General features: G+C 56.8%; 64 protein-coding genes and 2 pseudogenes (1 of these 66 running past the window's edge). 31 read left to right on the forward strand and 35 right to left on the reverse strand.

Annotated features, from left to right (window positions below):
- Positions 1-126 precede the first annotated feature (126 nt).
- The 9 genes and pseudogenes from IXC47_RS15400 to merB all read right to left on the reverse strand — a co-directional run.
- A pseudogene (locus tag IXC47_RS15400) lies at positions 127-2,694 on the reverse strand (Tn3 family transposase); the annotation flags it as partial.
- 299 nt (positions 2,695-2,993) lie between these two features.
- Positions 2,994-3,224: a DUF3330 domain-containing protein gene (locus IXC47_RS19405; protein ID WP_230089599.1), complete on the reverse strand. Its 231-nt coding sequence runs from the start codon at positions 3,222-3,224 to the stop codon at positions 2,994-2,996.
- 214 nt (positions 3,225-3,438) lie between these two features.
- Complete coding sequence (gene merE, locus IXC47_RS15415) at positions 3,439-3,675, reverse strand: broad-spectrum mercury transporter MerE (protein ID WP_012079602.1); 237 nt, start codon at positions 3,673-3,675, stop codon at positions 3,439-3,441.
- Positions 3,672-4,037, reverse strand: a complete 366-nt coding sequence (gene merD / locus IXC47_RS15420) for a mercury resistance co-regulator MerD (protein WP_012079603.1) — start codon at positions 4,035-4,037, stop codon at positions 3,672-3,674. The genes merE and merD overlap by 4 nt, the downstream gene beginning before the upstream one ends.
- Positions 4,038-4,054: 17 nt before the next feature.
- On the reverse strand, positions 4,055-5,740 hold the full coding sequence (gene merA, locus IXC47_RS15425) for a mercury(II) reductase (protein WP_012079604.1): 1,686 nt from the start codon (positions 5,738-5,740) through the stop codon (positions 4,055-4,057).
- 38 nt (positions 5,741-5,778) lie between these two features.
- The gene (merC, locus tag IXC47_RS15430; RefSeq protein WP_000522996.1) at positions 5,779-6,204 is read right to left on the reverse strand and encodes an organomercurial transporter MerC; all 426 of its coding nucleotides are present in this window, start codon (positions 6,202-6,204) and stop codon (positions 5,779-5,781) included.
- Positions 6,205-6,231: 27 nt separating this feature from the next.
- On the reverse strand, positions 6,232-6,507 hold the full coding sequence (gene merP, locus IXC47_RS15435) for a mercury resistance system periplasmic binding protein MerP (protein WP_004178136.1): 276 nt from the start codon (positions 6,505-6,507) through the stop codon (positions 6,232-6,234).
- A gap of 13 nt (positions 6,508-6,520) precedes the next feature.
- Positions 6,521-6,871: a mercuric ion transporter MerT gene (gene merT / locus IXC47_RS15440; RefSeq protein WP_012079605.1), complete on the reverse strand. Its 351-nt coding sequence runs from the start codon at positions 6,869-6,871 to the stop codon at positions 6,521-6,523.
- Positions 6,872-7,035: 164 nt separating this feature from the next.
- Positions 7,036-7,695, reverse strand: coding sequence for an organomercurial lyase (gene merB, locus IXC47_RS15445; RefSeq protein ID WP_012079606.1), 660 nt, complete (start codon positions 7,693-7,695; stop codon positions 7,036-7,038).
- Between the two features lie 92 nt (positions 7,696-7,787).
- Here merB and merR (IXC47_RS15450) point away from each other — a divergent pair, with 92 nt between their 5' ends.
- On the forward strand, positions 7,788-8,222 hold the full coding sequence (gene merR, locus IXC47_RS15450) for an Hg(II)-responsive transcriptional regulator (RefSeq protein ID WP_012079607.1): 435 nt from the start codon (positions 7,788-7,790) through the stop codon (positions 8,220-8,222).
- 722 nt (positions 8,223-8,944) lie between these two features.
- Here the strand turns inward: merR (IXC47_RS15450) and IXC47_RS15455 are convergent.
- The 4 genes from IXC47_RS15455 to IXC47_RS15470 are packed head-to-tail and all read right to left on the reverse strand — an operon-like array spanning position 8,945 to position 10,649.
- Positions 8,945-9,142 carry a hypothetical protein gene (locus IXC47_RS15455; protein ID WP_041296490.1) on the reverse strand — a complete coding sequence of 66 codons (198 nt, stop codon included), beginning with the start codon at positions 9,140-9,142 and terminating at the stop codon, positions 8,945-8,947.
- A gap of 38 nt (positions 9,143-9,180) precedes the next feature.
- Positions 9,181-9,411, reverse strand: coding sequence for a heavy-metal-associated domain-containing protein (locus IXC47_RS15460; RefSeq protein WP_041296491.1), 231 nt, complete (start codon positions 9,409-9,411; stop codon positions 9,181-9,183).
- A 34-nt stretch (positions 9,412-9,445) separates the two neighbouring features.
- Positions 9,446-9,706, reverse strand: a complete 261-nt coding sequence (locus IXC47_RS19410) for a hypothetical protein (RefSeq protein ID WP_202943819.1) — start codon at positions 9,704-9,706, stop codon at positions 9,446-9,448.
- Entirely contained in the window at positions 9,675-10,649 is a 975-nt protein-coding gene (locus IXC47_RS15470; protein WP_012079610.1) for a site-specific integrase, read from the reverse strand. Before IXC47_RS15470 ends, IXC47_RS19410 begins: the two co-directional genes overlap by 32 nt.
- A 199-nt stretch (positions 10,650-10,848) precedes the next feature.
- Between IXC47_RS15470 and IXC47_RS15475 the strand changes: the two genes are divergently transcribed.
- The 8 genes from IXC47_RS15475 to IXC47_RS15510 all read left to right on the forward strand — a co-directional run bounded on the left by IXC47_RS15475 (position 10,849) and on the right by IXC47_RS15510 (position 18,370).
- Positions 10,849-11,883 carry a DNA-binding protein gene (locus tag IXC47_RS15475; RefSeq protein WP_012079611.1) on the forward strand — a complete coding sequence of 345 codons (1,035 nt, stop codon included), beginning with the start codon at positions 10,849-10,851 and terminating at the stop codon, positions 11,881-11,883.
- A complete protein-coding gene (locus tag IXC47_RS15480) occupies positions 11,873-12,787 on the forward strand; it encodes an SAVED domain-containing protein (protein WP_195876203.1) in 915 nt (304 codons plus the stop codon). Before IXC47_RS15475 ends, IXC47_RS15480 begins: the two co-directional genes overlap by 11 nt.
- 15 nt (positions 12,788-12,802) lie before the next feature.
- A complete protein-coding gene (locus tag IXC47_RS15485) occupies positions 12,803-13,357 on the forward strand; it encodes a 3'-5' exonuclease (protein ID WP_195876204.1) in 555 nt (184 codons plus the stop codon).
- Positions 13,358-13,430: 73 nt separating this feature from the next.
- Entirely contained in the window at positions 13,431-14,702 is a 1,272-nt protein-coding gene (locus IXC47_RS15490) for a nucleotidyltransferase domain-containing protein (RefSeq protein ID WP_195876205.1), read from the forward strand.
- Complete coding sequence (locus IXC47_RS15495; RefSeq protein WP_195876206.1) at positions 14,695-16,479, forward strand: HesA/MoeB/ThiF family protein; 1,785 nt, start codon at positions 14,695-14,697, stop codon at positions 16,477-16,479. The genes IXC47_RS15490 and IXC47_RS15495 overlap by 8 nt, the downstream gene beginning before the upstream one ends.
- Positions 16,476-16,985 carry a Mov34/MPN/PAD-1 family protein gene (locus IXC47_RS15500; protein ID WP_195876207.1) on the forward strand — a complete coding sequence of 170 codons (510 nt, stop codon included), beginning with the start codon at positions 16,476-16,478 and terminating at the stop codon, positions 16,983-16,985. Before IXC47_RS15495 ends, IXC47_RS15500 begins: the two co-directional genes overlap by 4 nt.
- Before the next feature lie 56 nt (positions 16,986-17,041).
- Positions 17,042-17,371: a hypothetical protein gene (locus tag IXC47_RS15505; protein WP_195876208.1), complete on the forward strand. Its 330-nt coding sequence runs from the start codon at positions 17,042-17,044 to the stop codon at positions 17,369-17,371.
- A gap of 669 nt (positions 17,372-18,040) precedes the next feature.
- Positions 18,041-18,370, forward strand: coding sequence for a helix-turn-helix domain-containing protein (locus tag IXC47_RS15510; RefSeq protein ID WP_195876209.1), 330 nt, complete (start codon positions 18,041-18,043; stop codon positions 18,368-18,370).
- On the opposite strand, the gene IXC47_RS15515 is transcribed toward IXC47_RS15510, so the two are convergent.
- The 5 genes from IXC47_RS15515 to IXC47_RS15535 form a co-directional block, all read right to left on the reverse strand.
- Positions 18,371-18,682, reverse strand: a complete 312-nt coding sequence (locus IXC47_RS15515) for a hypothetical protein (RefSeq protein ID WP_195876210.1) — start codon at positions 18,680-18,682, stop codon at positions 18,371-18,373.
- Positions 18,683-19,060: 378 nt separating this feature from the next.
- Entirely contained in the window at positions 19,061-19,258 is a 198-nt protein-coding gene (locus IXC47_RS15520; RefSeq protein ID WP_195876211.1) for a hypothetical protein, read from the reverse strand.
- A gap of 149 nt (positions 19,259-19,407) precedes the next feature.
- Positions 19,408-19,917 carry a hypothetical protein gene (locus tag IXC47_RS15525; protein WP_195876212.1) on the reverse strand — a complete coding sequence of 170 codons (510 nt, stop codon included), beginning with the start codon at positions 19,915-19,917 and terminating at the stop codon, positions 19,408-19,410.
- A 136-nt stretch (positions 19,918-20,053) separates the two neighbouring features.
- Entirely contained in the window at positions 20,054-20,458 is a 405-nt protein-coding gene (locus IXC47_RS15530; RefSeq protein ID WP_195876213.1) for an AbrB/MazE/SpoVT family DNA-binding domain-containing protein, read from the reverse strand.
- Positions 20,455-21,444, reverse strand: coding sequence for a site-specific integrase (locus IXC47_RS15535; protein WP_195876214.1), 990 nt, complete (start codon positions 21,442-21,444; stop codon positions 20,455-20,457). Before IXC47_RS15535 ends, IXC47_RS15530 begins: the two co-directional genes overlap by 4 nt.
- A gap of 206 nt (positions 21,445-21,650) precedes the next feature.
- Between IXC47_RS15535 and IXC47_RS15540 the strand changes: the two genes are divergently transcribed.
- The gene (locus tag IXC47_RS15540) at positions 21,651-22,694 is read left to right on the forward strand and encodes a DNA-binding protein (protein ID WP_195876215.1); all 1,044 of its coding nucleotides are present in this window, start codon (positions 21,651-21,653) and stop codon (positions 22,692-22,694) included.
- 79 nt (positions 22,695-22,773) lie between these two features.
- Here the strand turns inward: IXC47_RS15540 and merA (IXC47_RS15545) are convergent, their stop codons facing one another.
- The 4 genes from merA (IXC47_RS15545) to merT (IXC47_RS15560) are packed head-to-tail and all read right to left on the reverse strand — an operon-like array spanning position 22,774 to position 25,588.
- Positions 22,774-24,459, reverse strand: coding sequence for a mercury(II) reductase (gene merA, locus IXC47_RS15545; protein WP_195876216.1), 1,686 nt, complete (start codon positions 24,457-24,459; stop codon positions 22,774-22,776).
- Between the two features lie 42 nt (positions 24,460-24,501).
- The gene (gene merC, locus IXC47_RS15550; RefSeq protein ID WP_195876217.1) at positions 24,502-24,927 is read right to left on the reverse strand and encodes an organomercurial transporter MerC; all 426 of its coding nucleotides are present in this window, start codon (positions 24,925-24,927) and stop codon (positions 24,502-24,504) included.
- A 19-nt stretch (positions 24,928-24,946) separates the two neighbouring features.
- The gene (gene merP / locus IXC47_RS15555) at positions 24,947-25,222 is read right to left on the reverse strand and encodes a mercury resistance system periplasmic binding protein MerP (RefSeq protein WP_195876218.1); all 276 of its coding nucleotides are present in this window, start codon (positions 25,220-25,222) and stop codon (positions 24,947-24,949) included.
- Between the two features lie 15 nt (positions 25,223-25,237).
- Positions 25,238-25,588 (reverse strand): mercuric ion transporter MerT, encoded by a 351-nt coding sequence (merT, locus tag IXC47_RS15560; RefSeq protein ID WP_195876219.1) that lies wholly within the window; start codon positions 25,586-25,588, stop codon positions 25,238-25,240.
- Positions 25,589-25,660: 72 nt separating this feature from the next.
- Here merT (IXC47_RS15560) and merR (IXC47_RS15565) point away from each other — a divergent pair, with 72 nt between their 5' ends.
- The 4 genes from merR (IXC47_RS15565) (at position 25,661) to IXC47_RS15580 (ending at position 28,654) form a co-directional block, all read left to right on the forward strand.
- Positions 25,661-26,095: an Hg(II)-responsive transcriptional regulator gene (merR, locus tag IXC47_RS15565; RefSeq protein ID WP_195876220.1), complete on the forward strand. Its 435-nt coding sequence runs from the start codon at positions 25,661-25,663 to the stop codon at positions 26,093-26,095.
- A gap of 190 nt (positions 26,096-26,285) precedes the next feature.
- Positions 26,286-26,885, forward strand: a complete 600-nt coding sequence (locus IXC47_RS15570) for a hypothetical protein (RefSeq protein WP_195876221.1) — start codon at positions 26,286-26,288, stop codon at positions 26,883-26,885.
- Positions 26,886-27,035: 150 nt separating this feature from the next.
- Positions 27,036-27,707 (forward strand): magnesium and cobalt transport protein CorA, encoded by a 672-nt coding sequence (locus tag IXC47_RS15575; RefSeq protein WP_326838419.1) that lies wholly within the window; start codon positions 27,036-27,038, stop codon positions 27,705-27,707.
- Positions 27,704-28,654, forward strand: a complete 951-nt coding sequence (locus tag IXC47_RS15580) for a diguanylate cyclase (protein ID WP_195876222.1) — start codon at positions 27,704-27,706, stop codon at positions 28,652-28,654. Before IXC47_RS15575 ends, IXC47_RS15580 begins: the two co-directional genes overlap by 4 nt.
- Positions 28,655-28,730: 76 nt before the next feature.
- Here IXC47_RS15580 and IXC47_RS15585 read toward each other — a convergent pair whose 3' ends face one another.
- A complete protein-coding gene (locus IXC47_RS15585; RefSeq protein ID WP_195876223.1) occupies positions 28,731-29,657 on the reverse strand; it encodes a LysR substrate-binding domain-containing protein in 927 nt (308 codons plus the stop codon).
- Positions 29,658-29,761: 104 nt separating this feature from the next.
- On the opposite strand from IXC47_RS15585, the gene IXC47_RS15590 reads away from it, so the two are divergent.
- Positions 29,762-30,967 (forward strand): epoxide hydrolase family protein, encoded by a 1,206-nt coding sequence (locus IXC47_RS15590; protein WP_195876224.1) that lies wholly within the window; start codon positions 29,762-29,764, stop codon positions 30,965-30,967.
- Positions 30,968-31,068: 101 nt separating this feature from the next.
- Here IXC47_RS15590 and IXC47_RS15595 read toward each other — a convergent pair whose 3' ends face one another.
- The 6 genes from IXC47_RS15595 to IXC47_RS15620 form a co-directional block, all read right to left on the reverse strand.
- Entirely contained in the window at positions 31,069-31,407 is a 339-nt protein-coding gene (locus IXC47_RS15595) for a hypothetical protein (protein ID WP_195876225.1), read from the reverse strand.
- 203 nt (positions 31,408-31,610) lie between these two features.
- Complete coding sequence (locus IXC47_RS15600) at positions 31,611-32,129, reverse strand: carboxymuconolactone decarboxylase family protein (RefSeq protein ID WP_195876226.1); 519 nt, start codon at positions 32,127-32,129, stop codon at positions 31,611-31,613.
- 154 nt (positions 32,130-32,283) lie between these two features.
- A complete protein-coding gene (locus tag IXC47_RS15605) occupies positions 32,284-33,102 on the reverse strand; it encodes a helix-turn-helix transcriptional regulator (protein WP_195876227.1) in 819 nt (272 codons plus the stop codon).
- A 43-nt stretch (positions 33,103-33,145) separates the two neighbouring features.
- The gene (locus tag IXC47_RS15610; RefSeq protein ID WP_326838415.1) at positions 33,146-34,468 is read right to left on the reverse strand and encodes a GAF domain-containing sensor histidine kinase; all 1,323 of its coding nucleotides are present in this window, start codon (positions 34,466-34,468) and stop codon (positions 33,146-33,148) included.
- A gap of 66 nt (positions 34,469-34,534) precedes the next feature.
- Positions 34,535-35,092 carry a hypothetical protein gene (locus tag IXC47_RS15615; RefSeq protein WP_195876228.1) on the reverse strand — a complete coding sequence of 186 codons (558 nt, stop codon included), beginning with the start codon at positions 35,090-35,092 and terminating at the stop codon, positions 34,535-34,537.
- Positions 35,093-35,181: 89 nt separating this feature from the next.
- Positions 35,182-36,627 carry a methyl-accepting chemotaxis protein gene (locus tag IXC47_RS15620; RefSeq protein ID WP_195876229.1) on the reverse strand — a complete coding sequence of 482 codons (1,446 nt, stop codon included), beginning with the start codon at positions 36,625-36,627 and terminating at the stop codon, positions 35,182-35,184.
- Here IXC47_RS15620 and IXC47_RS15625 point away from each other — a divergent pair.
- The gene (locus IXC47_RS15625; RefSeq protein ID WP_195876230.1) at positions 36,616-37,566 is read left to right on the forward strand and encodes an IS481 family transposase; all 951 of its coding nucleotides are present in this window, start codon (positions 36,616-36,618) and stop codon (positions 37,564-37,566) included. The genes IXC47_RS15620 and IXC47_RS15625 overlap by 12 nt on opposite strands.
- On the opposite strand, the gene IXC47_RS15630 is transcribed toward IXC47_RS15625, so the two are convergent.
- Positions 37,519-37,878, reverse strand: coding sequence for an MCP four helix bundle domain-containing protein (locus IXC47_RS15630; RefSeq protein ID WP_195876231.1), 360 nt, complete (start codon positions 37,876-37,878; stop codon positions 37,519-37,521). The genes IXC47_RS15625 and IXC47_RS15630 overlap by 48 nt on opposite strands.
- 391 nt (positions 37,879-38,269) lie before the next feature.
- Here IXC47_RS15630 and msrB (IXC47_RS15635) point away from each other — a divergent pair, with 391 nt between their 5' ends.
- The gene (gene msrB, locus IXC47_RS15635) at positions 38,270-38,713 is read left to right on the forward strand and encodes a peptide-methionine (R)-S-oxide reductase MsrB (protein ID WP_195876232.1); all 444 of its coding nucleotides are present in this window, start codon (positions 38,270-38,272) and stop codon (positions 38,711-38,713) included.
- Positions 38,710-39,216: a peptide-methionine (S)-S-oxide reductase MsrA gene (gene msrA, locus IXC47_RS15640; protein ID WP_195876233.1), complete on the forward strand. Its 507-nt coding sequence runs from the start codon at positions 38,710-38,712 to the stop codon at positions 39,214-39,216. Before msrB (IXC47_RS15635) ends, msrA (IXC47_RS15640) begins: the two co-directional genes overlap by 4 nt.
- Positions 39,217-39,320: 104 nt before the next feature.
- On the opposite strand, the gene IXC47_RS15645 is transcribed toward msrA (IXC47_RS15640), so the two are convergent.
- Positions 39,321-39,842, reverse strand: a complete 522-nt coding sequence (locus IXC47_RS15645; protein ID WP_326838416.1) for a LysR substrate-binding domain-containing protein — start codon at positions 39,840-39,842, stop codon at positions 39,321-39,323.
- Positions 39,843-40,189: 347 nt separating this feature from the next.
- On the opposite strand from IXC47_RS15645, the gene IXC47_RS15650 reads away from it, so the two are divergent.
- Positions 40,190-40,654: a cache domain-containing protein gene (locus IXC47_RS15650; RefSeq protein WP_326838417.1), complete on the forward strand. Its 465-nt coding sequence runs from the start codon at positions 40,190-40,192 to the stop codon at positions 40,652-40,654.
- A 584-nt stretch (positions 40,655-41,238) separates the two neighbouring features.
- Here IXC47_RS15650 and IXC47_RS15655 read toward each other — a convergent pair.
- On the reverse strand, positions 41,239-41,469 hold the full coding sequence (locus IXC47_RS15655; protein WP_195876235.1) for a hypothetical protein: 231 nt from the start codon (positions 41,467-41,469) through the stop codon (positions 41,239-41,241).
- Positions 41,470-41,581: 112 nt separating this feature from the next.
- Here IXC47_RS15655 and IXC47_RS15660 point away from each other — a divergent pair, with 112 nt between their 5' ends.
- The 5 genes from IXC47_RS15660 (at position 41,582) to argS (ending at position 46,200) form a co-directional block, all read left to right on the forward strand.
- A complete protein-coding gene (locus IXC47_RS15660) occupies positions 41,582-42,157 on the forward strand; it encodes a hypothetical protein (RefSeq protein ID WP_195876236.1) in 576 nt (191 codons plus the stop codon).
- The gene (locus IXC47_RS15665) at positions 42,147-43,130 is read left to right on the forward strand and encodes a cation diffusion facilitator family transporter (protein ID WP_230089600.1); all 984 of its coding nucleotides are present in this window, start codon (positions 42,147-42,149) and stop codon (positions 43,128-43,130) included. Before IXC47_RS15660 ends, IXC47_RS15665 begins: the two co-directional genes overlap by 11 nt.
- Before the next feature lie 183 nt (positions 43,131-43,313).
- On the forward strand, positions 43,314-43,757 hold the full coding sequence (gene msrB / locus IXC47_RS15670) for a peptide-methionine (R)-S-oxide reductase MsrB (protein WP_195876237.1): 444 nt from the start codon (positions 43,314-43,316) through the stop codon (positions 43,755-43,757).
- Positions 43,754-44,260 carry a peptide-methionine (S)-S-oxide reductase MsrA gene (gene msrA, locus IXC47_RS15675; RefSeq protein WP_195876238.1) on the forward strand — a complete coding sequence of 169 codons (507 nt, stop codon included), beginning with the start codon at positions 43,754-43,756 and terminating at the stop codon, positions 44,258-44,260. The genes msrB (IXC47_RS15670) and msrA (IXC47_RS15675) overlap by 4 nt, the downstream gene beginning before the upstream one ends.
- A 206-nt stretch (positions 44,261-44,466) precedes the next feature.
- A complete protein-coding gene (argS, locus tag IXC47_RS15680; protein ID WP_195876239.1) occupies positions 44,467-46,200 on the forward strand; it encodes an arginine--tRNA ligase in 1,734 nt (577 codons plus the stop codon).
- A gap of 14 nt (positions 46,201-46,214) precedes the next feature.
- On the opposite strand, the gene IXC47_RS15685 is transcribed toward argS, so the two are convergent.
- From IXC47_RS15685 to bdcA, 3 genes and pseudogenes are all read right to left on the reverse strand, one after another.
- Complete coding sequence (locus IXC47_RS15685) at positions 46,215-46,598, reverse strand: hypothetical protein (RefSeq protein WP_195876240.1); 384 nt, start codon at positions 46,596-46,598, stop codon at positions 46,215-46,217.
- Positions 46,599-47,205: 607 nt separating this feature from the next.
- A pseudogene (locus tag IXC47_RS15690) lies at positions 47,206-47,910 on the reverse strand (NADPH-dependent F420 reductase); the annotation flags it as partial.
- A 72-nt stretch (positions 47,911-47,982) separates the two neighbouring features.
- The gene (gene bdcA, locus IXC47_RS15695) at positions 47,983-48,696 is read right to left on the reverse strand and encodes an SDR family oxidoreductase (RefSeq protein ID WP_195876241.1); all 714 of its coding nucleotides are present in this window, start codon (positions 48,694-48,696) and stop codon (positions 47,983-47,985) included.
- Positions 48,697-48,772: 76 nt separating this feature from the next.
- Here bdcA and IXC47_RS15700 point away from each other — a divergent pair, with 76 nt between their 5' ends.
- The 7 genes from IXC47_RS15700 to IXC47_RS15725 form a co-directional block, all read left to right on the forward strand.
- The gene (locus IXC47_RS15700) at positions 48,773-49,366 is read left to right on the forward strand and encodes a TetR/AcrR family transcriptional regulator (protein WP_195876242.1); all 594 of its coding nucleotides are present in this window, start codon (positions 48,773-48,775) and stop codon (positions 49,364-49,366) included.
- 192 nt (positions 49,367-49,558) lie between these two features.
- Positions 49,559-49,900 carry a hypothetical protein gene (locus IXC47_RS19535; protein WP_326838420.1) on the forward strand — a complete coding sequence of 114 codons (342 nt, stop codon included), beginning with the start codon at positions 49,559-49,561 and terminating at the stop codon, positions 49,898-49,900.
- Entirely contained in the window at positions 49,783-50,073 is a 291-nt protein-coding gene (locus IXC47_RS19415; protein ID WP_230089601.1) for a hypothetical protein, read from the forward strand. Before IXC47_RS19535 ends, IXC47_RS19415 begins: the two co-directional genes overlap by 118 nt.
- 346 nt (positions 50,074-50,419) lie before the next feature.
- The gene (locus IXC47_RS15710) at positions 50,420-50,953 is read left to right on the forward strand and encodes a MarR family winged helix-turn-helix transcriptional regulator (RefSeq protein WP_230089602.1); all 534 of its coding nucleotides are present in this window, start codon (positions 50,420-50,422) and stop codon (positions 50,951-50,953) included.
- Between the two features lie 117 nt (positions 50,954-51,070).
- Entirely contained in the window at positions 51,071-51,556 is a 486-nt protein-coding gene (locus IXC47_RS15715) for a MarR family winged helix-turn-helix transcriptional regulator (RefSeq protein ID WP_230089603.1), read from the forward strand.
- Positions 51,557-52,218: 662 nt separating this feature from the next.
- Entirely contained in the window at positions 52,219-52,755 is a 537-nt protein-coding gene (locus IXC47_RS15720; protein ID WP_195876244.1) for a carboxymuconolactone decarboxylase family protein, read from the forward strand.
- 263 nt (positions 52,756-53,018) lie between these two features.
- Positions 53,019-54,284, forward strand: the 5' portion of a protein-coding gene (locus tag IXC47_RS15725) for a dihydrolipoyl dehydrogenase (RefSeq protein ID WP_195876245.1). Its footprint extends 177 nt past the window's final position; 1,266 of the gene's 1,443 nt are visible here — the first part of the coding sequence; its start codon is at positions 53,019-53,021; the stop codon falls past the right edge of the window.

The following is a 54,284-nucleotide window of genomic DNA, read 5'->3' on the forward strand; positions in this document are numbered from 1 at the left end:
TCTGCTTGCTTAAGGATGGCAATAATCTGGCTTTCCGAAAAACGCGACTTCTTCATGTAAAACTTCCTCAATTTCGATTGGAGAAAATTCTACTTTCAAATTCACTTCTTTTCCGGGGGGATTACCGCGGAACGCGTAGTACAGCTTGTTCTTGCGGCTGGCCGTGCCCAGCCGGCGGAGAATGGTCGATGGTGCGATCTTGCCGGCCTTGATCGAAATGACGACTCGCAACATGTCTTTCATGTGCCGGCCGATCAACTCCCAATCGATGGTGCCACGGAACAGGCTGTCGATATGGTCGTAATGATCACCCCGGTCGGCTCTGTAAAAGAGCAAATCCTTGATGTTTCGGATGCGCGGCATCAGGTTAATTCCCAACAGGTGAGCCAACCCGAAGACAGGAGTGCTTTGCGCCTGCGTATCGCCGTGCAAAGTGTCAGGTTGAATGTCCGATTGATTGTTGATCAGCCCGTCGAGGATATACACCGCTTCGTAGACGCCGCACGGAATGAAGTGACTGAATAGTGCAATATATTTGTCCGACACATGGTAGTAGCCGATGCCGCCATAACCGCCGTATCGGATGTGGTACTCGGAAAGCAGATTCTGCTCGTACATATTCCACTTGGTGCCGTCGGCCGACGCACTCTTGCCCGATCCCCAGTAGCGCGGCAACGCGAATCGATTGTATGCATTGATGACTTTCATGATTGCCTTGTCCAGGCGCTGCTCGGTGACATGCTTGAGGTTCAACCACGCCACTTGCTTGCGGCTCAAGCCTTTGACGGATTTCGCCGTTTGGGTTGGACCTAAATTGCAGCCGTAGCAAAACAGCGTCGTGATAAAGCGTTTGCGTGGATCATCCACCTTGGTTTCAAATCCAGACAGCGGGCCGAACAGCCGGTGCAAATCCAACCATTTTTCCGTCTCGGTCAACACGTCTAGGATGCTGACATCGTTCATCTGGGCCCGGATAGCTTCGTCCACCATTTCCAGCTCAGGCGGCGGCTTTTGCCGCTCCGCACGCCGAATGACCAGGCCCGTTTCATCGATATCGACGCTGCCGTTTTCCGGGAAGCGCTTATCGACCTCCCTGGACAAGGTTTTCAGCTGCTCGCTCAAGCTGCTAATGAACGCTTTCGGTTCCATCGGTAGGCCGACCAGCTCGCCGTAGTTCTCCACTTCCTTGTCGTATTCTTCCCAACTCACCAGGTGGTTGCGATAATCATCATAATCGCCGCTATGCTCCACGTACAGGTCGCCGGACTTCAATTCGTCCATCACCTCGGAAAATACCGCCAGCTCGAAATATTTGCGATGGAAATGCGTTGGCGGCGTGCTTTGGCGCTTGCCGAATATCAGATTACGCCATTTCTCCGGCATCCAGTCGAGCGTCAGAATGTCGAGGCCTGTCTCCGCAATGGACAATTGCTCTCGATGGCTTGATCGATATCGTTGAGCCAGGGCGATCACCCGCAGCACGCTGTCATCCTGTGAGCTTGAACGCAGCGTCAATGCTTCAAGGCACTTGAACAGCAGGCTGCGCTTGGCGGCGTAACCGGACAACATGAACGGGTAGTAATTGTTGCCCGCATAGGCCATATGCTCATCGCACTCGTTAATCCAACCGTCGATGTCGCCATCCAGGGATTTCTCAATGCGGGCGACGCGCTGGTCGCCGGTGCCGTCTTCGCTCAATACCGTCAGCACTTCGCGGAACTGTCCGATCAGGCGCTCAACCTGATCGGACTGCTGCAAGTGATACTGACGCAAGCGTTCCTCAGCCGCGTTGTGCATGCTGCGTATGGACTTGATGAAAATTTCGGCGATATCGTCCATCGCCTTGCACAACTGCGTTTGGATCAACAGAACCGCCAGCGTGTAGCGCTTCAGCGGCTTCAATGCCCGCATTTCGGCCAAGTCGAGCGCCCTGGCTTCGAGCACCAACTGTTCGCGTTTGGTAGCCGGAATATGGTCGGTGTCCGGTAAATCCTCGGCCAACCCGATCATGGTATCGATATGCACCAGGAAATCGGCCACTTCCCGCACGTTCGGCTGTTTTGGTTCGCGTTTCAGGCTGTCCCACAAGCTACGCGTCGGGCCTGTTTCCATGAGTTGGTCGAGCCGTCCGACCACCTCGGCCGGCAAGGCGCCGACGACGGCCTTGTAGATGCGATCGTTGACCGTTGCCCGCGCGTTGCGCGCCAGGCGGAATAGCTGGGTAAAGCCCGGCAATTCAAAACGACGCTGAATCAGTTCCTCGATCAGTACGTTGATGATGTCAGGCAGCTCCTGCTTGGTTTGCGCCGCCTGCAACGCCTGTTCACGCAGCCAGGTCTCCCCCGCAGCGTCGAGCACACGAATGCCAACATACTCACGCAAGGACTTGTGATGTCGGTAGCGACTGCCGGACTGGTCGTATTTCAGCATTGCCGACTTGCGCGGCACGCGCAGCTGGGCGCGGGAACAGATGTGCTCGACAATCACCGTCGGCACGCTCGACAACGCCACAAAATAGCCCAGGCGCTGGAGCAGTTTCAGTTGGACGAGAAGAAATACTTGCTGGGAGACTTGACGGTATTGCGAGGCCACGAATTTCAATTCGGCTGACGTTGGGGAGTAAATGGCGATCAGCTCGCGTTCTGTGAACTCAAGCTTTAAGCGTGGATAGGCCGTTTCATGGACGCCACTCATCGTGATCGATCAATCGTGTGTCATGTCTTTTGGAGGATTCGAAACATTGCACTGTGATGGCTATTTTGTCAATGGCCCTGCTTTGTTTGGTCAACAACGGTACGTAGCAGCGAATCGAGTTCAGGCCGCTGGGTGTCCTTGCCCGACGCCATGTGGTAAACACCCTGCCGACTTCGACATGCTCAAATTGCCGTTCCGGGTCCTGGTCGAAGCTGCTGACCCGGACGTAGTCAATGCGTTGATCCTGCAAGATGCCTCCAAACACGAAAGCTAACTCTATTCTGACGTTGCAAAGTGGCCTATCCTGACATCAGGATAGGGGATGCTTCAGTCTGACGGTAGCGAGTCGCAGGCTTCGGGGCGGTGCCGATTTCGTTCGCTGCCTTGGCGCGCGCCTGGAAGCGCTGATAGCACTCCAGCCCGCAGAAGTGTTTGACGTACTCCGCGCCTTCCGGGGTAAAAGCGGCATCGAGCGGAATTTCCTTGCAGCACACACAGCAACTGGTGACAGTCGGATCATTTGCATTCATCGCCGCGGCCCTCCATTGACTGACAAAGGCGGCGAATGCCGCCGCCGGCATAGGCTTGGCGAACAGGAAGCCTTGTCCCGCGTTGCAGTCCGCTTGCCGCAACTGGCTGGATCACTGCGCAAATCGACAACCGGCTGGTAGTGCAATTCAAGCTGACCGCGCACAACCGCTTGCACCAGTTGCGCCACCGTCCATTCAATCGGATGGGAAGCGCTCATGATTGACCTCTGAAGGCCCGCAGCAGCCGCGTCACAGACAGGACAAACAAGCCAGTCAGCGTGAGGGCCGCAATACCCCAGTGTTCCCCGATGAACGCGCCGGCCGTCGTGCCCGCGAGCACAATGGCGAGAATAGGCAAATGGCAGGGACAGGTGAGCACAGCCAGCGCGCCCCACAGATAGCTGGTAAACGGCTTGTGTGTCTCGGTCGGCAAGTGCTCGGGGCCGTTCATGGCAGACTCTCCGCGTGCTGCGCCGGCGCGCTTGGCATGGTGGCCAGCTGCATTTCCAGATCGGCCAACGCTTCGCGCCGGCGTTCGACAAACTGGTGCAGCACGGCAAGCTGCGCGGCCGCCTCATCGGCGTCCGCAGCATCCAACGCCCGGTACAGGCGCGCCAACGCGTCCAGACCGATGCCCGCCTCGAAGGCGGCCCGCACGAAGCACAGTCGCTGCAAGGCGGCGTCATCGAACAGGCCGTAGCCACCCGTGGTGCAGGCGACTGGCCGCAGCAATCCACGCAGCAGGTAATCGCGCACGATATGCACACTCACCCCGGCATCAAGGGCCAACCGGGATACCGTGTAGGCGTTCATCGAACATCTCCTTTTCTTCACCCGGCGCAGCAGGAAAGCTGCTTCACGTCCTTGCTGAAGGTCTGCGCCGCGAGCTTCAACCCCTCGACCATCGTCAGGTAGGGGAACAACTGGTCGGCCAGTTCCTGCACCGTCATGCGGTTGCGAATGGCGAGAACAGCCGTCTGGATCAATTCGCCGGCTTCCGGGGCGACGACCTGCACGCCGATGAGCCGTCCGCTACCTTCCTCGATGACCAGCTTGATAAAGCCGCGTGTGTCGAAGTTGGCAAGCGCACGCGGCACGTTGTCGAGCGTGAGCGTGCGACTGTCGGTTTCGATCCCGTCGTGATGCGCTTCCGCTTCGCTGTAGCCCACGGTTGCTACTTGCGGATCGGTGAACACCACGGCCGGCATCGCGGTTAGATTGATGGCAGCATCCCCTCCGGTCATGTTGATCGCGGCACGGGTGCCGGCCGCTGCCGCCACATAGACGAACTGCGGCTGGTCGGTGCAGTCGCCAGCCGCATAAATGTGCGGCGTGCTGGTGCGCATGCCCTTGTCGATGACGATGGCACCCTGCGCATTGACGGTGACCCCCGCCGCGTCGAGTGCCAGGCTGCGCGTGTTCGGTGTCCGTCCGGTAGCGACCAGCAGCTTGTCGGCACGTACTTCACCGTGTCCCGTGGTCAGCACGAATTCGCCGTTCACATGCGCGACCTGGCTGGCTTGCGTGTGTTCCAGTACCTTGATCCCTTCGGCACGGAAGGCCGCTGTGACGGCCTCGCCGATGGACGGGTCGTCGCGGAAGAACAGCGTGTTGCGAGCTAGGATCGTGACCTGGCTGCCCAGCCGGGCGAAGGCTTGCGCCAGTTCCAGCGCGACCACCGACGAGCCGATCACGGCTAGGCGTTCGGGAAGGGTGTCGCTGACCAGGGCCTCGGTGGAAGTCCAGTAGGGTGACTCTTTCAGGCCCGGAATCGGCGGCACGGCCGGGCTGGCACCCGTGGCGACTAAGCAGCGGTCGAAAGCTACCACGCGCTCGCCACCATCGTTTAAACGGACGACCAGGCTCTGCTCATCCTTGAAACGCGCCTCACCATGTACAACGGTGATGGCCGGGTTGCCGTCCAGAATGCCTTCGTACTTGGCATGGCGCAGTTCATCGACGCGCGCCTGCTGTTGGGCCAGTAGTTTGCTGCGGTCAATCGCAGGCACAGTCGCCGCGATACCGCCGTCGAACGGACTTTCCCGACGTAAATGGGCGATGTGGGCGGCGCGAATCATGATCTTGGACGGCACGCAGCCGACGTTGACGCAGGTGCCGCCGATGGTGCCGCGCTCGATCAGCGAGACGTGCGCGCCTTGCTCGACGGCCTTCAGTGCTGCCGCCATTGCCGCGCCACCGCTACCAATGACGACGACCTGCAACGGGCGTTCGTTGCCACTGGGCTTATCAGCGGCCCCTATCCAGCCGCGCATCTTGTCGAGCAGGCCGGCGCGGTTGTCCGTCGGTGGCGCATCGGCAAGCGTTGCCTCGTAGCCCAGTCCGGCCACGGCGGTAGTCAGCGCATCCGATGACGTGCCCGCCTCAATGGCGAGTTGCGCTGTGCCCTTCGGATAGGACACCAGCGCCGATTGCACGCCGGGCACTTTCTCCAAGGCTTCCTTGACGTGAGCCGCGCACGAGTCGCAGGTCATCCCGGTGATTTTCAGGGTGGTCATGTATTTTTCCTTTTCTGTGGTGGCTACGGCTGTTGCCGTCAGCCACGTTGTTCTGGCAATTCACAGCTGTCCGGCCCGCAGCGGCGATGTGCTGGCGAGATGAAATCCCAGACCGACACCCCAACCATCAAGGCCAGGCCGACATAGAGCAGTCCACCGCTCTGCCAGCCGTAAGCCCGCATTAAAAACACCGCTGCCAGCACCAAGATCGGGCCTATCGTGCCGAGCGCCGTGCGTCGCCACTGTCGATGATTGAGCCAAGCGATAGCATTGGCGAGTAACGCGATGCCGGCGAACATCGGCAGCAGGATGCCAATGAATAGCCCCTCGTACTGGCTCAAGAAGCCCAGTCCGATGGCCGCGCCAAAGCTGGCGATGGCAGGAAAACAGGCGGCGCAGCCCATCGCGGAAACGACGCTGCCGAGCGCGCCGGTTTTGCCAGCGATGCGCGTGATGAGTCCCATGTGTCGCTCCCGAGTTCGGTTAACGGATCAGCGTTTGAGGCTGGACGGATAGCCCGCGTCCTCGGTCGCCTTGGTCAACTTCTGGACGTTGGTCTTGGCATCGTCGAAGGTGACGACGGCCTGGCGCTTGTCGAAACTTACGTCGGTCTTGCTCACGCCCTCAACCTTGGAAAGCGCGTGCTTGACAGTGATCGGGCAAGAGGCGCAGGTCATGCCAGGCACGGACAGCGTGACGGTCTGAGTGGCGGCGAACACGGGGGCAACGAAAGCGGCGAGAGCGAGGGAGGCAAACAGCTTTTTCATGATGAACTCCTGATTAGTAGAAAAATGGCATGACGTAGGGAAAACCAAGCGCGACCAAGACCAACACGGCGACGAACCAGAAAATGAGCTTGTAGGTGGTGCGCACTTGCGGAATCGCGCACACCTCGCCCGGCTTGCAGGCTTGCGCCGGGCGGTAGATGCGCCGCCAGGCGAAGAACAGCGCCACCAACGCTGCACCGATGAAAATCGGGCGATACGGCTCCAACACTGTCAGGTTGCCGATCCATGCCCCGCTGAACCCCAACGCGACCAAGACCAGCGGGCCGAGGCAGCAGGTCGAAGCGAGAATGGCGGCCAGCCCGCCGGCGAAGAGCGCGCCGCGCCCGTTTTGTGGTTCAGACATGCGCTTGTCCTTTCGAATCTAAATTGGGTAGACTAAGCTTACTTCCGTAGTCAGGTACAGAGTCAAGTCATATGCGAAACATTTTTCGTGCTGTACGCACAGCAGCGAAAACGCACCCCGCCATCCTTCGCGCATCGGGCACAGATAGCCGCTCGCATGCCTCGTCATGTGGAATAGTGGCCAAGCAGCCTCCTTTGGAACGAGAAAAAGGCATTACCCATGGCAGCCGCTTGTGGCAAAGAAAAGATGAGTGCGCCAGGGGAAGTCGTGCAATGCCGGCAGACAAAATTGATATTGACGCATAGGCTGTTGCAGCATGCTTGTCCTTCTCCCGCACCAGATTCCCAGACGACGCGTGCGGCCTCCGGATTCTGATGTTCCTTCTCCACACTGCCGTTCGCCGCCAGCGAGCAGGCGAGGTGGCAGCGGCAAACCACGCACCGGGCTGTGATGCGCGCGGCTTGCCGCACCATGCGTGGAATCGCGAGCGCATCGATCGCGCACATGGCATGGACACTCTTGCCTGCGAAATGAACGTGGATTTCAGTCTGGCGAGCGCTGAAGGGATAGCAGCCGATGCCTTGCTCGCCGATGGCGATGGCGTCCATCGCGCACAGCGCGTCGAGCACCGCCTGTGGGAAGATCCTCGCTGCAGGCGGTGCTGCTTCGTGTATCCAATGACCGAGAATCCTGGCATAGGTCGACTGCAGCGTGGGATGCGCGTCTTCGATCCGTGCCTGCAACGGAAACGCGTACGCCAGCTTCTGCTGCGCACACGTCACCGCCGCTTTGAGTCCCAGTCGCGATTCGGTCGATATATTCATATTCTTGGTTCCTCGACTTAGAAAAGAGCAATGGCGAACGTGTTCCAAATGGTTTAAGCTTATTTCCGTAGTTATGTACGGAGTCAAGCGATATGAGAAACAATGTGGAGAAGCTGACTATCGGCATTTTCGCCAAGGCGGCCGGGGTCAGCGTGGAGACCATCCGGTTCTATCAGCGCAAGGGCTTGTTGCCGGAGCCGGACAAGCCCTATGGCAGCATCCGCCGCTATGGCGAGGCGGATGTGACGCGAGTGCGGTTCGTGAAATCAGCCCAGCGGCTGGGTTTCAGTCTGGATGAAATCGCCGAGCTGTTGAGGCTGGAGGATGGCACCCATTGCGAGGAAGCCAGTAACCTGGCCGAGCACAAGCTTAAGGACGTGCGCGAGAAAATGGCTGACTTGGCGCGCATGGAGGCCGTGCTGTCTGATCTGGTGTGCGCCTGCCATGCGCGGAAGGGGAATGTTTCCTGCCCGCTGATTGCGTCTCTGCAAGGGAAGAAAGAACCTCGTAGTGCCACCGTGACGTAGTCGAGAGGCGACTGCGGCTTAGCGTACGATTTTTTCCGTTTTGTGAGCTGCCCCTATAGGGAGTAAGCCGGATTAAAAGCCAGTAATGACGCATAAGCATAAAAGTAATAAGGAAGGCGATTTTTATATTGTTTTTAGCATTAATCGATTCGCAGGGTAAAGTTGAACAAGACGCTGGATTGCCTATTCTGCCTTCCGTTTGCGTCGTGATCGCATCGGTTTTTGCGCATCTTGTATTTTTACGACCATGCGGTTAACTTCTTCCGCTTGGCGTTGCCAGTTTTTCGCGTCGGTGGACAGCAAGGACATTTGCGCGGTAGTACGAGTTGTCAGCGTTCAGCCGATTAAATAGAACCGGATTTCGGATCCGGAACCAAGTCAATGAGCGCTACTTTCGTACATTGGCCGATCCGCTGCCGGCAGAAGTCATCAGGCAATTTGACGCCATGCTTAGCCGAGATGATTGAGATGGCGCGAACGGAGCATCGCCGCCATTAATGCTATTTCCGCTTGATTGTGATTTTCGTTGCAAAACGAACATGCATTGACTGGCATTGCCTCCATCCTCGAAAAGCCACATTTCGGGCAAGTCAGAACAGAGTCGAGAACGGCCGTACCATGCCGCAGAGGGAAATCCGGCGGCGTCGCCTTGACCACTGCGAGTATCCCAGCGGCAAGCTATATTTTTGTGTTTGGTGCTCCCATTTAATGCCTCAAAGATGTTAGTGCAATGGCCTGCCGCTGAGTGAGCGGGTGAACTCCAGATAAGCACGCTGTAGGTCGTCTTCGTCGTCCGTTCGGCATGCCAGTATCTCGAGCGCCTGGAGCAAATGCTCGGCAATCTGCCAGTCTTCCTCGTGACATGCCCGTTTAAATGCCGCCAATACGTCATCATCTAGAGTACGTTTCTTCCTGCTCATTTTTCCACCATTTCCTCAGACACCTTTCGTCCTTGGCGTTAGAGAGTTGAGACAGCGGCCTCAAATCCCGCATCCTTTAGCTGCGCCTGCACTTCCTCGGTTGTGACTTGGTCAGGATTGATGACGACCGCTATATGCTGGGTTTTCGCATTCGCCAGAACCTCTTGGACGCCTGCCAGCCGCGAAAGGGCAAGACGCACGCGCGACTCGCAACCTGCGCAGTGCATTTTTTCTTCGCCAATCACCGTAAAATCAATTTTGATCACCATGTCATGCTCCTTTCATTGTAGTAAATATCGCTGTTTATTTATGTGATTCGGATTTAAACAGCTTGGCAGCAAAAACACCCGCCAGAACGGCGACGACACCAAAAACAAGAAAAACGGTTTCGAAACCGAGCGACAACATCCCTCCGAAAATCAAGCTACCTGTACCAAAACCGAGAACAATGTAAAGACATTCAACCCCATTGCTTGGCCGCAATGGGGGACTCAAATCATTGACGATTCCAGCAAGCAAAGGCTGTGTCAGGTCATAGCCTAGTGACAATAGGGGCGCGATCACGGGACGCGCCCGTGATCGCGCGCTCGATGCGATGCTTTGCAAACGGATCGGCAGAATCAACGTAACGCATGGCAGACTGGACGTTTTTCCATCCCACATATTCCATCAAAGTCTTCAGGTCCCATCCATTGGACGTGGCCCAGTTGGCGAAGCCACGCCGCAATGAATGACTACTGTACAACTCAGCCGATGCAATGCCGGCTTCGGCCAACATTGTCCGTAGGAGCGGTGCCAGACTATCCGTATGCATGCCAGTTTCCCCAAGATGTCCCCATCGATTGACGGCGCGAAACGCAGGTCCTTCGCGCAAATGCGATACTGCCATCCACTCAAGGTACGCATCGACTGGACAAAGCCGGGACAACGCGGGTGCTTTGAAGCTCGTTCCCTGGTAAGTCCGGTCACCCTTGGTTTGCGGGAAATAACAGGTCATGCCTTCTCCTGGTACGACCTCGACGTGTTCAATTTGCAGCCGCGTTAATTCGTCGCCGCGAAAGCCACGCCAAAAACCGAGGAGCAGTATGGCCTTGTTGCGGGCATGCCGTAACTCTGCGGCGCGATCACTTGCGGAACGCGCCGCACTAGTCGTGGCATCCAACCATTGCACAACCTGTTCCAAATGTTCGAGTTGGAGCGGTTTGGCGCGTTTTTCGACGGCCGGATGGAGTGCCTGAATACCTCGCAAGACCTGACGCACGACGGGAGCCTTGGTGGGGTCGGGGAAACCTTGATCTATATGCCACTGCGCCAACGCTGCCAAACGGTGCCGCAACGTATTGACCGCTAGAGTCTCGGCGTGCGCGACCAGATAACGCGCAATGCTGTCGGTAGTAGCGGGCAGGAATCCGCCCCATTCGATTTCGAAGTGTCGAATGGCCGAACGATAGCTTTCGCGGGTGTTGTCGCGGGTGGCAGCGTGAATGTAGTGGTCGAGCGTCGTCAAATCGACTCCTGTAGCGCGGGAACTGCGATATTACGGCTTGGACCGTTGGAATTTGCTCAATTTCACTGATGATATCGGATAAATATATATTATCCATTTTTAATTTCAATGAAAATATTCTTGAATATGCACATATATTTAGTATGTAATTACGTGGTATGTAATATATTATCTTATTTCCCTCTCCGGAGAATCTGACATGGCACGTAGCGGACTGTACAAATCGGAAGTCAAGAAAGCCCGCGATTCCTTGATCGCACAGGGCGTCAATCCATCGGTCGACGCCGTGCGCGTTGCGTTGGGCAATACCGGCTCCAAGACCACGATCCACAAGTACCTCAAGGAACTGGGAGAGGAAAACGGCGGCGACGACCGCAAGGCGTCGATCAGCGAAGCACTACAGGACCTGGTGGCACGCCTAGCCGCGCAATTGCAGAACGAGGCGAACGCCCGTATCGAGACCCTTCAAGTGCAAAGCGCAGACATGGAACGCCAGCATGCGGAAGCGCTGGCGGCTTTGCACAGGCAAGTCGAGGCACTGAATCAGCAACTGCAGCGCGCCGACACTGAGATGCAGCAAGAAACGGCGGTGCATGCCCGCGCGATCGAAGATCTGCAGAACGAAAAGATCACGCGTCATACGCTCGATCAGCAGGTAGCCGACCTGAAGGAACGCCTGGCCGAGAACGAGGCGCACCGGTTATCGATCGAGGAAAAGCACCAGCATGCGCGCGACGCCCTGGAACACTACCGAGCATCGGTCAAGGAGCAGCGCGACCAGGATCAGCGCCGGCATGAGCAGCAGATTCAACAGATGCAAGCCGAAATGCGCCAATTACAGCAGAGCTTGATCGTCAAGCAGGACGACGTGACGCGCTTGAACCAGGAGGGCGGGCGCTTGGTGGCAGACCTGTCGCATGCACAAAGCGCCCTCTATGAACAGCAGGCCCGCGGCCGGCAACTGGAGCAGAAGCTGGAGACGCTGCAGGCGATCGAGCAGCACGCCAAGGCCCTTGAAACAAGGCTTGCTGACAGGGATATCCAGCTTCAGGCGCAAAAGGAACAACTTGAAGCATCGTGCAACAAGTCTCAAGGACTTGCGGACCAGATGCGCGAGCTTGAGCTGGCATTGGCAGCGGCTGATGCGAAACTGGCGGCACAGCAAGGTGTTGTCGCCGATCTGCGCACTTATTTGGACGCGAGAGGCACTGCGATCGAAGGCGGTGCCAAATGAAGTGCGGGTCGAAATAAGTCAATTAAATCATGTGGTTAACATCGTATTGGCGAAAAAAACCGTAATCCCGGCCGACCCTCCATTTCATCCGCGTGATATGCGTGATGCCATGCTAGCTCAGCGTTTGTCGCCCAATCCAGAAATTGATCAGTTAGTCCGCAATTTCAGTCGTGATGATCGTCTATCGTCTGACTACTGGCGTTGGGTATTAAAAGAGTATGAAGATGATTTTCGGAGCCTCATGCGCCGATTAGGTGCAACCCATCCATTAGGGGATCAAGTTGAAACGTTGTGCGTTTTTCCTTTGCACTACGTACCGATACTAATCCTATGCGGTAGGCTCATTGGTGAGGCACGGCGGATCGAAGTATTTCAATACAGTCGTGGAAAATCGTGGCAATGGCCTACTGACACTGCGCCACAGAAAGAACACTTTTTCTATATCGACGATACAAAAGGCTCATCAACGACACGATCGACTGACGCCGTTGTTTCACTGGAACTGACTGCAGACATTGATTTCAACGCTTTTCCAGAGCCAATAAAGCGCAATATCGAGGCGGGTACTTTGCCTTGGCTAAGGATACGTGCAGAAAGCCCTAATCCAGCATGCATTACACACCCAGAGGATCTAGCTCAATTTACTAAGCTAGCCCGCCGGGTTGTCACGCAAGTACAAGACGTGCTGAGAGCTGAAAGAGTGCATCTTTTCGGCGTTTCACCGGCAAGCACATTATTCCGGTTCGGACAAATTCTGCAACCAGGTAACCACGCAGACTACATCATTTATGACAGGCCTGATCGTGCTCAGCCTTTCAATTCGGCAATTTCTATCTCAGGGCAGGCTGTGCAGGACGGAATTCCCGCCGCGTCAGCAACTGGGTTCTCGATCAATCTTCGCTGAGGATAAAGGAGTGATATGCCAGCTCAGGAAATTTTTATATCCGTTGACGTTGAAGCGTCCGGCCCTATACCCGGTGAGTACAGCCTTTTAAGCATAGGGGCCTGCAGTATTTTCGAAACGGAAAAAACATTCAGATGTGAACTTCAACCAAGTTCGCCGAAGCATGACCCAGAAGCATTAGCGGTCACTGGATTGTCGCTCGCGCATTTAGAGAAAAATGGTCTGCCTGTGACCAAAGCTATGCAGCAGTTTGAACACTGGCTCGAAAGCTGTCGAAGTAAGCAAGACGAGAAACTGATTTTTGTTGGCTTCAATGCGGCTTTTGATTGGTCGTTCATTAATTACTATTTCCACAAATATTTAGGTAGAAATCCTTTTGGATTTTCCGCTCTGGATATAAAAGCCTTATACATGGGAAGTACGCATGGCACATGGGCCGAAACCAAATCCAGCAATATGGACGTAGCTTTGAAACCGAAGCTCAAAGGAACTCATGATTCACTAGAAGACGCGTTGTACCAAGCTGAGTTGTTTCGATTAATTCGCCAGAAAGAGGGGGAATCAAATTAGAGCAGATAGGGATTCTCACTTAACCGGCAAGACCGAATTTTTAATCAAACAACCTTGAATTAGAAAGAAAAAAATGGACACAACATTATTGAATAAGCCTCAAGTCGATAGTTGGGAAAGCCTATTGCTGCGTTCTGCGGCACAAATTTCATTGAGTGCCCCACAGTACGAAAAAATCAAAACTCGTTATGAAAATCTACAAAACATTCTCGATGCAACGACCGATCCATTGCTGCAAGGGGCGCATATTTTTATTCAAGGATCCATCGGACTTGGAACGACTCTCAAACCGGTTCCATATGCTGCAAATGAAATGGCTACGATTGATGCCGATGCGATCGTTCTTTTGCCGAATGCTGCAAATGCCTCTGCGGAGCAAGTATTGGAGGCAATTGAGCAAAGATTTCGAGCTGGCAGTCGCGTAGGACAACCGATTAAGCCGTTACGTCGTGGTGTACGGATTGTCTATGGCGATGAAAATCCAGGCTTTCATATTGATATTACGCCTGCAAGAGTAGTAGCCGGCAATACTGATCAGAAAGGTTTTGGCAAACTTCAAGTACCGGACAGAGAGACTGGTTGGAAGGCCAGCAGTCCACGTGAGTATTGCAACTGGCTTGGAGAGATAGCTGAACTGAAAGTTATCACAGAAACACATTCGTTTGCTCTTGATTCTAATTCTCGAGCAGACACAGCATTAACTAAATCGACCCAGGATCCAGTACCGGACTACGGCGAGTATATGGATAGCAATCCCTTAAAGGCTGCAATCAAACTCTTGAAGCGGCATCGAGACGTATGGGCGATTGCCAATCGGAAAGAGAGCATTCGACCAATTTCGGCAATCATTACTACATTAGCCACTCATGCCTACGAAGAAATTGCACGAGAGTCAGCTCACCGTCCATTACGTCCCATCGAAGCAATGATCGAAATCGTCCGTCGAATGCCTGACTTTATTGATCCCATCCCAGCAGGGTATGCCGTATTTAATCCGAAGGACGACGGCGAAAATTTTGCGGAAAAATGGAATCGTCCCAACGGAGAAGGTAGTAAGTATCGAGACGCCTTTTATGTGTGGCATGCCAGAGCAGTCGCTGATATGAAATTAGGATTCGAGGATTTTGGCAAAGCCGAAACATTTGAGAATGCTATGAATGAACAGTTTGGAGTATCTAAAGCATTCGTCAACGACGCTATCAAAAAACTCCCAGCTGATTGGACTCTGCCCGGACGTAAAGCCGGTGTAACTCTCAACAGTATTAGTTATGCCATTTTTGCTGGCGCTGCCGCAGCCAGTAGTGCGTCACAAGCAGCCATCAAACCGGTAGATCGCCTTGGCTAATAATGGTGATGTAGTGTCGGAGGATGTTGAACGAGGAGTCGCAGCGCTTTGTAGGCACCTTGGCGAAGAGGGTAGTCGTTTATTGAGACGTTGTGAACCCAAGGGAGATGAGCTCGCCTCCTTTGATTTCCCTTTGCCGCCGGACTATTTGGGAGTCTCGCGCACGTTGCGGATCTCGTTCAACAATAATTTTCCGACGAGCGGACTAGTCTTTAAGATCAGTCCATCTGCATGGCTGAAATGGCCACATGTCATGAAAGATTGGCTGTGTCTATATGGGGCAGGTAACGCCCCTGTAATCGGAACAGCCGAACAAGTAGTGGCTGACAAATTTGCTCGTTTGACTGCTTTGCTGCAATTGGTACTTCCTGCTGAGGCTAAAGGCAAACGTGACGCCGAATTCAATCGAGAGATATCGACTTATTGGGATCAGCAAATTGATCAAGCTTACCGAACCTGGCAGCAGCTTATTTTACTTGGCCTTCCAAGTGACGCAGGTCCTCTCTATACCGTATCTGATCAACGGAAGCGCATAGGGAATGTTGATGAACGTATCTGGGTGGGTGAAGATGCGAAAGAGCTGTTCAAGCATATTGCAAAAATCTCAGGTGCATCGGATAGTGTCAAGGCCCCAGCAAAAGCGGCATTTTTCGCTCCATTACTGAGCATTCCTGGCGTTGAATTACCTAAAGCAGAAAATTTGATTGCATGGCTTGCGCCACATTTACAGGCGGCAGATGCTCGGTCTCTAACGAAATGGGAATCAGACTCAGAAAATTTTCCTGTGCGCTGGATTTTAGTCCGTTTACCGGATACCGAACCTCCTTTGGTCAAGGCATTTGTGCTACGCAGCACGGCTATGAAAAAGAATGGTCATTTTAATTATGGCCGTCGTGCTGGGCGTACATATGGGCGCTCAAAAACAAGATCGGGGCCTATCGTATTGCAGGCGGCGAATTTGCATCTAATTACCCCAACTACCTTACATTCACGAGATAAAAATACAGACCAAACTCAGCTAAAGCAAAAGCAAGTTGTTTTGATAGGTGCTGGTACATTGGGTGCTATGGTAGCAACCCAGTTGGCCCGCACGGGCATTACAAAAATGACGGTAATCGATCCTGATGAGTTAGAAGTCGCAAATATCGGCAGGCATGTACTGGGCGCAGATGACTTGGGACGATTTAAGGTGTATGCCCTGAAAGAAAGGATAGAGCGCGATTTACCGTTCGTAAATGTCCAAGCGATTTCTAACTATCTACACTTAGCATTGAAGGATAAACCTACGTTGCTTGATGAGGTAGATCTAGTAATCATCACAACGGCGGATTGGTGGTCTGAGCAATACCTGTGGCATCTTAAGGCTAATGCGAACTGGTCATTAGTGCATGGGTGGGCAGAGCCTCATGCCTTAGTAGGACATGTATTGACAGCGCAGACAGGGCAAACAGGCGATGGGCGTCAATTATTTGATGTAAACGGCCACTTTAAACATCGCTTCACCGATTGGCCGCGTAATGGTGTTGAGCCCTTGCCAGGTTGTGGAGCCAGCTTTATCCCAGGTGGGCCAATTTCGATTACTGCCATAGCCACCATGATTTCTGACGCAGCAATTTCCACGCTGACGAGAAATCCGACCCAACCATTTTGGTTCACCTATGTTTCCAATCCAGAAAGGGTCACTGAAGCAGGCGGAACTTACTTGGCGGAGCCATTACCCCCGAACTGCGGGAATCTTGTCATCAAAAGACCATGGCCAGAAGAGGTCGCGCAATGACGGCTCTACATCGCTGGATGTGGCATTGGTCTGATTTAGACGTTACGTTATATGTTCATACCTCGGTTGCTTCTTTCTTTGAAAACCATCGACAAGAGCAGGGTGGGCATGAGCGAGGGGGCCAACTTTTCGTTGACGTAACGCGTCCAAATGGACTCTGGCTAGTTGAAGCTACTGGCCCACATCTCAACGACAAGTCTGGTCCAACATGGTTGGAAATGGATTTGAAACGTTGCCGGGAAGAGATTGAAGAAGCAAATGCAAGAGGTTTGCGTTTAATTGGTTATTGGCACTCCCATCCCGAACATGTACCGGCATTATCTGGCCAAGATATTAAAAGCTTAACGAAATTCAGCCAACAAAACACTCATCAACTGCCTAACCCATTGGCAGTTATAGTAGGGCGCAGTCTTTCACCAGAAGGCATACGCGCTTGGATTTATCAGAAGCGCAAAGCTCTTCTTGCTGAACATATTGAGCAAAATGATGGACAGAATAAGTTTTGAAATTCGAGACGTCGTATACGTATGGGATATTCACACATAATTTCTAAAGGAGATATATGGGTATAGGCCAAAAAGTGCGGTCGCTACATTGCGGATTCCAACAAGGCCTCGGATTCGAGGTAATTGCTGAAGAAAATGTCATCTTGCTCAAGAATGTGCCATTTGAGCTAGAAGATATAGTTACAAAATGGATCGCTGTATTACCAACAGAACTAATGAGTGGTCCTGACCCATTGGTAAAGCTCTACCCAACTGAAGGATTGGCACTAACTGAGTCCGGGTGGAGTGCGTTTGTAAGTTGGATGACCGAAACGTTAAACAGCGCACAGCACGAACCAAATTTTCCGCTAAAAGCACGACAATCAGCTAAAAACTCTGTTGAGTAACTCTCAGGGATCCTGTTGGTGGATAGTGGGAATTTAAATGAATGTTTTTATAGATACTGAATTTACGAATTTCCTTAATCCACATCTTATCAGCCTAGGTATGGCGTCCGAATACGGCGAAGATTTTTATGCAGAAGTTCCATACCCGCGCTTGCTCTGTATTTGTACGAGAAGTAGTCGTGCCATTGCTGCGGAAAATACCGCATTCATATTTTACGATCGATAGCCTCCGTTTAGAAATCATCAAATGGCTCGAGATCGTTCGTCGAGATAAAGAAGATATTTTTATCTGCGTTGATTATCAAACCGATTGGGATTTATTCTGCCCGCCATGCATACCGAGCTAACGCAAAAAAAGATGGAAGGCTTTATTAGAGTGGGTGATTAGCCTCGTATTCAGGAGCCTTTTTCAAAATCACACTTTTACTTCCTGTAATCGTTCACTTTTACTTCAGCGGACGACACTCAGATTTAGGTTAGAGCACTAAGAAATGCCTTCATTGCACGCCACAACTTCCTTAAACGATTTGACATAATATAAATTATACGAAATCAGATAGCCCTAAACACCATACAACCACCGGCGAGACTCCACAGGATTTGAAGCTCTATTCTGTCGATTGAAACCGGTGGTTTTTTATTTAAGATCATGGGTTTACGAGGCAGTCAATGACTAAGCTGAAAATAAAAAGTAAAAATAAATATTCTTTCGCCAGCGAATTTGCAGCAACGCGACACTTTGGGGGATTTTCCGTTACGCATGCAGCCAAGATTTTAGGCCGGCATGAACGCACTATCGAAGATTGGGAGTCCGGAAAACAGCCTTGCCCGGCCTGGGCGCTTCGCCTGTTGACTCTCGAGAGTCGTTATATGGATGCTCTATATGGCCTCCAGGCTGATCGCGGCCGTACGGGCTTCGCCCTAGGTCACGGACGATCAACTATGGCAGCAAACGATGCTGAATTTCAAACACATCAGATGCAATTACGCCTGGTTTAATCAGTTTGTCCTGGAGCGATCTCGTTGGAGGCTTTCCAGGGCGCGATTAACAGCCTCAAGCTTGCCGATACCAATACCGCCAGCGCGCTTATGCTCCAGGGCGATTAAACGATCTGCGGCCTTACTGTCGCCAAGTAAAGCGGCTATCAGCCGCTTTCTAGCCTTAGCTGCAAGCTCTGCAGTTGTAGGCTCACGATCAGCCTGGCCTTGATCGATGAAAACCTTATAGACGACGTAGCAGACACAGACCGCACATAAGGTAATGATTGAAAGTTGTAAATAGCTCATGAGCTTGATTTTATCAAAACGCATGGAGCTACATATCCCAGGTGATACGCGGCGCTCGGTTGGAACTCTTCCAGAAACGATAAGGCCGTTTCTTCCAGACTCCCACCCTTAGTCAGCGAACGTCAAAATCGGTCTTCAGAACTAGGGATGGTGTGCAAGAAGGTTGGTCTTCGATACGCTCCATTGATGCCCGCCTTGCTGGTCTGGAAGACGCCTGGAAGGCGATAACCAACCGAGGGGCGTATGAATGCAAATAATGCCCAGCTCTCGATTTTATGCCAGACACATCATGCCTTCGGCACCGGCTCGAATCAGCATAATATGTCTCATGAACATGTCCGTAGCGTTCGGGCGGAACTCCTCCAGAAACGATAAAGCCGTTTCCTCCGGACTCCCGCCCTGCTACCGTTTGCGAAGCAATTGGGAAGTGATGAGTTTCTCAATTACCTTATTCTTTGTCAGATCCTTGAACTTCAAATACTCATTCAGACCATCCACGACTTCAGCTGGCAGATCCACCGTCAAAGTCACCAGGCCGCGCTTTTCTCGAAACGCTTTTACGCGCTCTGCAGCATTTTTATATTTACGGGGAGTCGGCATAAATCCTCTGCGGTCGATGCGTTACAAGTAGGCTATTTATACCCATCCCCTCGAAAAGGTAAAAGTTTCTTCAACACCATTCCCTGAGCCCCTCCACCAGGCCTTAAATTTGTCAAAGTGACTAATTTCGACAATACCCGATCCGATCTTCAGCGCCATTGTGTTCTGCGAAATTGCTTCCAGCTACGGAAACGCCGAGAGTAAATTTTCAGATCATCCCAGGCATCTGGCAAAAGGTTCACTGAGCGAGCAGCTCGGGGAGCGCTCTCACCTTCGTCGGCAAGGTACTGCGCGGCGCGTTTCGCATTGATATAACGAATGTTTCGGAAGTAGTGAGAGACCCTACTTCTTCCAGTGCCGGGCACCGGCCCAAGGCCATTCCAATGCAGGAATAGACGGCTGCGATACTGATCTGCCGATTTGCAACGTAAGGCGAAAAACGACTCGGCGGTAATAATCTCGCCGACATCGTTGCGGAGGGTGTATTGATAGTCTACGTAGGCCGCGCCGGTGAAGACACGAAAGTGTGGACCGACGTTAGAGGTGATCCATGAATAGCCCAATTTCTTGAGCGCTTCTTTCATGGAACGAAAAACGACGACGTTTCCATTTCGCTCAAAAAGCGTGATGGAAGTCTGGTGTTGATGAATGATATGCATGACTGCTCCTAGGTAATAAAAACCTAGAAGTGGTCAAGCGTCGCCTTTGTCGTGAAGTTAAAGTGCATAGTTTCTGTAATGCTTAAATATGAAGTCCGGCACGAGTTATGCGCATGACCTTCGATTTCTATCGATGTTAGATTTTCCGCTTAACGGTAATGTGATCATTCCTGACTGACACATCAAGCGTGTCTTCTTCGTCCCATCCTAGTTGCATGAGCAATTCATCCGGCAGCACTAACACCGCATCTCCGGAACCGTCGCCAGCATCGACCAGTTTTGCCTGCCAAGTGAGAGGATTCGCTTGCAGCATTTTCGTACTAGGCAGGTGTTGTAGCAAGATATTCAGCAACTCTGTGTCGTCGCTCGGCAACTGCAGCCACATTGCGCAATGGCTCTCAGAATAATCGAGCCACATACTTACCGCCTGCAAAGGTGTCACTGTAGTTGCACTGACCAACAGGCAGTGCTGTATGCGTGCTATGTCGCTGCCGTGTCGGCGCAGTATTTCCAGACGTTCTTTCCTGGAGGTCGCCATCATGTGTTCCTGTTGTTGAGGTTTTTGTCCGGTTCAGAACTTTCCTGCACCAACGGCGTCAGCATGCGTTCAATACGTTTTTTACTAAATGGATCTGCGCCGTCAACGTACCGCATTGCCGATTGTATATTTTTCCAGCCCACATACTCCATGAGCGTTTTGAGATCCCAGCCATTCGAGGTCGCCCAATTGGCAAATCCACGACGAAGGGAGTGTGCGCTGTAGTCATCGGCATCGAGAATGCCGGCCTTGCCGAATAGCGAGCGCAGCAACGGGAGGATGCTAGAGGGATTTAAACCATCCTCGTTGAGCTTACCCCATCGGTTAATCGATCGGAAGACGGCGCCGCTTTCCAAGCCGCTTAAATCGATCCACGCCTGATAGGCCGCGACCGGGCAGAGGCGAGACAAGGCCGGCGCTTTAAACGTGCTGCCTTTGAACTGACGATCACCTTTAGTCTGTGGGAAATAGCATGTCATGCCTTCGCCGGGGATTGCCTCGACATATTGCACTTCGAGCCGCGCCAGCTCATCACCCCGAAATCCCCGCCAGAAACCTAGTAACACGAGCGCCTTATCGCGGGTGTGACGCAATTGCGCAATCTGATCATTCGTTGCGCCTGCGCTGGTGATCGCGCTATCGAGCCAGGTCATCAGTTGTTCGAGCTGGTCCAATTGCAAGGGCTTGGCGCGCTTTTCCTGTGCTGGATGTAATCGCTGGATGCCCCGAAAAACCTGGCGAACGACCGGCGCTTTCGTTGGATCCGGAAAACCTTGGTCGATATGCCATTGAGCCAGTGCCGCTAAGCGCTGTCGCAGGGTATTGATGGCAAGCGTATCCGCATAGTGCACGAGGTATTTGGCGATGCTGTCGGCTGTGGCCGGCAAGAAGCCGCCCCATTCGACCTCAAAATGCTGAACTGCTGCACGATAGCTGCGACGCGTGTTATCGCGTGTAGCGGCTTGGATGTATTGTTCGATTGTGCTCATGGCATCTGGTCACGGCGGAAAAGGGATGCTTTCTGGACATTACACTTAAGACAGGGGCAATTTTAGTGATTTTTGCTTTTGACAAGTGATAATGCCACTTTATCCGATGTAAAATTTAAACGCAATTAGCCTTGAAGTTTGCCGTAATATGGTATGTAATTACGTGGTATGTAACATAGTATCTTATTTCATCCCCTGGAGACCCTATGGCACGCAGCGGGCTTTACAAATCGGACGTACAGAAGGCGCGTGATGCCCTCATTGCGCAGGGTATAAACCCGTCGGTGGACGCTGTTCGCGTGGCATTGGGCAACACGGGCTCCAAAACCACGATCCACAAGTACCTTAAGGAATTGGAGGAAGAGGATGGCGGCGCCGGCGGCAAACGCAGCTCGATCAGCGAGGCGCTACAGGACCTGGTCGAACGTTTGGCCGCGCGGCTGGAGGATGAAGCACAGGAACGGATTGCGGCGGCCCGCGTCGCATCCGAAGCAAAAGCGGCCGAACAGGCGGTGCTGCTGCAGGCGGCCCAGAACGACAATGCGCAGCAGCGTGCCCGCGTTCTGGAGCTGGAAACGGCGCTGCAGGAGCAGGCGACGGCGCTGGCGGCCAGCCGTAGCGACCATCAACGGGAATCGACCATGCGCCAGGTCGCAGAACAGCAGGTGGCCGACCTGCAGCAACGACTGGCCGAGAATGAGGCGCATCGACAATCGCTGGAGGAGAAACACCAGCACGCGCGCCAAGCTCTGGAGCACTATCGCCAGTCGGTAAAAGAGCAGCGCGAAGCCGATATCCGACGCCACGAGCTACAAGTACAGCAAGTGCAGGCCGAGCTGCGCCTGGCACAGCAGGCGGTCGCCGTCAAACAAGACGAGATAACCCGCCTGAACCAGGAGGGAGCGAAGTTGGTGTCGGAGTTAGCGCACACCAAGCAGGACCTGTACGAGCAGCTGACGCAGGTTCGCAAGCTGGAGCAAAAAGTCGAGGCTCTGCAATCGCTGCAGGTGCGCGCAGCGGATACCGAGCGCCAACTGGTCAGTAAAATTGCCGAAGCTGAGCTACTGACCGAACAGCTAAACAATGCCAACGATCAGATGACGCCGGTCGAGGCACGGGTCCGTGAGTTAGAACTCTTGCTGGCCCAGGCCAACGCGAAGGCGCAGGCACAGGAGCAAATCGGGGACCAGTTGCGGGCCTATTTCGACAAGATCACCGCCACGTCGACCGCACCCCAGGCAGGGAAGTAGTCACGCACGAGATGCCCGCTCCCCGACATCAATAGCCAGCCGGGATACCGTGTAGGCGTTCAACGCACACCTCTTTTCCTCACCCGGCGCAGCAGGAAAGCTGCCTCACGTCCTTATTGAAGGTCTGCGCCGCAAGCTTCAACCCCTCAACCATCGTCAGATAGGGGAACAGCTGGTCTGCTAACTCCTGGACCGTCATGCGGTTGCGAATCGCGAGGGCCGCCGTCTGGATCAGTTCGCCCGCTTCCGGGGCTACCGCCTGCACGCCAATGAGCCGTCCGCTACTTTCCTCCATGACGAGCTTGATAAAGCCGCGTGTGTCGAAGTTAGCAAGCGCACGTGGCACGTTGTCCAAGGTTAAAGTGCGACTGTCGGTTTCGATGCCGTCGCGATGCGCTTCCGCTTCGCTGTAGCCCACGGTTGCCACTTGTGGATCGGTGAACACCACGGCCGGCATCGCGGTCAGATCCAAGGCCGCTGCTCCACCCGTCATGTTGATCGCGGCACGGGTGCCGGCCGCCGCCGCCACATAGACGAATTGAGGCTGGTCGGTGCAGTCGCCGGCCGCGTAGATGTGTGGCGTGCTGGTGCGCATGCCCGTGTCGATGACGACCGCCCCTTGCGCATTCACGTTGACGCCTGCCGCGTCCAGTGCCAGGCTGTGCGTGTTCGGCGTCCTCCCGGCGGCGACCAGCAGCTTGTCGGCGCGTATGTCGCCGTGCGCAGTGGTCAGCACGAACTCGCCATGCACATGGGCGACCTGACTGGCTTGCGTGTGCTCCAGCACCTCGATGCCCTCCGCGCGGAAAGCGCTTGTTACGGCCTCGCCGATGGCGGAATCCTCCCGGAAGAACAGTGTGCTGCGCGCCAGGATCGTTACTTTGCTGCCCAGCCGGGCGAAGGCTTGCGCCAATTCCAGCGCCACCACCGACGAGCCGATCACGGCCAGGCGTTCGGGAATGGCGTCGCTGACCAGCGCCTCCGTGGAAGTCCAGTACGGCGTGTCTTTCAAGCCGGGAATGGGCGGCACGGCCGGGCCCGCGCCAGTGGCGATCAGGCAGCGGTCGAACGTCACCTCTCGCTCGCCGCCGTCGGCCAGATGCACGATCAGGGTGCGTCCGTCCTTGAAACGGGCCGTGCCGCGCAGCGCGGAAATGGCAGGGGTGCCATCTAAAATGCCTTCATACTTCGCGTGGCGCAACTCATCGACGCGGGCCTGCTGCTGGGCCAGTAGTTTGCTGCGGCTAATCGCTGGCACAGTTGCCGCGATACCGCCGTCGAACGGGCTTTCACGGCGCAGGTGGGCGATATGGGCAGCGCGGATCATAATCTTGGACGGTACGCAGCCGACATTGACGCAAGTGCCGCCGATGGTGCCGCGCTCGATCAGCGTGACCGTCGCGCCTTGCTCCACGGCTTTCAGCGCTGCGGCCATCGCGGCGCCGCCGCTTCCGATCACGGCGATGTGCAACCCCAGCTGATCACCGCCCACCTTGTCGCCAGCTCGCAGCCGTCCCAGCGCTTTACCAGCCAATCCGGCCGGTGCTGAAGTGGATGGGGTATCAGCGAGCGTGGCCTTGTAGCCGAGAGCGGCCACGGCAGCGGTCAACGCATCAGGCGAGATGCCTGGCTCGGTGGCGAGTTGCGCGGTGCCCGTCGGGTAGGACACGACTGCCGTTTGCACACCTGGCACTTTCTCCAACGCGTCCTTGACGTGCACAGCGCACGAACCACAGGTCATTCCGGTGATCTTTAGGGTGGTCATGAATCAATTCCTTTTGATTTACTTCGGTGACGGCCGATGCCATCATGCACGTTTGGGCGGCAGTTCACAGCCATCCGGCCCACAGCGGACGGTCGCCGGCGAGACGAAATCCCAGATCGATACTGCGACCATGAAGGCCAGGCCGATATACAGCAGCCAACCGCTCCTGTAACTGTAAGCGCGCATCAAAAACACTGCTATCAGCACCAGGACAGGTCCTATCACGCCGGGCGCAGTCCGTTGCCACTGCCTATGATTGCGCCAACTGAGCGCATTGGCCACTAGCGCGAATCCGGCGAACGCCGGCAACAAAATGTGAATAAACAGCCCTTCATACTGAATCAGGAAACCCAGGCCAATGGCGGCGCCGAGGCTGCCGATGGCGGGGAAGCAGGCAGCGCAGCCCATGGCTGACACAATGCTGCCCAGGGTACCGGCCTTGTTGGTCACTCGTGTGATTAAAGACATCGTGGCGTCTCCTCGTGACTCAACGCTTAACCGAGGACGGATAGCCCGCATCCTCAGTCGCTTTGGTCAGTTTCTGCACGCTGGTCTTGGCATCGTCGAAGGTAACGACGGCTTCGCGTGCCTCGAAAGTCACGTCAATTTTATTGACGCCTTCGACCTTGGAGATCGCCTTCTTGACGGTGATCGGGCAGGTGGAGCAGGTCATGCCCGGTACGGACAGCGTGACGGTCTGGGTGGCGGCTAACACTGGAACACCAATGGCAGCGAGGGCGAGGGCGACAAACAGTTTTTTCACGGCGAACTCCTGTAATTAATAGAAAAACGGCATCACATAGGGGAAACCAAGCGCGACAAAGACCAACACGACAACGATCCAGAAGATGAGCTTGTAAGTAACTCGCACCTGGGGCATCGCGCAGACTTCACCCGGTTTGCAGGCTTGCGCCGGGCGGTAGATGCGCTTCCAGGCGAAGAACAGCGCCACCAAGGCCGCACCAATAAAGATCGGGCGAAATGGCTCCAATGCGGTCAGATTGCCGATCCACGCTCCGCTGAAACCCAAGGTGATCAGGACCAGCGGGCCTAGGCAGCAGGTTGAGGCGAGGATGGCGGCCAGTCCTCCGGCGAAGAGCGCTCCGCGCCCGTTTTGTGATTCAGACATACGCCAGTTCCTTTCGAATCTGAATTGGATAGGGTAAGCTTACTGCCGTAGTTATGTACGGAGTCAAGCGACATGGAAAATAATTTGGAAAATCTGACCATCGGCGTTTTCGCCAAGGCGGCCGGGGTCAACGTGGAGACCATCCGGTTCTATCAGCGCAAGGGCCTGCTGCCAGAACCAGACAAGCCTTATGGCAGCATTCGCCGTTATGGCCAGGCGGATGTAACGCGGGTGCGCTTTGTGAAATCAGCCCAACGACTGGGCTTCAGTTTGGATGAAATTTCTGAACTTCTGAGGCTGGACGATGGCACCCATTGCGAAGAGGCCAGTAGTCTGGCGGAATACAAACTCAAGGACGTGCGCGAGAAAATGGCTGACTTGGCGCGCATGGAGGCCGTGCTGTCTGATTTGGTGTGTGCCTGCCATGCCCGGAAGGGAAATGTTTCCTGCCCGCTGATTGCGTCGCTGCAGGGCGAGGTAGAGCCTAGAGCTTCGGCCGCGACGTAACCGAGAAGGGGGCATGGCTGCGGGAGCATGGCTTCGATAATGGGCACCGACCCATTCTTCACTTGATGCGACAAGGGCAAGTTTATAATTGTTTTTTGCAAAACGAACCGATTTGTAATCGTTTTTGAGTCCGAATAACTGTTTTGGTGTGGCCCCGCGCCACTTCTGATCTGTTCTCAAGGAGATTTCTGTGCCGCTTTTGCCCACCCCAGAAAACCGTGAATGGTACTTTCGTATTCCTGCGATCGTCATGGATACCTGTGGCGTGACCTGGTTCCTAAAGCGCGCTGACGGTATAGCGGAGCTCAACATGCTGTCCAAAAACTATTCCATAATCGTGCCGGCCCAGGTTCTTTATGAGATTGGTTTTGGTGATCCAAGTACGGTCAGCGAAAACGAGAAGAAATTTCAGGAAATCTTTTCCGCTCAGCGGAAAGTAAAGATGATGACCTTCGCCGCAGCACAGGAGGCTAACCTTGTGAACAGCCCGGGCATCGCTGTGGTGGAACCTGGTGACTTTGAATGGGACACGTCAAAGCGCCGAATCATTCGTCATACGGTTTCGACGCATGGCGCCGTCATGAGCAAACAAAAAAAGGAGCTGGCGTTCGATGGGCTGATGCACGCCTGCGCGAGAAATCTTGGGATGCCGATTTGCACGACAAACCTGGGCGACTTTCAGAAGTTGAACCGTGCCGCTGCCGCGCTTGCCCATGATTACCCCGTGCCGATTTTCACGCCGGAACAGCTATATCTCTCCCTGACATCGGATCAATATCCCATCCTGTAAAGCGGTGAAATCAGGTACAGCACATAAGCCTGAAAGCGGGGAAACTCGTCTGCCAAAAAAATTGAGATTCCTGAGTTGAATCAATAGCTTAACTTAACTTTGGCGTAAAAAACACGAATCCCGGCCGTCCCTCAATATGGGAAAACGGCGATCTTCACTGGTCCCAATCATATAATCAGCGTACGGCACGGCAACGCCGGAGCGCTAGGCAGCCTTCGGGAGCAGCTAGAGGCTTCGCCGTCGCTATTGGGAAAGGGTGTCGACTACGTGCTGCACGCGATCCTGCACCGTGTCGTCGACCAGTATTTGCCCATCTTTGAAATGATCGAGGATGACGTTCTGGCGATGGAGAAGCGCTCGTTGGACGACTTTCTCGGACGAGACGACGTCGCTCGAATCTTTCGCCTGAGATGCGAACTCACGCACTTCCAACGCACGCTCGGGGCTATGAGCGAATTGGTCAGAAAGCTCGTTCGTCGGCATTTTCCATCCATCAGCGCCGAGGTGAGACCGTACTTCAACGATGTCGCGGACCACGTCAATCGCGTGCAGAGCATGGTCAACGGCCTGCTTCAGGTCGTTTCTTCGGTGTTCGAGTTCAGCAGCCTGCTGGAAGCGCAAAGGACGGGCGTGATTACCCGCCAGCTCGCGGCCTGGGCGGCAATACTGGCAGTCCCGACCGCCATCGCAGGAATATACGGCATGAACTTTAAGAACATGCCGGAACTGGATACGGCCTATGGATACTTCGTCGTACTGGCGCTGATATTGATGTCCTGCCTGCTATTGTTCGTCCGCTTCAGAGAGGCGAAGTGGCTATGAACCACACGCCTCCCATTTTCATCCATTCGACTGGTCACATCGCACATCGCCCCCGCATTCTCATCGTTGACGACGTGCTTACTAACGTGCAGTACCTGCTTGACGCGCTCAAAGAAGACTATCAAGTCAACTTTGAACTGAGCGGAAAGGCAGGAATTGAATTCGCACATCAATACCGGCCAGATCTGATCCTTCTCGATGCAATGATGCCGGAAATGGACGGCTTCTCGGTATGTGCGCAACTTCGTGCCCATGCGGAGACGTCAGCAATTCCGATTATCATCGTCACGTCGCTAGATTCGCCCGAAGATGAAGCGCGCGCCCTAGAGATAGGCGCCTCTGACTTCATGCCTAAATCGGTCAACCTGGCCGTATTACGCGCTCGGGTGCGAACACAACTGACCATGAAGCGCCAAGGCGATATGCTGCGTTCGCTGACGCTCGCCGACCCTCTGACTGGGCTCAGCAACCGCCGCGCCCTCGATGCAACTATCGCTAAGGAATGGCGGCGCTGCGCCAGATCGCAGGTACCCCTGAGCATGATCTTGGCCGACCTGGACCATTTCAAATCCTTTAATGACGCTTATGGGCACCCGGCGGGTGACGACTGCTTGAAGGCTGTGGCCAAAGTCTTCATACAAGCAGCACAACGGCCACAGGATCTGGTCGCGCGGTATGGTGGAGAAGAATTTGTGATCCTGCTGCCGGAGGTGGACCTGCTTGGCGCAGAAATCGTCGCTGGTGGCGTGATGGTTGCCCTGAAAACGCTGAACATGGCTCATGCTGCTTCAGACACAGGTTCCCGTGTTACCACCAGTATGGGCGTCGCCAGCATTGTTCCCGGAATGCAAGCGCCGGAAATTCTTCTCTCCACCGCGGACACTTTCTTGTATCGAGCCAAGAACCTGGGACGCGACCAGTTCGTGTCTGGGATGGTGGGCGTTTGAAATCGTTGACTCAATACTTGCTGAGCCCACCCTTCGAAGTAGCGAGACCACGGCGATATTGGGCCGCGCGTGTCGGTCACGTAGCAATCGCGCCAATATCGGCCAAGTCCCGCCCGGATAGCGCCACCTCGTCCGCCAGCCATGCGCGCAAGTGCTGCAGCGGAGGCCAATCGCGCAACGCGGGCGGATAGACGAGGTAAAAATCTTGCGGCGGATGGTAGGGGAGCGCGATCTCGGACAGGCGTACCAGCCGCCCGGCGCGCAGCGCATCAACCGTGTAGATGCCGCGCGCCAGGGCCAGCCCGATATCTTGCTCGGCCGCCTGCAGCATGAGGCCGGTGTCAGCGAAGGTGGCCGCCGGCTTGACGCTGGTGACCACGCCGGCGGACTTGAACCAGCCGTCCCATAGCAGCGGATCGCCCAGCAAAGGCTCGCTTGCCAGCGCCTCGGGCGGGCGCCCGCTCAACCTCTTTGCCGCATCCGGGCAGCCGAGCACCGTCAGCGGCATGTCCAGATGAATCAAGGGTTCGGCCAGCAAGCCCGGAAATGTCCCGCTGCCGGCACGTATGCCCACATGCAGGCCTTCGCGCGCGAGATCGGTCAGGCGCTGGGTCGCATCGATCTGCAGGCGCACGCCCGGATGCTTGGCCCGCCAGCGCCCGATGCGCGGCAGCAGCCAACGCAGCGCCAGAGAGGGCACCACGCTGATCCGCACCACCAGTTCGGCCTGGTCGCTGGCCAGCGCTGCCGCGTCCTGCACGCCCTGATCCAGGCCTTGCAGCGCACCCTGCACACTTTGCAGCAGCAGTTTTCCGGCATCGTTCAGCACGACTTTCCGCCCCTGCCGCTCGAACAAGACAAAGCCCAGCCGCTCTTCCAGCTTCAGGATCTGCTGGCTGACGGCGCTAGGCGTCACGTGCAGCAGCGTGGCCGCGGCACGCAGGTTGCCCAGTTCCGCCGCGGCTTGGAATGCGGGCAAGTAGCCGAGGGGGAGTCGGGACACTGTGAAGTTCTCCTAATGAGCAGTGCAGAAAAAATCGCTTTTCCACCGTCATGTGTGAAGTTAATCTTACCAGACCGGTAAAAACATGCAACGAGGAGACAGCAATGAACAGACGTTCGCTATTTGGGCTGGCGCTGGCCACACTAGCGCCAAGTGCAGTCGCGCAAGCCTCCGGCGGCGGTCCGCGGCCGAAGCGCGCCATCACGGTCTCGCCATGGCACTCCCCCTTCAATGCGGCGTTCGCGGCCGACCTGCGGCGTCGGCTGGCCCAGGTTCGCTGGAGCGACAACGTCGTTGGCGACTGGAGCTACGGCACGGCGCAGCAAGCGCTGCGCCAGCTGGTCCACCACTGGCACGCCGGCTACGACTGGACAAAGGCGGCCAAGCGCATCAATGCCCTGCCCCATTTCCATGCCGACGTCGACGGCTTCGCGCTGCACTTCCTGCGCTTCAAAAGCCGATCCGCTTCGCCGCAGCCCCTGCTACTGCTGAACGGATGGCCATCGAGCTTCGTCGAGTACGGCAAGCTGGCCCCGATGCTGGCGGACATGGGCTTCGATGTGATCATTCCCGCGCTCCCCGGCTTTGGCTATTCCGCGCGGCCTGGCGCACCCAACCAGGTCCAGGCAGTCGAACTGTTCCACCGGCTGATGACCGAAGGACTGGCCTACCCTTCATACATGATTTCGGGCACCGATATCGGCGCCGGGGTCGCCAGCCGCATGGCGCTGGCGTATCCCGGCGCTGTGCACGGGCTGCATATTTCGTCGGTTATGGATCCGGCGCTGGACGAGGCCTCGCCTCCGCTGACCGCCGACGAACTCGCGTACCAGCGCACAGTAAAAAAATGGCATGCAGAGGAAGGCGCCTATATGCACCTGCAGGCGACCAGGCCACAAACCCTCGCCTACGCACTGAACGATTCCCCGGCGGGCCTCGCAAGCTGGATCCTGGAGAAATTTCGCTACTGGAGCGACGCCGGTGAGGATCTGTTCGAGGTCTTCCCCCTCGATATGCTGGTCGACAACCTGAATATCTACTGGTCGACGCAGACCATCGGCTCTTCGATGCGCGCGTACTACGAGGCCAAGCACTTTCGCGCGCCCCCGGCAATCGGGGAGCGGGTGCTCGTGCCGACCGCCATCTGCATGTGGCCGCGCGACCTGGTGCTCGCTCCCAAGTCCTGGGCCGAGCGCTTCTACAACGTGCGCCAGTACACGGTGCAGCAACGCGGCGGACATTTCCCCGCATGGGAACTGCCCGACCTGTATGCCGCGGATCTGCGCGAATTCCTGCTTGCCTTGCGTTGACATTTTCAGGGCCGGCGCCGACAAACGTAAGCGCCGGCCCATGGCCGTGTTGATGCCGGCGGCGAATTACCAGACGATGGCGTCACACCGGGGTCGCACGGCTAGATCTTACTGACAATCCTGTTGCAAACTTGTGAGTGCATGTCGCGCAGGTCGGCAGGCGCTTGAGAGAAGTTCATCTTTTGGTCCATTCTGACGCGTGCGTCTTGGAGCGATGCGGATGTGGGCTTTTCCCAGTTACTGCCGAGAATGCCCTTCATGATCACGGTCGCGTGCTTTGCCGTTTGTTCGTCGTCCAGGGATTTTCCCAGTAGGTTGGCTCCTCGCTTGAGTGTTTCGCCGTGAATTGTGACGAAGCATCCAAGCATGGCATCGCGCGCCTCGATCGGGGTGATAGGCTGGTCCGACTTAGCCTTTTCCAGCATTTTCTTGATGTGCATGACAATTCCCTTAAAGTAATTTTTACTTCATTGATGCGAGCCGGCGATCAGATGTGCGCGCGGGAGGAACGACGTCGTTGCCCTGGGTCGGACAACTAATGGAACACTTCAGCAATTCAGTCGTAGGCGGACCCAACACGATAAGCCCACGCGCAGGAATGTCGTGGGCCGTGTGGGGCGAAGTAGAAAATGCGCCGGGAACCTTATACGGTAACGACCGGGAAGTCTATCACGGTGCCGGCAACGTTGTTGACGTAGTTGGTCAAGACATTGAGCGCGACCAACGCGGTCACTTCGATGATCTTGGCATCGTCCAGGCCGGCTGCACGGGCCGCAGCCAGATCCGCGTCGCTGATTTGGCCGCGGCTCAGGGCGATCTGGCGCGCCAGCGCGGCAACCGCGCTGCCGCCGCCCTGGCGCGCAGTGGCGATGGCATCCGCCGACAGGCCGGCGCCCTTGCCCATCAGGGTGTGGGCCGACAGGCAGTAAGCGCACCGGTTGACTTGGCCGACGGCGAGGGCGATGCTTTCTCGCTCCGCTGGGCTCAGCGAACCGTTTTGCAATGCGCCGTTCAATTGCAGGTAGCCGGCCAAGGCGTCGGGGGCATGGGCAAGCGTGCTGAACAGATTGGGCACCATGCCCAGCTTTGCCTTGGTGTCTTGCAATATGGCCTGTGCGGCGGGGCTGGCTTGGTCGAGGGTGAGGGCGGCGATACGGGTCATGATGGCGTCTTTCGTAAATGCGTGCTCAATTGCACAAGACGAATCTTGCGCCTTAGGTTGAGTGTGTTGATCGCTTTTCGTCCACGATTTCAGTCCAATCGTCTCGTTCAAGCCGGCCCCGCCAACCGGGTTCCTGGCGAAGCGACAAGACCGTTCAGCCGCTGCGCGCCAACCAGGCGCCTGGCGAGCATCCTACCTTGCTGCTGAACACTTTGGTCAACGCGCTGGCACTGGCATAGCCGACGCGTGGCGCCACCATGTGCAGCGACATTCCTTTCTTGAGCAAAAGGCGCGCGACACACATGCGCCAGATTGTCAGATAGTCGTGCGGGGTGGTATTGACTGTCTCGCGAAAATGCACGGCAAACCGGGCGCGTGACATCGCGGCCAATCCGGCAAGTTCTTCAAGCGTCCACGGGTGTTCCGGCCTATCGTGGATCGCCATCAAGGCCACTCTCAATCGCGCATCGGCCAACCCTGCAAGCGCTCCCCGATCAACACGTAGGTGATCGATGGCGTGCCGCAACAACAGAATCACGCAGTATTCCGCCAACCGATCGATGACGGCTTGACGCCCTACCAGCGCACCGAATGCCTCATTGAACAGACAGGCGACGACGGCTTCGAGGCCGTCGACTTCAGACATTGGCGCCAAGAACAGGTCGGGCAAGCCGGCGAATAAAGGGTGTTCCGAAGTCCCTCCAAAATCAATCGTGGCACAGACCAGGTTGGCGCCGTCGTCGCCGACTTCGAAACGATGCTTCATTGGCCTGGACACGAGCATCAGCGATGGCTCGGTCACATCGATCATGCGCTGGTTCGCGCCGATGACGCGCACTTTTCCATTGCGCAGCACATGCAGACAGCCCAAGCCGTGCGCGTCGCTGAAATCCTCCGCGCCACAGAGCGTGCCCGCGTAGAACACGCGTGCGTCGAGCGAAAAGTGGGTAAAAAGGGCGTTTAGCGCATCCATCTAAGATTATTAGCTATTTTGGGGGACGGGGGAATGCTTCTCGTCAAGTCCGTTGTATTCGCGTACCCGTTTCGGGCTTTTGCATCGCGGCAGGCGCCGACAGCGGCAGCACCACGGTAAAGCATGCACCCTGCCCCGGTTCACTGCTGACTTCCACGCTGCCGTGCAACGTTGCCGTCACGAGTTTGTAGACAATGTGCAGTCCCAGCCCGCTGCCGCCGTGGCCCAGGCGCGTGGTAAAGAAGGGGTCGAACACCCGTCCCAGGTTGGCCTGCGGGATGCCCACACCGTCGTCGCTGACGGTGAGCGCCACCTGCCCCAGGCCGTCCGGTTGAGCAGAAATGCGCACGGTGCCCCCGGTGCCGGGCAGGAAGGCATGCCGCACGGCGTTCGAGACCAGGTGCGTCACCACCAGCGCCAATTGCTGCGGGTAGCTTTCCATCTCTATGCCAGGCTCGATTGCGCAGTGGACGCGGTGGCCGCTGTCCTGGATGGCGTGGCCGAGTTCCACCAGCACTTTGCGCACGGTGTCGCCGAGGTCGAAGCGGCGCCGGTCGGCCGCCGACTGGTCTTCCACCAATTGCTTGAAAGTGCCGAGCAGCTTCGCTGCATGCTCCAGGCTGCGCATCAAAATGGCCGCACCCTGTTCGACCGTACCGACGAATTCCTGCATACGGCTGCGCGTCAGGCCGCGTCCCATGTCGGCCGCGAAATCGGCGGCATGGCATTGCAGCGTGCTGGCGGCCAGCAGGCTGTTGCCGATCGGCGTGTTGAGTTCATGCGAAATGCCGGCCACCACGGCGCCGAGCGCGGCCAGCTTCTCGGAGCGCAGCAACTCGTCCTGCAGCGCCGTCAGCCGCTCCAGCGCCCCTCGCAGTTCGTTGTTGTTGGCTACCAGTTGCCGCTGCTGCTCGATGACGACGAAATCGCGCTCGATGCTCTTCTTGATCTCCCACAGCAGTTCGACGTATTTGTCCTGGTAATCGCGCTTTTTATTATCGAGGACACAGATGGCGCCAAACACCTCGTTGTCCGGCCACATGAGGGGCACGCCCAGGTATGACACCATATTCAGCGCCACGTCCGGATTGTGTGCCCAGTGCGGGTCCTCCAGCGCATGAGGCACGTGCAGCAGCGCGCGCGTGGCCATCACGGTTTCGCAGTACAAGCCTGTGTTCAGTTTGGCTTTCTCCTCGGCCTCGTAGGGATTGTCCTCGCCGCGGCTAGCCACCAGCACCTCGATCTCGTCAGGTAGCACCCGCATGATCAGTCCCGCCGGCACGTCGAAGATGCCGGCCATGACGTCGGCGGTTTTTTGCCATTTGGCGAGGAAGCTTTCGGGTATTTCGCTAGCATGGTGGATCACAGCCTGTACCTCCCGCTATGCGAGCCGCCAAGGAAGGTTGACGGTTGATATCGCCGAACAAATATACTATGGCGGCTGGCCGGGGGGCAAGCCGCCCGCGCCTTGTTCAATCGCGCGAACAATTTTTGTAATGGTGACTTGAAATCGTTCCACCGAATGCAGTGCGGTGTTTGCAACGGCGATATGCTGCTTCGCTACATCCAGCATTGCCGTTAGCCGTTCCCTCAGCAGCCGTTCTGGTAACTTCTCCTGTCCGTCTGGAGGAACCTGTATCCAAGGTTCAAGCGTTTCACAGAGCCGACGCTGAATCTTGCAGATCGAATCACCGGGCACCTGATTTATCCATTGGCGGCTCTGAGACACTTCATGCGTCTCGCCTATCAACTTGTGCATATTCAAGCTTGCCTGAGCCGCCTGTCTCGCCACGCCTCGGAGAAAGTCTAAGCCGCCTCCAATACTCTTGGATGACAGCGGCACCAAGGTCGCCGAATTTTTATCCAGATTTCCCAGCAGCGAGCGTATGGTCTCGGTGACGTTCGCACTTTCCGCCATAGCTATCGTTGCCAGCCGCAGTACACATTCCAAAATCTTGCCGCTACATTCGATGAGAATGAATGCTTGCATCGCTATGTGGCCCGTGTCAGGGAGACGGCCCGAGTGTAATGGAAGGTCCGGGTGTTGGTGCGAAGAATGCGAGGACACGATCGAGCCTCTCAATGTCTGCCGGGAACCAAGGCCCGGGTAGGACCGGTTTCGGTGGAAAGCAGCAAGAACGAATCGGGATTGCTTTCCACTCCGCGCCTTGCGAATGCTTGGTCGAGCTTGAATACGTGAACCACTTCCATCAGGGCCGCTGCTTGATCCTGCAGCGCTGCTGCCGCGCCCGCAGCTTGTTCAACCAGCGCGGCGTTCTGCTGCGTCACCGAATCCATCTCGTTGATGGCTTGATTGATCTGCTGGATCCCGGACTCTTGCTCCATACTCGCGGTAGTGATCTCGCTCATGATGTCGGTGACGCGTCGCACCGAGGCGACTATCTCTTCCATCGTCGCGCCTGCCTGGTCAACTAAGCGGCTCCCGGTTTCCACCTTTTCAACCGAATCGTCGATCAGCAGTTTGATTTCTTTAGCGGCGCTGGCGGAGCGCTGCGCTAAGTTCCTTACTTCGGAGGCAACGACGGCAAATCCGCGTCCTTGTTCTCCGGCACGAGCTGCTTCAACCGCAGCGTTAAGCGCCAGTATATTGGTCTGAAAAGCGATCCCGTCGATAACGTCGATGATATCGACGATCTTCTTCGCTGAATCGTTGATCGATCCCATCGTCTCCACGACTTGGGCGACGACCGCGCCGCCCCGAATCGCCACGTCCGAAGCAGAGATTGCAAGTGTGTTTGCCTGCTTTGCATGCGCGGCGTTTTGCTTCACGGTCGACGACAGCTGCTCCATCGACGACGCGGTTTCCTCCAGCGCGCTCGCTTGCTGTTCTGTGCGCGACGACAGGTCCAAGTTTCCAGCGGCAATTTGACTCGACGCGGTCGCAATCGTATCGGTCCCTCCTTGAACCCGCCCGATATTGCAAGAGAGCCTGTAGCACATTTCTTTCATAGAGAAGAGCAGGCTGCTTTTGTCGCTCTCCTTGGTTTGCACGTTCATCGTCAGGTCGCCGGATGCCACAGCCCTGGCAATGCAGGCGACATATTCCGGCTCGCCGCCCAGTTGCCGGGTGAGGCTACGGGAAATGGATAACGCGATCACCGCTGCGATACCAATGGCGATGCTGCTAATTACCGCGAGCATGAAGTAAGCCGCCTTGATGATATGCTTGACCTCCGCTCCCCGGGCAATTGTCGTCTGTGTCTGCTGCTCCGAAAGCGCGGTAATCGGCGCCTGAAGCGCCGCTAGAATCGGGATCGTCCGCAAAATCAGCTCCGAGCTTGCTCCAGCAGTATTGCCCTGCTCAACCATCTTTTCCACCAGAGTGAAAGATTCCACATAGCTGGCGCGCTCCTTCGCAATGGTAGTCAGCAGTGCTTTGCTAGCCACCGCCTGGTCTAGCTGTGATGTTTCAATAGGTTGTTGTGGTTCATTCGGATTGGATTTGAGACACTGGAAATCGCCAAACCCCCAGTTCTCAAGGAAACCAACCGAATGAACATCCATAAGAATGCCCGATTAACGCTGATTCGTCGAGTCGAGATGGTCGAAGACGTCCTGCATCACCGCCTGCCGCTCTGCCAGGCCGCTGTCCGCTATGCCGTGAGCGAGGCGACCGTGCGCAAATGGCTGGGGCGCTTCCTTGCCGAGGGCCGCGAAGGCTTGATGGATCGCTCGTCGCGTCCCGCACACAGCCCTTTGGCACTGGACGCGGGCAAGGCGCTGATCGTTGTCGAGCTACGCAAGAAGCGCATGACGCAGGCCAGGATTGCCCAGTACCTGCAGATATCGAAGGCGACGGTCAGCCGTGTGCTGACGCGTGCCGGCCTCTCCAAACTGAGCGATCTCGATCCCGTCGAGCCGGTGCAGCGCTATGAGCATGCGCAACCGGGCGACCTGATTCATATTGATACCAAGAAGCTCGGACGCATTGAAGCCACCGGTCATCGTGCGACAGGAAGCCGGCGCGACCGTACGCGCGGCGCCGGATGGGAAGTCTTGTTTATCGCCATTGACGACCATGCCCGCATCGCCTTCACGGAACTCTACCCTGACGAAACCCAAGAAAATGCCAACCGTTTCCTCGCCAATACCCACGCCTATTTCTGCGCGCTCGGGGTGCGCCCCAAAGCCTTGTTGACCGACAACGGTTCAGCCTTTCGCTCCAGGTCATTCAAGGCGACTTGCAGTCAGATCGAAGTCAAGCACCGCTTTACGCGGCCATATCGACCGCAGACCAATGGCAAGGCCGAACGCTTCATCCAGTCCGCCCTGCGTGAATGGGCTTACGGCTTCGTTTATAACAACTCACTGGAACGTGCCCACATGCTCAAGGAATGGAATCATCACTACAACTGGCACCGGCCGCATCAGGGTATTGCTGGCAAGGCACCGATGTCACGGCTCGGATCTAGTCCGAATAACCTCTTGCAACTTCACATCTAGCGCACCCAGCGTCGCCAGCGCTGACGTGATCTTTTCCTTGTTCAGCGCAACCTGGCTTCGAATCTGCCCGGCACGCGCGGCATCGTTGTTGATCACCAGTTCCAGCGTCGCTAATCCGTTCGAGCGCATCAGTATATCCACGTGGCTGATGGCGTCAGCGATCACCCGGTCTTTATCAATCAATGTCTCCGCTACTTCATCCACGGACTGGAGTCGCGTGATTCCGATCAGCACAACAAAGATCATCAGTAGTAAAAGCACGCCGAATCCAAACGCCAAGCGACCTGCTACTGTCAGTTTTTTACGAAACATTATCAGCCTCCATAAGCTATCTTTTGGATTTGAGCCTAGATGGCTCAAACGCCTGCCAACGTTCGCTTGGCGCCACTTGGCGTTTGGCCTGGATTAGACCGGCAAACTACATGACTCAATCATATAGTTTAGCCAACACCCACTTGGAATGTCAACCCATGACCCGTCGCGATTGCAGTTCTGTTTCTATTCTGACACGGAAGAAAAGTGCTATGCGGCAACGTTACCGCCCTCGCCAGCAACGAAGCAAGGGATACAAAATCTTGCACATGCATGACTGGGGCATATAATTATGCTATAGTGGTCGATGCGACGAAACAAGTTGCTTCATCAACCTCTGGATGATCGCTCGCACTTCAGTACCAATCTCTAAACTGGAAGGGATTTTCCTATGGCTTACGCTAAGACCGAAGAGGCCGTTCGACGGCTAACTCCGGAGCAGTATCGGGTCACGCAAAAAAGCGGGACCGAACGTGCAGGAACTGGAGAATACAATGATCACAAGGAGGTGGGCATTTACGTGGACATCGTTTCGGGAGAACCGCTTTTTGCGTCGTCCGACAAGTTCGATTCCGGATGCGGGTGGCCTAGCTTTACCAAGCCGATCGTCCCGGCAAACGTGAATGAAATACGCGACACGTCGCACGGCATGACCCGTGTGGAAGTGCGCTCGAACTTTGGTGACAGCCATCTGGGGCACGTGTTCAAGGACGGCCCGTCCAACCGAGGGGGGCTGCGCTACTGCATTAATTCGGCGTCTCTCCGATTCGTGGCACGTGAGAACATGCAGGCCGAAGGTTACGGAGACTACCTCGATCAGGTGGGGGATATATGAGCCGCAATCGTGCAATACTTGCCGGGGGCTGTTTCTGGGGCATGCAGGATCTGATCCGCAAGCGCCCTGGTGTCCTGGGAACGCGGGTTGGATATAGCGGCGGAGACACGCCGAACGCGACCTACCGCAACCACGGCACCCACGCCGAAGCGATCGAGATAGTGTACGACACCGACGTCACCGACTATCGGGCCATTCTGGAGTTCTTCTTCCAGATTCACGACCCGACAACGGTAGATAGGCAGGGGAACGACAGGGGAAGTTCGTACCGTTCGGCGATTTTCTACGTAGACGAGGATCAGCGTCGCGTTGCGGAAGCTACGATAGCCGACGTGGACGCATCCGGCATTTGGAACGGCAAGGTCGCCACGCAGGTCGAGCTGGCGGGTGCCTTCTGGGAGGCGGAACCCGAACATCAGGACTATCTGGAAAGACGTCCGAATGGTTATACCTGTCACTTCATTCGTCCGGATTGGGTTCTCCCAAAACGGGCGGCGGAGTGACTCACCGACAAGGCCCGCAGCAGTGGAGGCGGCTGGTGCGCCCCCCCTGCTGCACTGGTCAGGGATCGCCGACTCGGCACCAATGCCACCCTTGGCAGCGATGATTAGTCAGAAACCGATTTGAATCGGAAGAGTTCAATCAATGCGCGAAGCGGTGCCGACCTATGGCGACTTCCGGAATAATATAAATGAAAGCCAGCGCCGGGCGGGCACCAATCTTCAAGCACCCGCACAAGGCGGCCCTCCGTCAGGTGTTCAGCGACGACATCCTCAAGTATGTATGCGAATCCAAGCCCCTCCAGCGCAAACTTGGCGATCAGGTTCGTGTCATTGACCGTGATCGCGGGGTCAACCCGTATCTCCAATGTTTCGCCGCCGCGCGTAAACGTCCAACGATGGACCGCCCCATCATGGCCCCAGCGGTAGTTGATGCATCGGTGCTCGTGCAAGTCGTGCGGCGTCGCAGGTAAGCCTCGCGACGCCATGTACATTGGAGATGCCACCACGGCCGCGCGCAGGTAGGGTGTTAATCGTACAGCGATCATGTCGCCATGGACATGTGCCCCGGACCGGATACCGGCATCGAAGCCTCCGGCGACGATATCGGCCATGCTGTCGTCAATCACCAGGTCGAGGACACAACGGCGCTCGCAGGTGGTGGCCGGTGCTGGCTCGGATCGAAGGCATGGGCGGCGAAGCTGCGGCGATGACAGCGGGCCTCGCGAATGAAGCCGAGGTCGCGGCCCTGATCAAGGTGTTCGAGCGCATTGGCCCCTGGATGCCTCCTGCCGCATCGCGGCCACATGCGAAATGCTAGCTCGCGCCATCCTCACAAGTTCCACAGCTTCTTCCTGGGCGCGAAGTTGAAGGCCCGCAAGCACCCCAATCTCGATTTTTGTCGCGATTCTTGCGTTAATACTATATGATTCAGTCACACATATCGTGCCAGAAGTCATAAATCAGGAGAACTACAGTGCGTTTATTGTCTCGCATGGCGACCGTTTGCTTGGTAGCGGCCACTCTTTCTACCGGCGCTTTGGCTGCCGACCGTGCCACCCCTGGGGAAGCGATAGCAATGGCTACCAAGGCCGCTGCCTTGATCAAATCGGCAGGCAAGGAGAAGGCGTTTGCCGAGATATCTGATCAAAAGAACATCAACTTCCATGATCGCGATTTATACGTTTATGTCTACGACATGAACGGTGTGGCTCTGGCGCACGGTAACAATCCCAAGATGGTTGGCAAGAACCTGCTTGAGTTGAAAGATCAGGAAGGAAAAGCGATGATTAAAGAGATGATCGCCACCGCAAAGAGTGGCGATGGGAAGGGCTGGGTTGACTTCAAGTGGCCAAACCCAACTAGCAAGACTATCGAGCAGAAATCGGGATATGTCATCCGCGTGGACGACATGTTGGTTGGATCGGGTATCTATAAATAGCGCTTACGGTTACTTCCCCGCTTCTCCGAACTAAGCTGTCGTTCGGGTTGCATTTCATAGAGTTGGCGGTAGAACAAAACTCCAGATGGCAGAAACCGACGCGTTCTGACAACCGGCGTTACGAATTAGTATGGCTGACGAAATGACTATAAAGACACCACGAACACTTGCGCCGTCCCATCCCCCCCCGTTTCGAGCAGTCCCCTGGAGTGACTCAACCCAAGTATGCCCTTGTTGCGATGGCGAGGCTCACGTGATTTTGGGTGGAATCTTTGCACAAAACGGGATTCGCGCGGTTTATCTCGTGAGCTGGACACGAGATCGACCGCAGCATGTCCCACATATTGATCTCATACTTGGTCCTTGGGGACTTGACAGTCAAGCAAGTGCCAGAGTCCTTGTCACGCTAGCCTATCGCCGAAAACCGCAAGGCGGACGATTCGTTCAAATCGATAGTGAGAAACGCCTGGCGAACAGCCCGCTATATTGCGGCCGAGCACTCGCTGCCAGAGAGGCCATACCTTCACCTTTTTCGGAGGAACTACCCCTATTTATCGACGCGATATGGGAATCTGGGCCATTCATCAACGAAGCTCTCCCTTCACATACATACAACAGTGGCCGGAGCCAAGGATAGTAGTTGTCGAGCATGTTTGTTCAGGCGAGTACCCTTTGCTGCGGTCGACGACCTCGGCCACCGGTTCGCAGTTTTCAAGGGCGTTGATCTTGCCGGCGATCTGCCGCACGCTGTCGTGCATCACGGCGAGCACCGAAATACGCGGAATGCTGGCGAGACGCGCAAGCACGACGTCCACTCAGGCTGATCAGCCACCAAAAATGCATGACCAAGGCATGCAATTGGTATATAGTAATCGCCATCTATCGCGAGTCCGCGTTATCGAAATTGCTCGCAATTGGTGCATTGGCATGTCCTGGCTATTCGGGACGGCGGCAACTGCCAGCATTGCCTTTCGACGTCCAACTCCCTCGATTACGGGCAACGTGATGAGCCAAACAGAGTTTAAGTCTTCGTCCGAACAAGCGTCCGCCAATACTAGCTCCGTTCTCGAACCCGAAATAGTTGGCATGGCTGTGATCACCTTACATGAGCGCCCACGCAGTGCCCTGGCCGTGCTGAGATCGTTTTCGGGGGCCGACAAAATCCTGGTGGATTGGTCTCTAGAATTTGGCGGCACCTTAGATTGCGAATTCGAGATCACCTACAGCGACGGGCACAAAGTCAGCGGAATGTATCGCTTCGTGCGCAAAGGCTCGGCAAAACCCGCTTTGACCAGGTACCTGCGGGCAGTTGCATTGGCGGCGTGCAGGGGCGAACCCTGCTCGCTCGTAACAGGGCTGAAGGCAAGCAATTTCGTTTTCCTTGATCGTTATGAAACCAACGATTTGCCTATGCCGGAAAGTGTCCGCGCGGCGCTGTATCAGGCGATCTCTCACAGCGCTTCAGCCTGCGCAACGCTGGAGCCAATGCCTGATGTGGGGTGACGGCCGCCCTCCATTGCCGATGGAGGCTTATTCGTCTCATGTTGCCATCGACGCCGACTCGCATAAGAAGGAGCAAACTCTCCTGCTGCGGTCCGCGTGCGCAACGGCGGCGTTGTCGCTGCTGAGCATCCTGCTGGGACTGATATCCGGCGCGCAGTCGATCGTCTTCGATGGAATGTTCGACGCCATCGATGTGGCCATGACGCTGCTCGCGTGGCACGCCTCGCGCCTCATCGCCCGCGGCGCCGACTGCCGCTTCCAATTTGGTTATTGGCACCTGGAGCCCATCCTTTCGCTGGTCAGCGGCACGGTGCGCATTTTCGTCTGCGCTTACGGGCTGCTGGGTGGCGTCAGCAGCCTGATGAGTGGTGGCCGGGTAATTAGCTACGACATAGCGATCATGTATGCAGCGGTAAGCAGCTGCCTAAGTGTGGCGGCCTTTTTGTACATGCAGCGGTGCTGCCGCGGGCTTGAATCGAGACTGCTTGAATCGGACACCTGGGGATGGCTTTTTGGCGGGCTGATGAGCGGAGGCCTCTGCGTTTCCTTCTTGCTGGCGCGCGCTCTGGAGGGTAGCAATGCGGCTTGGCTGATGCCGTACATCGACCCTGTCGTGCTGATTTTACTGACGGGCGGGATGCTGCCCTTCCCGATCTCCTCGATCTATCGGTCAGGCCGCGAGATCCTGCAGGTGGCACCGGCCGACCTCAACCGGCAGGTGCGCGCAGTCGCCGGCAAACTGGTGACCAGACACGGCTTTATCGACCATCAGTCGTACGTCGCCCGGATTGGCCGGGCGCGGTTTATCGAAATCGGGTTCATCACGCCGATGGATTGCGACGTCTTCACCGTGGCGGAACTCGACGCAATCCGCAGCGAAGTTGCGGTAGAACTGGGTGGACTGCGCACTGCGGACTGGCTGACCGTCTACTTCACGGCCGTCCGCCGCAGGAGTCTGGCCGATCAGGGGTAGCAAGCAATCCAAAACAAGAAAACCTACATGACTGAAGCATATAATTAATGTATAGTAGTCTTAGTACAGGGACAAGTTGTCTCATCAACCTCTGGATGGAAATGGCCAAGAATTGGTAGATTGTTCACCAACAATTGATCCTTCACACTTCAGAACCACTCGCCTGATCGGAAGGAATTTGCTATGGCTTACGCTAAGACTGAAGAGGCCGTTCGGCGGCTAACTTCGGAGCAGTATCGGGTTACGCAGAAGCGCGGAACCGAACGTCCAGGAACCGGAGAATACAACGACCACGAGGAGACCGGCATTTACGTGGACATCGTGTCGGGAGAACCGCTATTCGCCTCGTCCGACAAATTCGATTCCGGCTGCGGCTGGCCCAGCTTCACCAGGCCGGTCGTTCCGGCATACGTGAATGAGCTGCGCGACACGGAGCACGGCATGATACGCACCGAAGTGCGGTCGACTTTTGGCGACAGCCATCTCGGTCATGTTTTCTCCGACGGGCCAAGCGACCGAGGGGGGCTGCGCTACTGCATCAATTCGGCTTCGCTCCGCTTCGTGAAGCGTGAGGACATGGAGGCCGAAGGTTATGGAGCCTACCTCGATCAGGTGGAGGAACAATGAACCGCCATCGCACGATACTGGCAGGAGGCTGTTTCTGGGGCATGCAGGATCTGATTCGCAAGCGCCCGGGCGTGCTGGAAACGCGGGTTGGCTATAGCGGCGGCGACACGGTGAACGCCACCTATCGCGTCCACGGCACCCATGCCGAAGCGATCGAAATCGTATACGATGCCGACGTCACCGATTTCAGGGCCATCCTGGAGTTCTTCTTCCAGATCCATGACCCGACTACGGTAAATCGGCAGGGAAACGACATGGGCAGTTCCTACCGCTCGGCGATTTTTTACGTCGACGAGGATCAGCACCGGGTAGCACAAGAGACGATCGCTGATGTGGAGGCCTCCGGCCTTTGGAAAGGCAAGGTCGCCACTCAGGTCAAGGCAGCGGGCGTCTTCTGGGAGGCGGAAGCCGACCATCAGGACTATTTGCTGAAACGACCGAACGGTTATACCTGTCACTTCGTTCGGCCCGATTGGGTGCTACCGAAACGGGCGACGGGTTGACGATCGCCAGTAAGCGCAAGCAGCAACGGGAGATCGGCTGATCGGCTGATCTCCCGTTCCCCCGGCACTGGCCAGGGATCGCCGCCCACTGATCCAGTGTCTCCCGATAGCGGCCGGTCGCAGCGATCCGGAAGGAAGAACTTCCGGGGCGAACGCTATAGTCCGTGGGACGAGTTATCTCATCAACCTCTGGATGGAAATTGCTCATGCTCGCCCGACAAAAACAAGAAATCACCGCCCTGTTCCAGGCCGCCCTGGCAGCTGTATTGGCCGGCACCGACGTCGTCGGCACCGTTGTGTTGGAGCGTCCGCGCGACCCATCGCACGGCGACGTGGCCTGCAACGTCGCCATGCAACTGGCCAGGCAGCTGAAAATGAATCCGCGCGAACTGGCCGCCAAAGTGGTCGAGGCGCTGCTGGCCAACCCGGCGGGCAAAGGCCTGGTGGAATCGGTCGACATCGCCGGACCGGGCTTTATCAACCTGCGCGTGACCGCCGCCGCCAGGCAAGCCGTGATCAAGGCCGTGCTGGCACAAGGCGCAGACTACGGCAGCAGCGACGTTGGCGCGGGCAAGAGCGTCATTATCGAATTCGTCTCTGCCAACCCGACCGGCCCGCTGCACGTCGGCCATGGCCGTCAGGCCGCGCTGGGCGACGCGCTGTCATCGCTGTTCAGCGCCCAGGGCTACGACGTGACCCGCGAATTTTATTACAACGACGCCGGCGTGCAAATTCAGACCCTGGCCAACTCGGTGCAGGCGCGCCTGCGCGGCCATAAGCCTGGCGATGCCGCCTGGCCCGAATCGGCGTACAACGGCGACTACATCGCCGACATCGCCGCCGACTTCAGCGCCAGGAAAACCGTGGCTGCCTCAGACGGCTCGCCGGCGGCGGCTTCGGGCGACGTCGACGACATCGACTCGATCCGCCGCTTCGCCGTGACCTATCTGCGCAACGAGCAGGATATCGACCTGCAGGCCTTCGGCGTCAAGTTCGACAACTACTACCTCGAATCGTCGCTGTATGCCGAAGGCAAGGTCGACGCGGCGGTCGATATGCTCAACAGATCCGGCAAGACCTACGAGGAGGCGGGCGCGGTGTGGCTGCGCACCGAGGACTACGGCGACGACAAGAACCGCGTCATGCGCAAGTCCGACGACAGCTACACCTATTTCGTGCCGGACGTGGCGTACCACATCGTCAAGTTCCAGCGCGGCTTCGGCCAGGCGATCAATGTCCAGGGCGCGGACCACCACGGCACCATCGCCCGCGTACGCGCCGGCCTACAGGCGGTCTACCTTGGCATCCCGCAGGGTTTCCCCGACTACGTGCTGCACAAGATGGTCACCGTGATGAAGGACGGCGCCGAGGTGAAGATATCCAAGCGCGCCGGGTCCTATGTGACGGTGCGCGATCTGATCGAATGGTCCGGCGGCGGCGACATCGAAAAAGGCCGCGACGCGGTGCGCTTTTTCCTTATCTCGCGCAAGGCCGACACCGAATTCGTGTTCGACGTCGATGTGGCGCTGAAGACCTCGGATGAGAATCCGGTGTATTACGTGCAGTACGCCCACGCCCGTATCTGCCGCATGCTGGAGCAGTGGACCGGCGCCGAAGCCGACTTGGCCGGCGTCGACCTGTCGCCGCTGACCGCGCCGACCGAGGCGGCGCTGCTGGCAACGTTGGCGGCCTATCCTGAAACGCTGGCGCGCGCCCAGGCCGAGTTGGCCCCCCACCAGATCGCCTTCTATTTGCGCGACCTGGCTGCCGACCTGCACAGTTTCTACTTCGCCGAACGCGTGCTGGTCGACGACGCGGCGCTGAAAGCGGCGCGCATCGCGCTAATGGTCGCCACCCGCCAGGTGCTGCGCAACGGCCTGGCACTCATCGGCGTCTCGGCTCCTCAAAAAATGGAACGCGAGAGGCCTGCCGCGCAATGAGACGGCAGGGCTTGTTACGACGGCGCGTTCGGCATGGTCATGACGTCGAGTGCGCGCAGTTCGGCGACGGCCGGCTCACTCATCCACAACGCCGCCAGCATCGCCTGGATGCGGCTGGCGTCCGGCGCCGCCGCCAACGTGGCGGGAGTAAGGGCATGCGCCCCCAGTGGCAGAGCCGCAGCCGGCCGGCCGGCACCATCGATCACGACCAGCTCGCCGCCGCCCGGCCGGGGCTGGTAGCGTAGCGCCACCAGCCGGCGCTCGCCGGCGCGGCCGTCTTTTCCCCATGGCCCGACGATCAGGTCCACGTGCGCCGGATGGTCCGGTGCCGCGCCTGCCCAATGCACAAAGTAGACAGCGCAGACCGCGTCGGTGCTGGACACGCCGCCCCAGGCCAAGCTGCTGCGCCTGCCGCAGCAAGGACATGCGCCCTCGCTTTCGCGCCAGCGGTTTGCGGTGAACTCTGTTACAAGCAGCGGTGCCGATTCTCGGCTTGGGCGGCGAGCGCGTCGTTCCGAGCATCGGCGCCCGTATGCGTCAGCTCTGCCGCTTCCGGCCCCACTCCTAGGCTTCTGCATAGACGAATTGAAGGTCGCGACCGCCGCTGGCAACGACTGAGGTACTGCAAAGAACTTTTTCTGGAGCCAATTCACTTCCTTTCATGGTACAGGGCAAGATTCTCCAAAGGTCGAATTGCCGTACTATACCGCAATTATATGCGTGAGTCTTATAAATTCCTGCCAGCCAGCCACCATCCGGTCCGCGCCCAAGGCTACGCCAACAGCCCATGGGGCCAACGGTGACAGGCTCGGAGTGGAAAGCAGGAAAGACGGTGTCACGGTCAATGCGTAGGCTGCAGCCAGACTGCGACTAGATGTAGCGGCTTGCAGTCGAAAACGCTCGGACCAGGTTGCGGGCCAGACCCTGCTCGACGATACACATTACGGCAAGGCGTACCCGGTAATTCGAACGCGCGACGTCGTCTCCGGGCCGCTGCAAGCAGGTTTATACCGGGATAGTGCGCCGGGCATTTGCCAGATTTGCCGCCAAATCAGCCATTGTCTGGTGCTCGTGCGCGACCCATGCCGGTTGACCAGGGCCGCTTCTCCACGATTCAATGAGAGGGCTGTTATCGACCGTGTCGAAGCCAAACTGGTCATACAGCCGTGTGACAAGCTCCACAGCATGCGGAAAATTGCTCGATACGGATAAAGCGTGCCGGCCCGGTGTACCTGGAGGCTTTGCTAGAAGAAACAGTCGAGGCGCTTGGATATGCGTGAACGCTTTCACCACCATTGAGGTCGGTAACTGTTCCTGGCGAAGTTCGTGAACCGTTTTCATACCGGAATCGACAATCGGAAAATTGCCGTCACGCCAAGCCATGTAGTTGTTCGTATCAATTACGACTTTCCCTGCCAGTTGTTTTACCGGCATGTCATTTGTCAGTTTCAGCGGCACGGCAATCACAACGAAATCGCCTGCATCTGCAGCCTCGGCGGCTGTCCCGGCATGTGCCAGTGGTCCAAGTTCAGCGATCAGGCTGGCCAACGTCTCCGGACCGCGGGAGTTGGCGATCACCACCGAATAGCCGCTGGCGATGGCCGCCCGCGCGATCTGGCTACCGACCTCGCCGGCACCGATAATGCCTATCGTCATCATGATAAATGCCTGTAGCGTGACGCTTTTGTCATCGATATTTTGCTTGCGAACATATCTTGTTCTCCTGTTTTCAGACTTTTGGCCGAAAGGCCGACACTCGGAGACGAGAGACGGCGACGATAATCAGGCGCCGAACGCGCCGTCTATTGTGTGCATTGCCCCGGTGACGAACCCAGCCTCCGGTCCGGCAAGCCAGGCCACCATGCCTGCTACCTCTTCCGGCCGCCCGAAACGCTTGATGGCCATGAAGCTATGCATGAGGTCTTTCATCGGCCCGTCTGCAGGGTTCGCATCGGTATCGATTGGGCCGGGCTGCACGACATTGATCGTGATGCCACGCGGACCGAAGTCGCGCGCAAGCCCTCGCGCCAACCCTTGCAAGGCGGACTTGCTGAGTGCATAGGAGGCCATGCCTGCGACAGGCATCCTGTCGCCATTGACCGACCCGATCACGATAATGCGTCCACCCTCAGGCATCTGTCGCGCCGCTTCCACCGCGGCGTGATATGGCGCATGCACGTTGATGCGGAAGAGCCTGTCGATTGCGTCCGGGTCCTGATCGAGCGCATCGCCGAAAATTCCGATGCCGGCGTTCACCACGAGAATGTTCAGCGGTCCACTCGCGCGCACTTGCGCGATTACGGCATCCCGGTCGGCACTATCCGTCATGACGGCCTTGCTACCCGTAGCCGCTGCCAGTTCATGCGCGGCTTGACCGGACTGGCCATACGTGAACGTAACAACCGCACCCTCTGCCGCAAAGCGGCGGACGATCGCAGCACCGATGCCACGGCTACCACCGAGAACTAATACAGACTTTCCTTGAAACGAAGACATGAGACATTCCTTGGCTATTAATGTAAGATGAACTACATAATATATGCAGCTGAAATTTTTCGTCAAGGATTATGTAATGTCGACTACAAATATTTCCAAGCCGCGGGGACGTCCGCGCACCTTCGATATCGACCAAGCGATTGCCATCACCCAGCATCTTTTTCACGCTCACGGCTACGACGCAGTCGGCATCACAGATATTACGCAGGTCCTTGGCATCAATCCGCCCAGTTTTTACGCCGCATTTGGCAGTAAAGCAGGCCTGTACGCGCTTATTCTCGCGCGTTACGGCCGCACCAACGCGATTCCGCTGGAGACCCTGCTTCTTCCGGATCGCCCTGTTGCGGCGTGTCTGAGCGCTGTGCTTGATGAGGCGGCGCGCCGGTACGGCGCCAATCCGGCGGCCGCTGGCTGTCTCGTGCTTGAAGGTATTCATACCAAGGACGCGGAGGCGCTTTGTGCGGCCCGTGGCGCGTACACTGCGGCCGAGGCAGCGATACGAAGCTATATCGCGGAGCGCTATCCCGACAAAGCCGAACAACTGACCGATTTTGTCAGCGTGACAATGACAGGTCTCTCCGCGCAGTCTCGCAACGGACACAACGTGGAGCGCCTGCTTGCAACGGCCCATCTTGCAGGCGTGGCGCTGGAACAAGCGCTGCCGAAATGACGCCAAACCACGGTAGCGTCGGCTGCCCATCCGCTCCCGAAGATTAGGGACCGCATCTCGAAGCAGGAATTGGCGCGACATGCCCAGCTCGTCCTCACTGACCTCGCCAAATCGATTTCTGTGGAAAAGCACAGCATCAAGCTGGCGACCTTGATCGCGGCACTCTACTACGACCTGTCGCAGGATAAGCAGGTGCAGATCCCGAAACAGGGAGAGCGCCGTGAGCGCGAGTTGCAGGAAATTGTAAAAAAGGGCAAGCGGCCGGTAGCACTGTTCATCGACGAAGCGCACGACTTGAACGGCCACACGCTTATCGGCCTCAAGCGCTTGATGGAGGTCGTGGAGGACGTCGGCGGCCGGCTTTCAGTGATCCTGGCCGGCCACCCGAAGCTGCGCAATGATTCCGCCGCCCGACGATGGAGGAAATCGGCTACCGTACCGATGTATTCAAGCTGGATGGCATTGCCGGTAGCCAGCGCGACTACATCCATTGGCTGCTTGCCGCCAGCACCGGCGGCAAGGTCGAACCAATAGATATTTTTACAGCTGAAGCGATCAACATGCTGGCCACCAAGCTACGCACGCCGCTGCAGGTTCAGTTCGACGCCAAAGCGGCCGAGATACGGGCTATGTTTAGCAACCAGCTCGAACCGAAGCGCACGGCCGAGATCCGTGAGCGCATGCTGGCTGCGGGCTTGCCCATTTAGCGCCCGCATCACGGACTATCTGCGTCGCCCGGTCACTCACAATTATTGTCGGTCCACGTCGATGGAATGCCGGTCCAGCCGGATGATTGCAGGTTCATTCGCAACTAACTCTGGTTTGCTGTACGCGCTGGAAGCAATTATCTCTGGTCGAAAAAGCCGCTGAATGCTGGTCGGAGCGTTTTGGATTGCAGGCCGCTACAACTAGACGATCGGGCTGAAGGAATGGGCTGCTATCATAGCGGCTGCAACGTTTGGTCCGGGTGCCGGCGGAACAGATGTCTTAAGAGTCATTGTTCCATCCATCCTCAAATAAGTGCATAATACACATACTTTGAGGAGCTTCGCCATGTCAAAGATTTTTTTTATGGATGCACGTTTGCGGACGGCAAACCTGCTGGGCGCGCTGAGCTTGGCCATCACCGATCGCCTGGTAGCCGAACTGAAGGAGCACTCACGCCAGAACGACACGTCGGCATCCGCACTGAATGTGATCGGCTATGCCGAAGGCTGCACCAATGGACAGTTGGGCGCCGCGCTGCAACTGTCGCACTCTGCAACCGTGCGCCTGCTGGACAAGCTCTCCGAGGCCGGTTTCGTCGAGGTCCGGCCGGGACTGGACAAACGCGCCGTTGCCATTTACTTAACCCAGGCCGGGCGCGAGCGAACGCGCAACGTCGTGCAGGCACGCAATCACGCATTGGCGGAGTTAATCGACATGCTCGGACCGCAACAGCGCGCACAGCTGGACGGGATTGCGGAAACGCTGCTTGGACATATGACGCAGGGCTCGCTGGATGCCATGCACACCTGCCGCCTGTGCGATGAACGAGTATGCCCCCAGGAGCGGTGTCCGGTGCACCAGAAATCTTGCTGCACGTAGTTGGTGCGGGGAGCGTATGATCGAAGTTTCGCCACCACGGCTATTGCTCTACTGCCAACCAGTTATTTTTAATTTATGAATCTTATGCAAGCAAGAAACGTGTTTGGAGCTGTCAGCTTGGCGCTGGCGGATGAGATACTCCATGACACGACCCTCCATGCCCCGGAAGCCGGCCCGGCCGGATCCGCGCTGGCCCTGATCGGGCACCGCCCGGGACTCTCGATCCGCACCTTGGCCGAATCGGTGGCGCTCACCCACGCCGGCGCTGTCCGGCTGGTCGACCGCCTTGAATCGGAAGGCCTGATCGAACGGCGAACGCATGCCACCGATGGCCGCACGCGTGCCTTGTACCTGACTGAAGCCGGCGAAAAAGCCAGCTCGTCTGTCCTTCAGGCACGCGACAGTGTGTTGGAGCGCGGATTCGCCGCTCTAACAAAAGATGAACAGCAAATGCTGGGACAACTGGCCGAGCGCATGCTGCGGGCGGCGGTGCGCGACGAGGACCATTCCGTTCGGGTCTGCCGCTTGTGCGACATCAGCAGCTGTCCGGATTGTCCAGTCGACGCCGAGCTTAAATCCAGGCAGTGCGCAAGCGCTGCATAGCGCTCGCCTTTGATTTACTTTCCAAAACCGGTTGCCCGCCGCTTGCGCCACTATGCCGGAGCGCGGCAACGGGGTTCGCAAGGAACGGCGTTCCCAGCAGCTTCGGCGTAATCTTACCCTCGCTGCCGGGCGTCGGCTTTCCGCCTCCAGACCGGCTTGCTACGGCCAGCTACGCGGTGGCAGCGCTCTGGTCCGGGCTCTGGTTCGGCGATACCGCCCTTGCGGCCGGTGATCCGTCCATTCCCGCGTAGGAACAGCAGTTCCCGGACCGCGTCGCGGCCGTCCGAAGCACCTTTCTGAGCCCATGGACTCGCCTGCGAGGCGAAGCAAGTTTCCGACGTTGCAGCCGCCTTCTGGCCGTCGACACGAGCGATTCTTTCGCCTGCCGCCCGCTTGAGGACGCGGCGCCGACTACAGATTCACAGGTCCGGTTATGCCTCTCTGGTCACGAGGATAAATTTCGATAGCAGTAGTGCCAGGCATGTTATATAATCGAGACATATAATTATGTAGTGCACAAGTTGCCGGCCAAGTGAAAAAACTACAAGTCAACTAACGACTTAACTCATCAGATGACGCGTATCGTGGGCGCAAACGGAATCAGTCAAAGTGAGCGTCAGTCACGTCGCCCACTGTTTTTCAACCACACCAAGGAGTTCAGAATGACCACCATCAACGTTCCCAGCCGCGAAGAAGTCAGTGCAAACAACCAAGCCATTTTCGACAACCTCAAAAAAGGCTTTGGTATGGTCCCCAACCTGCTAGCCACAATGGCCCACTCTGAGAACGCGCTTGCGACCTACGTGGCATTGCAAGGTGCCAAAAGCAGTCTCACAGGCAAAGCAAAAGAAGTTGTCAATCTCGTCGTCAGCCAAGTGAACGAGTGTGCGTACTGCCTTGCCGCGCACACAATGGTCGGCAAAATGAGTGGCTTCAGCGACGCGGACCTCATCGAAATCCGCCAAGGCTACGCCAATTTCGATAGCAAACTCGACGCGCTCGCGCGCCTGGCCAAGGGCATCACGCAAAGCCGCGGTCACGTGGATCAAGACTTGCTCGATGCATTCTTTGCCGCAGGCTGGACCAAGGAAAACCTAGTCGATACCATCATTGCGATCGGCGACAAGACGGTAACCAATTACCTGCATTCGTCCACCAAGATTCCCGTCGACTTTCCTGCCGCCCCGCCTCTCGCGTGAGTTGACAACGCCGTTTCCCCTTTTCCGTACATTCACGAAACACCCGCCATGGCATCCCCGTAGCTCCCAATCACAGCAGGTGATCTGCAGCTAACGGGCCCATCGAAAAACTGTCATTCCGCATCGGCGGACCGCCACGTAGGCGGGAATCCGTGACCCGCATCCTGGCGGGCGCAGCATAGGTTCCCGCTGTTACCCTCAAGTGTTGTTCTTCAAAGTAGAAGCCGCTAGTACCACTTTTCAATCGGAGCAGACTGCCATCCATGAAGACTATACGCACTGAAGTCGCCGTCATCGGCGCAGGCACCGCCGGAATGACCGGCTATCGCGCCGCCAAGGCGGACGGTAAGCAGACCCTGCTGATCGAAAGCAATGTCTATGGCACCACATGCGCCCGCGTCGGCTGCATGCCGAGCAAGCTGCTCATTTCCGCTGCGGACGCGGCGCACATGCTCCAGGCGGCGCCGACGTTTGGCGTGCACCCCGGCGCGGTTCGCATCGACGGCAAGGCGGTGATGGCGCGCGTGCGAAACGAACGGGACCGATTTGTCGGGTTCGTGGTCGAAGGCGTCGACGCGTTTCCCGCCGAGGACAAGCTGCACGGCCACGCGCGCTTCCTCAGCCCTACCCGGCTGCAAATCGGCGACCACACGCTGGTCGATGCGGAGCGCTTCGTAATCGCCACCGGTTCCACGCCGATCGTGCCGGATGATTGGGGGGCGGCCGGTCCGCGCGTGATCACCAGCGACGACGTGTTTTATTGGGACGATCTGCCGGAATCGGTGGCCGTCGCCGGCACCGGCGTAATCGGGTTGGAGCTGGGACAAGCGCTGCACCGACTCGGCGTGCGCGTGACCGTATTCGGGCGTGGCGCCAGCGTGGCGCAGTTGAGCGATCCAGAAGTGCTGGACTTGGCCCGCAGCGGCATGAGCGACGAGTTGGACATGCGCTTCAGAACCAAGCTGGTCAAGGTCGAGCCGAAGGGCGACGGACTCGCCATCACCAGCGAGGACGCCAACGGCAACCGCCAGACCGAGCATTTCAGCTATCTGCTGTCGGCCATCGGCCGTCGTCCGAACGTCGACAAACTGGGGCTGGAGCACACCGGCCTGGAGCGCGACCATCACGGCATCCCTCTGTACGACATGCTGACGATGCAATGTGGTACCTCCGCCATTTTCATCGCCGGCGACGCCAACGACGAGATTCCGTTGCTGTCGGAGGCTGCCGATCAAGGCCGCATCGCCGGCGACAACGCGGCGCGCTGGCCCTTGGTCCGTCCGGGCCTACGCCGCACGTCGCTGGCAATCGCCTTCACCGATCCGCAGATCGCGACCGCCGGCGCAAGTTTCGCCGAGTTGTGCGTCACACACGCCGGCCGTTTCGCCGTCGGCAAAGTGTCGTTCGAGAATCAGGGCCGCAGCCGCGTGATGCTGCAAAACAGCGGCATGCTGCGGGTCTACGCGGAATTTAACAGCGGCCGCTTCCTCGGCGCCGAGATGATTGGGCCACGTGCGGAACACATCGGC

This window comes from Herminiimonas contaminans (assembly GCF_015645465.1).
Taxonomy (GTDB): domain Bacteria; phylum Pseudomonadota; class Gammaproteobacteria; order Burkholderiales; family Burkholderiaceae_D; genus Oxalicibacterium; species Oxalicibacterium contaminans.

Coding starts and splice junctions, on each gene's coding strand:
- IXC47_RS15620 (WP_195876229.1), bottom strand. CDS start 36,627: ATGGATGTTCATTCGGTTGGTTTCCTTGAGAACTGGGGGTTTGGCGAT.
- IXC47_RS15660 (WP_195876236.1), top strand. CDS start 41,582: ATGTCCTGGCTATTCGGGACGGCGGCAACTGCCAGCATTGCCTTTCGA.
- msrB (WP_195876237.1), top strand. CDS start 43,314: ATGGCTTACGCTAAGACTGAAGAGGCCGTTCGGCGGCTAACTTCGGAG.
- IXC47_RS15455 (WP_041296490.1), bottom strand. CDS start 9,142: ATGAGCAGGAAGAAACGTACTCTAGATGATGACGTATTGGCGGCATTT.
- IXC47_RS15485 (WP_195876204.1), top strand. CDS start 12,803: ATGCCAGCTCAGGAAATTTTTATATCCGTTGACGTTGAAGCGTCCGGC.
- IXC47_RS15510 (WP_195876209.1), top strand. CDS start 18,041: ATGACTAAGCTGAAAATAAAAAGTAAAAATAAATATTCTTTCGCCAGC.
- merC (WP_195876217.1), bottom strand. CDS start 24,927: ATGTCTTTAATCACACGAGTGACCAACAAGGCCGGTACCCTGGGCAGC.
- IXC47_RS15500 (WP_195876207.1), top strand. CDS start 16,476: ATGACGGCTCTACATCGCTGGATGTGGCATTGGTCTGATTTAGACGTT.
- IXC47_RS15700 (WP_195876242.1), top strand. CDS start 48,773: ATGTCGACTACAAATATTTCCAAGCCGCGGGGACGTCCGCGCACCTTC.
- IXC47_RS15475 (WP_012079611.1), top strand. CDS start 10,849: ATGGCACGTAGCGGACTGTACAAATCGGAAGTCAAGAAAGCCCGCGAT.
- argS (WP_195876239.1), top strand. CDS start 44,467: ATGCTCGCCCGACAAAAACAAGAAATCACCGCCCTGTTCCAGGCCGCC.
- IXC47_RS15515 (WP_195876210.1), bottom strand. CDS start 18,682: ATGCGTTTTGATAAAATCAAGCTCATGAGCTATTTACAACTTTCAATC.
- IXC47_RS15605 (WP_195876227.1), bottom strand. CDS start 33,102: ATGGATGCGCTAAACGCCCTTTTTACCCACTTTTCGCTCGACGCACGC.
- IXC47_RS15595 (WP_195876225.1), bottom strand. CDS start 31,407: ATGCACATCAAGAAAATGCTGGAAAAGGCTAAGTCGGACCAGCCTATC.
- merR (WP_195876220.1), top strand. CDS start 25,661: ATGGAAAATAATTTGGAAAATCTGACCATCGGCGTTTTCGCCAAGGCG.
- merB (WP_012079606.1), bottom strand. CDS start 7,695: ATGAATATATCGACCGAATCGCGACTGGGACTCAAAGCGGCGGTGACG.
- IXC47_RS15530 (WP_195876213.1), bottom strand. CDS start 20,458: ATGATGGCGACCTCCAGGAAAGAACGTCTGGAAATACTGCGCCGACAC.
- IXC47_RS15600 (WP_195876226.1), bottom strand. CDS start 32,129: ATGACCCGTATCGCCGCCCTCACCCTCGACCAAGCCAGCCCCGCCGCA.
- merP (WP_004178136.1), bottom strand. CDS start 6,507: ATGAAAAAGCTGTTTGCCTCCCTCGCTCTCGCCGCTTTCGTTGCCCCC.
- merT (WP_195876219.1), bottom strand. CDS start 25,588: ATGTCTGAATCACAAAACGGGCGCGGAGCGCTCTTCGCCGGAGGACTG.
- merC (WP_000522996.1), bottom strand. CDS start 6,204: ATGGGACTCATCACGCGCATCGCTGGCAAAACCGGCGCGCTCGGCAGC.
- IXC47_RS15540 (WP_195876215.1), top strand. CDS start 21,651: ATGGCACGCAGCGGGCTTTACAAATCGGACGTACAGAAGGCGCGTGAT.
- merD (WP_012079603.1), bottom strand. CDS start 4,037: ATGAACGCCTACACGGTATCCCGGTTGGCCCTTGATGCCGGGGTGAGT.
- IXC47_RS15590 (WP_195876224.1), top strand. CDS start 29,762: ATGAACAGACGTTCGCTATTTGGGCTGGCGCTGGCCACACTAGCGCCA.
- msrB (WP_195876232.1), top strand. CDS start 38,270: ATGGCTTACGCTAAGACCGAAGAGGCCGTTCGACGGCTAACTCCGGAG.
- IXC47_RS19415 (WP_230089601.1), top strand. CDS start 49,783: ATGGAGGAAATCGGCTACCGTACCGATGTATTCAAGCTGGATGGCATT.
- IXC47_RS15520 (WP_195876211.1), bottom strand. CDS start 19,258: ATGCCGACTCCCCGTAAATATAAAAATGCTGCAGAGCGCGTAAAAGCG.
- IXC47_RS15630 (WP_195876231.1), bottom strand. CDS start 37,878: ATGTTTCGTAAAAAACTGACAGTAGCAGGTCGCTTGGCGTTTGGATTC.
- IXC47_RS15535 (WP_195876214.1), bottom strand. CDS start 21,444: ATGAGCACAATCGAACAATACATCCAAGCCGCTACACGCGATAACACG.
- merA (WP_195876216.1), bottom strand. CDS start 24,459: ATGACCACCCTAAAGATCACCGGAATGACCTGTGGTTCGTGCGCTGTG.
- merR (WP_012079607.1), top strand. CDS start 7,788: ATGAGAAACAATGTGGAGAAGCTGACTATCGGCATTTTCGCCAAGGCG.
- IXC47_RS15625 (WP_195876230.1), top strand. CDS start 36,616: ATGAACATCCATAAGAATGCCCGATTAACGCTGATTCGTCGAGTCGAG.
- msrA (WP_195876233.1), top strand. CDS start 38,710: ATGAGCCGCAATCGTGCAATACTTGCCGGGGGCTGTTTCTGGGGCATG.
- msrA (WP_195876238.1), top strand. CDS start 43,754: ATGAACCGCCATCGCACGATACTGGCAGGAGGCTGTTTCTGGGGCATG.
- IXC47_RS19405 (WP_230089599.1), bottom strand. CDS start 3,224: ATGAATGCAAATGATCCGACTGTCACCAGTTGCTGTGTGTGCTGCAAG.
- IXC47_RS15505 (WP_195876208.1), top strand. CDS start 17,042: ATGGGTATAGGCCAAAAAGTGCGGTCGCTACATTGCGGATTCCAACAA.
- IXC47_RS15665 (WP_230089600.1), top strand. CDS start 42,147: ATGTGGGGTGACGGCCGCCCTCCATTGCCGATGGAGGCTTATTCGTCT.
- IXC47_RS15710 (WP_230089602.1), top strand. CDS start 50,420: ATGTCAAAGATTTTTTTTATGGATGCACGTTTGCGGACGGCAAACCTG.
- bdcA (WP_195876241.1), bottom strand. CDS start 48,696: ATGTCTTCGTTTCAAGGAAAGTCTGTATTAGTTCTCGGTGGTAGCCGT.
- IXC47_RS15615 (WP_195876228.1), bottom strand. CDS start 35,092: ATGCAAGCATTCATTCTCATCGAATGTAGCGGCAAGATTTTGGAATGT.
- IXC47_RS15460 (WP_041296491.1), bottom strand. CDS start 9,411: ATGGTGATCAAAATTGATTTTACGGTGATTGGCGAAGAAAAAATGCAC.
- merT (WP_012079605.1), bottom strand. CDS start 6,871: ATGTCTGAACCACAAAACGGGCGCGGCGCGCTCTTCGCCGGCGGGCTG.
- merE (WP_012079602.1), bottom strand. CDS start 3,675: ATGAACGGCCCCGAGCACTTGCCGACCGAGACACACAAGCCGTTTACC.
- IXC47_RS15720 (WP_195876244.1), top strand. CDS start 52,219: ATGACCACCATCAACGTTCCCAGCCGCGAAGAAGTCAGTGCAAACAAC.
- IXC47_RS15490 (WP_195876205.1), top strand. CDS start 13,431: ATGGACACAACATTATTGAATAAGCCTCAAGTCGATAGTTGGGAAAGC.
- merA (WP_012079604.1), bottom strand. CDS start 5,740: ATGACCACCCTGAAAATCACCGGGATGACCTGCGACTCGTGCGCGGCT.
- IXC47_RS15580 (WP_195876222.1), top strand. CDS start 27,704: ATGAACCACACGCCTCCCATTTTCATCCATTCGACTGGTCACATCGCA.
- IXC47_RS15525 (WP_195876212.1), bottom strand. CDS start 19,917: ATGCATATCATTCATCAACACCAGACTTCCATCACGCTTTTTGAGCGA.